The sequence below is a fragment of the Streptomyces sp. NPDC090119 genome, assembly GCF_044747085.1.
In the GTDB taxonomy this organism is placed as follows: Bacteria; Actinomycetota; Actinomycetes; order Streptomycetales; family Streptomycetaceae; genus Streptomyces.
Genome location: NZ_JBIVDK010000002.1, coordinates 838719 through 895546, shown reverse-complemented (window position 1 = coordinate 895546; position 56828 = coordinate 838719). Strand labels below are relative to the sequence as shown.

Genomic DNA, 56828 nt, shown 5'->3' with positions numbered 1-56828 from the left:
AGCTGGTGGTGCTGGTGGGTTCGCGCAAGGCCATCGGGCAGGCCGTACGCACGGTATCGGCCGGTCGGCGGTGCACGGCGCTCGACTTCAGGCTCGCCGGTTCCGGACGCCTCGGCGAAAATGATCGATCAAACGAGTCGTGAAGGTCACAGAGCACTTCCGGATGCCCCGGCCAGGGGGCAGGATGAGCAGGTTGACGGCACTGAGTGCCGCCAGTGGGCCAAGTGGCGACCCCGAGTGCACTCTCCTGAGCCAAATGGGGGATGGTAGAGACAGTCAGGGCACCTCGAAGATGAGGCACTAAGTCGGTGAGGGAAGACGTGAGCGAGCACACCAAGAACGACGCTGTAGTACTGAGGGTCGGCGACGGCGAGTACACCTATCCGGTGGTCGACAGCACCGTCGGTGACAAGGGCTTCGACATCGGGAAGCTCCGCGCCCAGACCGGTCTGGTGACCCTGGACAGCGGCTACGGCAACACGGCCGCGTACAAATCCGCCGTCACCTACCTCGACGGCGAGGCGGGCATCCTCCGCTACCGCGGCTACCCGATCGAGCAGCTGGCCGAGAGCTCCAGCTTCCTCGAGGTGGCGTACCTCCTCATCAACGGTGAGCTGCCGACCGTCGACGAGCTGGCCAAGTTCCAGGGCGACATCACGCGGCACACCCTGCTGCACGAGGACGTCAAGAACTTCTACCGGGGCTTCCCGCGCGACGCCCACCCGATGGCCATGCTGTCCTCGGTGGTCTCGGCGCTGTCCACCTTCTACCAGGACAGCCACAACCCCTTCGACGAGCAGCAGCGCGACCTCTCCACGATCCGGCTGCTCGCCAAGCTCCCGACGATCGCGGCGTACGCGTACAAGAAGTCGATCGGCCACCCGTTCGTCTACCCGCGCAACGACCTCGGCTACGTCGAGAACTTCCTGCGCATGACGTTCTCGGTGCCCGCGCAGGAGTACGACCTCGACCCGGTCGTCGTCTCCGCGCTGGACAAGCTGCTGATCCTGCACGCGGACCACGAGCAGAACTGCTCGACCTCCACGGTCCGCCTGGTCGGCTCCTCGCAGGCCAACATGTTCGCCTCGATCTCCGCGGGCATCAACGCGCTGTGGGGCCCGCTGCACGGCGGCGCCAACCAGTCGGTGCTGGAGATGCTGGAGGGCATCAAGGCCAACGGCGGCGACGTCGACTCCTTCATCCGCAAGGTGAAGAACAAGGAGGACGGCGTCCGCCTGATGGGCTTCGGCCACCGGGTGTACAAGTCCTTCGACCCGCGCGCCAAGATCATCAAGGCTGCCGCGCACGACGTCCTCTCCGCGCTCGGCAAGTCCGACGAGCTGCTGGACATCGCGCTCAAGCTGGAGGAGCACGCGCTGTCCGACGACTACTTCGTCTCGCGCAACCTCTACCCCAACGTGGACTTCTACACCGGTCTGATCTACCGGGCCATGGGCTTCCCGACCGAGATGTTCACGGTCCTGTTCGCGCTGGGCCGCCTGCCGGGCTGGATCGCCCAGTGGACCGAGATGATCAAGGAGCCGGGTTCCCGCATCGGCCGCCCGCGCCAGATCTACACGGGCGTCGTCGAGCGCGACTTCGTGCCGGTCGAGCAGCGCTGAGCGACTGCCGAGCGACCGGCGAGTGAGCCGAAGGGGCGCGTCGGTGTCGAGAGGTCGAGTGCGCGGAGGCCCGAAGGGCTGAGCACGGTCGGGCTGTCGACACCGGCTTCAGCGCCCCGGAGGCGAACCGAGCCCTGAAAAAAGGTGTGAAAAGCGGAAGGCGCCCTGGCGTCGGTCCCCCCACGGGCCGACGTCCAGGGCGCCTTCCCATGCCCCGGTGCGGATTCCCCCCACGGGATCCGGGCCGGGCGCTCGGAGAGACAGCGCCTGAATTCGCTGTCCGAGCAGGACGGGCGGACCCGCCGTGCTCCAGTGATGTAAAACGCTTGCGGTCTGCCGGGACAGCGCACGCTGGGAGGGCCGCTCAAAGCTTCCCGGTGTACGTGCCCCGGCAACGCATCTCCGGAGAAGTCCCCCAAGACGACTCCAGATGCCAGCCGGCGCCCCCCAAGACGCTGGACTGACACCGCCAACTTAGACCGTCGAACCCCTTCGATGGTTACGTTCGCGTCACTGTGATCTGCGTCTCTTGCATACGTCCCATAGGTGCGCAAGAGCCCCGATACGGCGATCGGGGCCCAAGCGTAAGGAAGATGCGCGAGCCTTGTGAAGAGCTTATGTGAGGTGCGCGCCGGACTCTAGAGGGACTCTTACTTCTCCTGGGCCAGCTTTTCCCGGTGACTTCCTGGCCCGGCTCAGTGGAACCGGCGCAGCCGCAGGCTGTTGGTCACCACGAACACCGAGGAGAACGCCATCGCCGCGCCCGCGATCATCGGGTTCAGCAGACCCGCCGCGGCCAGCGGCAGCGCGGCGACGTTGTAGCCGAAGGCCCACACCAGGTTGCCCTTGATGGTGGCGAGGGTGCGCCGTGAGAGCCGGATGGCGTCGGCGGCCACCCGCAGATCGCCCCGGACCAGGGTGAGGTCCCCGGCCTCGATGGCCGCGTCGGTGCCGGTGCCCATGGCGAGGCCGAGGTCGGCGGTGGCGAGCGCGGCAGCGTCGTTCACCCCGTCCCCGACCATGGCGACGCTCCGGCCCTCGCGCTGCAGCTTCCGGACCACGTCCACCTTGTCCTCGGGCAGCACCTCGGCGATCACCTCGTCGATGCCGACCTCACGCGCGACCGCCTCGGCGACCGTGCGGTTGTCCCCGGTGAGCAGCACCGGCGTCAGACCGAGGGCGCGCAGTTCCCGTACCGCCTCGGCGCTGGTCTCCTTCACCGCGTCCGCGACGGCGAGCACCGCGCGGGGCTGGCCGTCCCAGCCCGCCACGACGGCCGTACGGCCCTCCTGTTCGGCCCTGGAGCGGGCGGCGGCCAGTTCCTGGGGCAGGTCGTCCCAGAGCCGTCCGGCGGCCACCTCGTGGCCGTCCACACGGCCGCGTACGCCGCGGCCGGGGACGTTCTCGAAGTGCTCGGCCGGGGGCAGCGTGCCGACCCGTTCTTCGGCGCCCTCCGCGACCGCGCGGGCCACGGGATGCTCGGAGGCGTGCTCCAGGGCGCCGACGAGCCGCAGCACCTGCTTCTCGTCCTCGCCGGGGGCGGTGTACACCTCCAGGAGCGTCATCCGCCCGGTGGTGACGGTGCCGGTCTTGTCGAGGACGACGGTGTCGACGCGGCGGGTGGACTCCAGCACCTCGGGGCCCTTGATGAGGATGCCGAGCTGCGCGCCGCGCCCGGTGCCGACCATCAGCGCGGTCGGGGTGGCGAGGCCCAGGGCGCAGGGGCAGGCGATGATCAGTACGGCGACGGCGGCGGTGAACGCGGCGACCGTGTCCCCGGTGACGCCCAGCCAGACGCCGAAGGTACCCAGCGCGATGAGGATGACGACGGGCACGAACACGGCGGAGATCCGGTCGGCCAGGCGCTGCACCTCGGCCTTGCCGTTCTGCGCGTCCTCCACCAGCCGGGCCATCCGGGCCAGCTGGGTGTCGCCGCCGACCCGGGTCGCCTCGACCAGCAGTCGCCCGCCCGCGTTGACGGTGGCGCCGGTGACCCGGTCGCCGGGGGCGACGTCGACGGGCACGGACTCGCCGGTCAGCATGGACGCGTCGACGGCGGAGGTGCCCTCCAGCACCGTGCCGTCGGTGGCGATCTTCTCGCCGGGCCGCACCACGAACCGGTCGCCCACGACGAGCGAGCCCACCGGCACCCGCGTCTCGCGCCCGTCCCGCAGTACGGTCACGTCCTTGGCGCCCAGCTCCATCAGCGCCCGCAGCGCGGCACCGGCCCGGCGCTTGGAGCGGGCCTCCAGGTAGCGGCCGAGCAGGATCAGCGCGACGACCCCGGCGGCGACCTCCAGGTAGATGACGGAGGTGCCCTCGGTGCGGGAGACGGTGAACGAGAAGGCGTGCCGCATGCCGGGCATGCCCGCGTGGCCGAAGAACAGGGCCCACAGCGACCAGCCGAACGCGGCCAGCGTGCCGACCGAGACCAGGGTGTCCATGGTGGCCGCGCCGTGCCGCAGGTTGGTCCAGGCGGCCCGGTGGAAGGGCAGCCCGCCCCAGACGACGACGGGCGCGGCGAGGGTCAGCGAGAGCCACTGCCAGTTGTCGAACTGGAGCGCCGGGACCATGGCCATCAGGATGACGGGCGCGGCGAGCAGGGCGGAGACGAGCAGCCGCTGCCGGAGCGCGGACAGCTCGGGGTCGCGCTCGCTCCGGTCGCCGGACTCGTCCGCGTCGGCGGCCGGTTCGGGCTCCGGGGGCGCGGGTTCCTCGGCGGTGTACCCGGTCTTCTCGACGACCGCGATCAGGTCCGCGACGCGGACGCCGTCGCCGAAGCTGACCTTCGCCTTCTCCGTCGCGTAGTTCACGGTGGCGCTCACGCCGTCCATGCGGTTGAGCTTCTTCTCCACCCGCGCGGCGCAGGACGCGCAGGTCATGCCGCCGATGAGCAGCTCGACCCGGCTTTCGTCCGCGGTGGGCGCCGTACGCCCCGTCTCTGCGGTGGTGCTGGTCATGCCCGGACTCCAGACATCGGACCGGACCTTACGGAATCCAGTATGAGCTGGTCGGTACGGCCCGGTCGGGGAAGGGTTGCGCGGTCCGCGCGCCTACCGCGCGGACCAGCGGAGGTGCTGCTCAGGCCCGGCCGGTCAGCTCGAAGCCCGCCTCGTCGACGGCGGCGCGCACGGCCTCCTCGTCGAGCGGGGCCGCCGAGACGACGGTGACCTCGCCGCTGGAGGCGACGGCCTTCACCGAGCTGACGCCGGGGATCTCGGAGATCTCGGCGGAGACGGAGCCCTCGCAGTGGCCGCAGCTCATGCCGCTCACCTGGTAGACGGCGGTGACGGAGCCGGGGGTGTCGGTCTGGGCGCTCATGTCGTTCTCCTCGTCGTGCGGGGGTCGTGCGGGGTCGCACCGGGGTGTCCTCGGGGGACCCTCACTGTTCGAACACTATACCCCTAGGGGGTATTCCCCAAGGGGGGTGCCGAACCGGGGTGGATTCACCGGCACCCTATGTATACGCCCGCTTTGTCGCAGTACGACGAACGCCCGCACACCGTCCCCGAGGGGAGGCGTACGGGCGTTCCGGGTCGGTCGGCGCGGGCATCAGCCGTCTCTGCGGCCCCGGTTGCCGGGCCGGGAGGCGACCCAGGCGCGCACGGTGTCGGCGTACCAGTAGGGCTTGCCGCCCTCCACGAGGTCGGGCGGTGGCAGCAGGCCGTGTTTCCGGTAGGACCGAACGGTGTCCGGCTGTACCCGGATGTGTGCCGCGATCTCCTTGTAGGACCAGAGCCTGCGGTCGGTCATGCGTCGCACCTCCTGCGCGCGCCGCGGCGGCGGCCGGGGAACGGCCGTCGGGGGAGCCGGGCGCTGTGCTGGTGATCACCAAGCCTGTGCCCGGTCAACGACGCAGAGTGACCACGAGCAAGCGGCTGTGGGCCGGGTGTGACGGAGAACCCGCGTACGCGCGACATATGTGACAGGAGGGGCGCGTTCGTGACACAACCACAGCAGAAGAAGCGGGCGTACGCCGGGCGTGGCGGGTTGACCCGTACGGGTCCGGCCGTCGTGCGCGCCCGCGCGCGGTGCGCTTATCGGCGCGGCGGTACGTTCATACGCCGCACGACTTCAGGAACGCGCGGGTGCGGCGGGCGATCGGCAGCGGGCGGTCCGGCTCGCAGGGGTACATGTCCTGCTCGACGATGGCGAAGAGGTCGGTGTCCAGCTTCGCCGCCGCCTCCAGGACCGGGCCCAGGGCGGGTACCCCGGCGGGCGGTTCGCACATCACGCCCCGCGCGACCGCCGGGCCGAACGGGGTGCCGTCCGCCCGTACCCGAGCCAGGATCTCCGGGTCGACCTGCTTCAGATGGAGGTAGCCGAGCCGCTCGCCGTAGGTCTCGATCAGCTCGACGCTGTCGCCGCCGCAGTAGGCGTAGTGCCCGGTGTCCAGACAGAGGGAGACCAGGTCGGGGTCGGTGGCGTCGAGGAAGCGGGTGACGTTCGCCTCGGTGTCGATGTGGGTGTCGGCGTGCGGGTGGACGACGATCGTCAGGCCGTACCGCTCGCGCACCTCGTGGCCCAGCCGTTCGGTCTGCGCGGTCAGGTCGCGCCACTGGGCCGGGGTCAGTTCGGCGGGCTCCAGCACCGCGCCCGTGCGGTCGTCCCGCCAGAAGGAGGGGATGACGACCAGATGCCGGGCGCCCGTCGCCCGCGTCAGCTCCGCGATGGCGGAGACGTGCTCCCAGGTCCTCTCCCACACCGCCGGGCCGTGGTGCAGCCCGGTGAAGACGGTCCCGGCCGACACCTTCAGGCCACGCCGGGCGGTCTCCTCGGCGAGCACCTCGGGGTCGGTGGGCAGATACCCGTAGGGGCCCAGCTCGATCCACTCGTAACCGGACTCGGCCACCTCGTCGAGGAAGCGCCGCCACGGGACCTGGGCGGGGTCGTCCGGGAACCAGACACCCCAGGAATCGGGCGCCGACCCGATACGGACGCGGGACAGCGGGGAGGACGGCATCGACGTCATGGCCGCCAGCGTGCGGGCCGCCCGGAAAGCGTGTCAATAGCTGGTCCGAATGTCTGGACAAAACGTTGACAGGGCTCACCGGACCGGACTAGAAAGCCGGGGGAGAGTCCCGCCGGGGGTAGTCCTGACGAACTGCTGAAGGGGAGTCGATGGCGTACGACCTGATCACCATGGGACGTATCGGGGTGGACCTCTACCCCCTCCAGACCGGTGTCCCGCTCGACCGGGTGTCGTCCTTCGGCAAGTTCCTCGGCGGCTCCGCCACCAATGTCGCCGTCGCCGCCGCCCGGCTCGGTCTCGGAACCGCCGTCATCACCCGTACCGGTGACGATCCGTTCGGTACGTACCTCCATGAGGCCCTGCGCGGCTTCGGCGTGGACGACCGCTGGGTCACCCCCGTCCCCGGACTGCCCACCCCGGTCACCTTCTGCGAGGTCTTCCCGCCGGACGACTTCCCGCTCTACTTCTACCGGCTGCCCAAGGCCCCCGACCTGGAGATCCACCCCGGCGAACTCGACCTCGAAGCGATCCGCGCGGCCCGCGTCTTCTGGGTCACCGGCACCGGCCTGAGCGAGGAGCCCAGCCGCACCGCCACCCTCGACGCCCTCACCCACCGCGCCCGGTCCGGCATCACCGTGTTCGACCTGGACTGGCGGCCCATGTTCTGGAGCGACCCGGACGCCGCCCGCCCCTTCTACGCCGAGGCCCTGCGGCACGCCACCGTCGCCGTCGGCAACGTGGACGAGGTGGAGATCGCCACCGGCACCCGCGACCCGCACGCCGCCGCCCGCGCGCTGCTGGCCGCCGGGGTGGAGCTGGCGGTGGTGAAGCAGGGCCCCAAGGGCGTCCTCGCCGTCCACCGCGAAGGCGAGAGCGCGGAGGTGCCCCCGCTGCCCGTCACCGTCCTCAACGGCCTCGGCGCGGGCGACGCGTTCGGCGGCTCGCTCTGCCACGGTCTGCTGGCCGGGTGGGACCTGGAGACGGTCATGCGGCACGCCAACGCGGCCGGGGCCATCGTGGCCTCCCGGCTGGAGTGCTCGTCGGCGATGCCGACCCCGGACGAGGTGTCGGCCGCGCTGGCCGCCGGAGCGGTGCGATGAGCCCCGGCCGGGCGGGGGCGACGACCGCGAGGGGAATTCCCGGCGGAGACGCTGCCGACGACGAGGCGAGGGCCGCCGCTGGAGCCGGTGCCGCCACTGGAGCCCGTGCCGCCGCCGGGGCCCGGGGCGCGTGCGGCCCCCACCCCGCCGATGCCACCGCTGGAGCCCCGCGATGAGTACCGCCCGGGTCGATGTCGCCGCCCTCGTCCACCTCCGCACCCGGCACCCCGAGGCGATCGCCGAGGCCGCCGCGCGCCGGGTGCGGCGCCCGCTGCTCGGGCCGAGCGAGCGGCTGCTGATCGTCGCCGCCGACCATCCGGCGCGCGGGGCGCTCGGCGCGGGCGGCCGCCCTCTCGCCATGGCCAACCGCGCCGACCTGCTGGACCGGCTGTGCCTGGCGCTGTCCCGGCCCGGCGTCGACGGGGTGCTGGCCACCGCCGACATCCTCGACGACCTGCTGCTGCTCGGCGCCCTGGACGGCAAGGTCGTCCTCGGCTCGATGAACCGGGGCGGCCTCCAGGGCGCCCGCTTCGAACTGGACGACCGCTTCACCGGACACCGCCCCGAGGACATCCAGCGCCGCCGCTTCGACGCGGGCAAGCTGCTGCTGCGCATCGACCACACCGACCCCGGCTCGCTGACCACGCTGGAGGCTGCCGCCCGCGCCGTCGACGCCATGGCGGAACGCCGACTCCCGGTGTTCGTCGAGCCGTTCCTCAGCCGACGCGGCCCGGACGGACGGCTGCGCAACGATCTGTCCGCCGAGGCCGTCACCACCTCCCTCGCCATCGCCTCCGGACTCGGCGGCACGTCCGCCTACACCTGGTTGAAGGTGCCCGTCACGGAGAACCCGGACGACATGGCCGACGTCATGGCGACCACCACGCTGCCCGCCGTGCTGCTCGGCGGCGAGGCGGGCGGCTCGCCCCAGGAGCAGACCGCCGCGTACGAGAAGTGGCGCGGCGCGCTGCGACTGCCCACCGTGCGCGGCCTGGTGGTCGGCCGCACACTGCTGTACCCGGCGGACGGCGACGTGGCCGCCGCCGTGGACACCGCCGCAGGACTGCTGGAAGGGCCCGCATGACCGGCACCCGACTCCACCTCCCGCACGGCGAGGCCGCGAGCGGCCCGTACGCGCTCGACATCGGGCCAGGTCAAGAGGGTTGGGCGCACACGCGTCTGCGCGTCGTGGCGTTGGAAGCGGGCGGCAGCCATACCTTCGACACCGGCGACGCCGAATGGATCGTGCTCCCCCTGCAAGGTGCATGTACCGTACAAATTGACGAGAACGAGTTTCAGATCCGGGGCCGGGAGAACGTGTTCGCGGCAGTCTCCGACTTCGCGTACGCCCCCCGCGACAGCCGGGTCCAGATCGCCTCCGGCGCGGGAGGCCGCTTCGCCCTGGCAGGAGCGAAGTGCGAGCGACGACTCCCCGCCCGCTACGGCCCCGCGCCGGAGGTCCCCGTCGAAGAACGCGGCAGCGGCACCTGCGCCCGCCAGGTGCGCAACTTCGCCGCCGCCGACACCTTCGACTGCGACCGGCTCATCGCCGTGGAGGTCATCACCCCCGGCGGCAACTGGTCGTCCTACCCGCCGCACAAGCACGACGAGCACCGGCCGGGGGAGGAGACGGAGCTGGAGGAGATCTACTACTTCGAGATCGAGGACGGCGGCCTCGGCTACCAGCGCGTCTTCCCCTCCCGCCCCGGCGGCGCCGACCTGCTCGCCGAGGTCCGCACGGGTGACGCGGTGCTGGTCCCCAACGGCTGGCACGGCCCGTCGATCGCCCAGCCCGGGCACGCCATGTACTACCTGAACGTGATGGCCGGACCCGGCGCCGACCGGGAATGGCGGATCAGCTTCCACCCCGACCACACAGGGGGTTACCGGTGACCATCCGGCTCACGGTCGCGCAGGCGCTCGTCCGCTTCCTCGCCGCCCAGCACACCGAACGCGACGGCGTACGGCAGCGGCTCATCGGCGCCACCTGGGGGATCTTCGGTCACGGCAACGTCGCCGGGATCGGCCAAGCACTGCTGGAACACCGGGACTCGATGCCCTACCACCAGGGCCGCAACGAGCAGGCGATGGTGCACGCGGCCGTCGGCTACGCCCGCCAGTCCAACCGCCTCTCCACCCACGCGGTGACCACCTCCATCGGCCCCGGCGCCACCAACCTCGTCACCGGCGCCGCCCTCGCCACCGTCAACCACCTCCCCGTCCTGCTGCTCCCCGGCGACGTCTTCGCCACCCGACCCGCCGACCCCGTCCTCCAGCAGCTCGAACTCCCCTACGCGGGCGACGTGTCGGTGAACGACACCCTGCGCCCGGTGTCCCGGTACTTCGACCGGATCACACGCCCCGAGGCCCTGATCCCGAGCGCGCTGGCGGCCATGCGGGTGCTCACCGACCCGGTGGACACCGGCGCCGTCACCCTCGCCCTCCCGCAGGACGTGCAGGCGGAGGCGTACGACTGGCCCGAGGAGTTCTTCACCGACCGGGTGTGGACCGTGCGCCGACCCGGCGCCGACCCGGCCGAACTCGCCGAAGCGGTACGGGAGATCAGGGCGGCCCGGCGTCCCCTCGTCGTCGCGGGCGGCGGGGTCCACCACAGCCGCGCCGAGGACGCGCTCGCGGAGTTCGCCGCCGCCACCGGCATCCCGGTCGCCGCCACCCAGGCGGGCAAGGGCTCGCTGCCGTACGACCATCCCCAGGACGTGGGCGGCATCGGCCACACCGGCACCGACACCGCCGACCAACTCGCCCGCACCGCCGACCTGGTGATCGGGATCGGCACCCGCTACACCGACTTCACCACCGCCTCCGGCACCCTCTTCGAAGGCCCCGGCGTCCGCTTCCTCAACCTCAACATCGCGCCCTTCGACGGCCACAAGATGGCCGGGCTGCCGCTGATCGCCGACGCCCGCAGCGGCCTCGGTGAGCTGACCGAGGCACTGGGGATGCACGAGCACCGGGTGCCGGAGGAGTACCTCGCCGCGTACACGCCGGCCAAGGCGGACTGGGAGCGCCGTGTGGACACCTGCTTCGCCGCCGACGACCCGGACGCGGTGCCGACCCAGGCCCAGGTGATCGGCGCGCTGGACGCCCTGGTGGACGAGCGCGACATCATCGTCAACGCCGCCGGGTCCCTCCCCGGCGACCTGCACAAACTCTGGCGGACCCGCGCCCGCGACCAGTACCACCTGGAGTACGGCTACTCCTGCATGGGCTACGAGATCCCCGCCGCCCTCGGCGTGAAGCTCGCCGCGCCCGAGCGGCACGTCTGGGCGCTGGTCGGCGACGGCACCTATCTGATGATGCCGACCGAGATCGTCACCGCCGTCCAGGAGGGCGTCGCGGTCAAGATGGTGCTCCTCCAGAACCACGGGTACGCGTCCATCGGCGGGCTGTCCGAGTCGGTCGGCGCCGAGCGCTTCGGCACCGCCTACCGGTACCCCGCCGAGGACGGCACCCTCACCGGGCCGCCGCTCCCGGTCGACCTCGCCGCCAACGCGGCCAGCCTCGGCATGCGGGTGCTGCGTGCCCGGACCGTCGCCGAGCTGCGGACCGCCCTCGCCGAGGCCCGCGCCGCCGACACTCCCACTTGTGTCTACGTGGAGACCGAAACGTCCGACAGTGTGTCGGGCGCGCCCCCGGCCGCGGCCTGGTGGGATGTTCCTGTGGCCGAGACCGCGACCCGACCGTCCGCGGTCAAGGCACGCGAGCTGTACGAACGGCACCTGCCGGCCCGCCGCCGCCATCTGTAGAAGGAGCCCGAGGACATGACGAAGATCGTCAACCACTGGATCGGCGGCAAGACCGCCGAGGGCGCGTCGGGCTCGTACGGCCCGGTCACCGACCCGGCGACCGGCGAGGTCACCACCAAGGTCGCCTTCGCCTCCGTCGAGGAGGTGGACGCGGCGGTCGCCGCCGCCAAGGACGCCTTCGCCACCTGGGGACAGTCGTCGCTGGCCCAGCGCACCACGGTCCTCTTCAAGTTCCGCGCCCTGCTGGACCAGCACCGCGACGACATCGCCGCGCTGATCACCGCCGAGCACGGCAAGGTGCACTCCGACGCCCTCGGCGAGGTCGCGCGCGGCCTGGAGATCGTGGACCTGGCCTGCGGGATCAGCGTCCAGCTCAAGGGCGAGCTGTCCACCCAGGTCGCCACCGGCGTCGACGTGGCCGCGCTCCGGCAGCCGCTCGGCGTGGTCGCGGGCATCACCCCGTTCAACTTCCCGGCGATGGTGCCGATGTGGATGTTCCCCCTCGCCATCGCGTGCGGCAACACCTTCGTGCTGAAGCCGTCGGAGAAGGACCCGTCGGCCGCTCTCAAGCTGGCGGAACTGCTGGCCGAGGCCGGGCTGCCGGACGGCGTCTTCAACGTCGTGCACGGCGACAAGGTGGCCGTCGACCGGCTGCTGGAGCACCCGGACGTGCAGGCGGTGTCCTTCGTCGGCTCCACCCCGATCGCCCGCTACATCCACACCACCGCCTCCGCCCACGGCAAGCGCGTCCAGGCCCTCGGCGGCGCCAAGAACCACATGCTGGTCCTCCCCGACGCCGACCTCGACGCGGCCGCCGACGCCGCCGTGTCCGCCGCCTACGGCTCGGCGGGCGAACGCTGCATGGCCATCTCGGCGGTCGTCGCGGTCGGCTCCATCGGCGACGAGCTGGTGCAGAAGATCCGCGAGCGCGCCGAGAAGATCAAGATCGGCCCCGGCACCGACCCCACCTCGGAGATGGGCCCGCTGATCACCAAGGTCCACCGGGACAAGGTGGCGTCCTACGTCTCCGGCGCCGCCGACGAGGGCGCCGAGGTGGTGCTCGACGGCACCGGCTACACCGTGGACGGCCACGAGAACGGCCACTGGATCGGCATCTCCCTGCTCGACAGGGTGCCGGTCAGCGCCAAGGCGTACCAGGACGAGATCTTCGGCCCGGTGCTGTCCGTGCTGCGCGTCGACACCTACGAGGACGGCGTCGCCCTCATCAACGCCTCCCCCTACGGCAACGGCACCGCGATCTTCACCCGCGACGGAGGCGCCGCCCGCCGCTTCCAGCTGGAGATCGAGGCAGGCATGGTCGGCGTCAACGTCCCCATCCCGGTCCCGGTCGGCTACCACTCCTTCGGCGGCTGGAAGGACTCCCTCTTCGGGGACCACCACATCTACGGCAACGACGGGACGCACTTCTACACCCGCGGCAAGGTCGTCACCACCCGCTGGCCCGACCCCTCCGACGCCCCCGCCGGAGTCGACCTGGGCTTCCCGCGCAACCACTGACCCGCGCGCGCATCCCGGCCCCGAGCCAGCACCCGCTGCCTCGGGGCCCGGTCTTTTTTCGGCCACCGCCTGCGGTTCCCGTACGGCCGACAAGGGCGCGGACGCCTGCGAGATGCTGCTGTTTCGGTCGCCAACGGGCCGTCAGGGATGCGGATTTCGTAGGTAGGCAGCCATTGACGTGGTGGTTTTCGTCGGTGTTCGATGCAGCGCCGGGAGCGAGACGTACGACACACAGCGAGCCGCCGGAGGCGATACCGCTCCCGCCCGAATCCTCACCACACGAGTCGATCGGACGCCGCATGACCGACACGCTCCGCCCCGCCGAGCCAGCCACCGCCGAAGAGACCGGCGACGGGAGGCACAAACTCAAGCGGTCCATCGGCGTCGTCGGCGGCACCCTGCTGACCCTCTCCTGCGTGACGCCCGCCTCCACCCTCTTCGTGGTCGTCCCCGACCTCTTCGGCACCCTCGGCACCGCGACCGCCCTCACCATCGCCATCGGCTCCCTGCTCTGTATCGCCGTGGCCTTCTGCTACGCCGAGCTGGGCACCCTCATCCCCAGCGCGGGCGGCGAGTACGCCATGGTCTCCACCCTCGCCGGACGGCTCACGGGCTGGCTGGTGTTCGTGCTGTCCCTGCTGGTCGTGATGATCGTGCCGCCCGTCATCGCCATGGGCACCGCCGACTACCTCGCCCCCCTCGTCCACCTGGACCCCGCGCTCACCGGCGCGGGCGTCATGCTGCTCGCCACCCTCGCCGGACTGCTCGACCTGCGCGCCAACGCCTGGATCACCGGCGTCTTCCTGGTCCTGGAGGTGATCGCGGCGGCCGTCGTCGCGGTGCTCGGCTTCTCCCACGCCCACCGGGGCGTCGGCAGCCTGGTCTCCATGGAGGTGGCGGGAGCCCACGGTGGCACCGACCCCGTGACCGCGCTGCTGGTCGTCTCCGGTCTCGCCATCGCCCTCTTCGTCACCCAGGGCTTCTCGACCGCCGTCTACCTCTCCGAGGAACTGGAGCACCCGCGCCGCGACGTGGCCCGTACCGTGCTCGCCACCCTTGCCATCTCCACCGTGATCATCCTGGTGCCGGTCGCCGCCATCACCATGGGCGCCACCGACCTGGGCGAACTGACCGGCGGCGACCTCAGCGCCATGGTGACGGCCTGGTCCAACACGGCCGTCGGTACGTTCGTCAGCCTCTGCGTCGCCCTCGCCATCGTCAACGCGGGCATCGTGATGGTCATCCAGAACTCCCGCGTCCTGTTCGCCTCCGCCCGCGACAAGGCATGGCCCACCCCGGTCAACACCCTGCTGTCCCGGCTCGGCCGCTTCGGCTCGCCCTGGGTCGCCACCCTCGCCGTCGGCGTCCCCGGCGCGCTGTTCTGCTTCGTCGACCTGGACACCCTCTACGGCGTCACCGGGGTCTCCGTCACCGGCATGTACCTGCTCGTCGCCATCGCCGCCCTGCGGGGCCGCCGCGACAGCCACCGGCACCTCCCCGCCTGGCGGATGCCGCTGTGGCCCGCCGTGCCCGTCCTGCTCATCGCCGTCCTCGGCTACGTCCTCGTCCAGCAGGACCCCGCTTACCTGCTGTGGACGGGCGGCATCACCGCCGTCGCCACCCTCTACTGGGCGCTGTACCTGCGCCCCCGCCGCGACACCCACTGGCTGGTCTCGCTCCCCGACGACACCGAAGCCTGACCGGAGCGGCCCCTACCGCGCCCGCAGTACACCCGGCCGGACCCGTACGCCCGAAGGAGGGGCGGGGGTTCAGCCCGGCGGCGCCGTCCGGCGGGCAAGGCGGCCCGTACCGTTGGGACATGGATCATCGAGTGTCCCGGCTGCTGAAGAGGCCCCGGCGGGCCGCCGCCGCGCTGGGGGCCGCCGTCCTGCTCGCCGCCACCGGCACCTGGACGGCGACCGCCTCCGACACGCCCCGCCCGCACCGCGCCGACCAGGTCCTCACCATGGCGGACGGCACCCGCGTGGACACCTCCTACTTCACCTCCGGAGGCGGCGGCCGCCGACCGGCCGTCCTCCTCGCCCACGGCTTCGGCGGCAGCAAGCAGGACCTGCGCGCCCAGGCCGAGGACCTCGCCGGACACGGGTACGCCGTACTCACCTGGTCCGCGCGCGGATTCGGCCACTCGACGGGCAAGATCGGGCTCAACGACCCGGCGCACGAGGTCACCGACGTCTCTCGCCTCATCGACTGGCTGGCCGAGCGGCCCGAGGTCCGCCTCGACAAGCCCGGCGACCCGCGCGTGGGCATGGCGGGCGGCTCCTACGGCGGCGCGATCTCCCTGCTGGCCGCCGGACACGACCCGCGCGTCGACGCCATCGCGCCCGCCGTGACCTACTGGGACCTCGCCGACGCCCTCTTCCCGAACGGCGTCTTCAAGAAGCTGTGGACCGGCGTCTTCTTCAACTCCGGCGGCGGCTGCGGTCAGTTCGAGCCCGCGCTGTGCCAGATGTACCAGCGCGTCGCCCAGTCCGGCATCCCCGACGCCGACGCCCGCGCCCTGCTCCGGCAACGCTCACCGTCCGCCGTCGCCGACCGGATCAAGGTCCCCACCCTGCTCTTCCAGGGCCAGACCGACTCCCTGTTCACCCTCGCCCAGTCCGATGCCGCCGAGCGCGCGATCAAGGCCAACGGCGCGCCCGTCAACGTCGACTGGATCGCGGGCGGCCACGACGGTGGAGACCTGGAGACCGACCGGGTCCAGGGGCGGATGCGGGACTGGTTCGACCACTACCTCAAGGGCGCCTCCGTCGGCACCGGCCCCGCCTTCCGGATCACCCGCACCGGAGGCGTCGACTCCACCGACGGCAGCACCCGCAGCCGGGGCGCCACCGCGAGCACGTACCCCGGCCTGCGCGGCGACCTCCGCACCATCGCCCTCACCGGCCGCGAGCAGCGCATCGCCAACCCGGCAGGCGCCAGCCCGCCCGCCGTCTCCGCCCTGCCCGGCCTCGGCGGCGGCGGCCTCGCCCAGCTCTCCGCCCTCGGCACCGGCGTCTCCCTCGACTTCCCCGGCCAGTACGCCAAGTTCGACGCGCGCCCCCAGCGCACCGCCCTCCGCGTCACCGGCACCCCGACCGCCCGCGTCCACATCACGTCCACCAGCGACGACGCCGTCCTCTTCGCCAAGCTCTACGACGTCGGCCCGAGCGGCGGCCAGGTGCTCCCCGGCCAGCTCGTCACCCCGCTCCGGATCACCGGCGCCAAGTCCGGCAAGGACGTCACCGTCACCCTGCCGCCCGTCGACCACGAGGTGCAGCAGGGCCACCGGCTCCGTCTGGTCCTCGCCTCCACCGACCTCGGCTACGCCTCCCCGAACGCCCCCGCGACCTACACGGTCTCCCTCAAGGGCCCGCTGAGCGTGCCCACGGCCCCCGCCGTCACCACCGCGGCCACCCCGCTGCCCTCCTGGGTCTGGTGGCTCCCCCTCGCGGGGGCGGTGGCCGCCCTCGCCCTCCTCCTCACCACCCGCCGCCGCACGAGCGCCCCCGCCCCCGACCCCGAGCTGGCCGAAGTCCCGCTGGTCATCAGCGACTTGAGCAAGCGCTACGCCCGCTCCGCCGACCGGTACGCCGTACGCGACCTCTCCTTCCGCGTCGAGAAGGGCCAGGTGCTCGGCCTGCTCGGACCCAACGGCGCGGGCAAGACCACCACCCTGCGCATGCTGATGGGCCTGATCCGGCCCGACGGCGGCGAGATCCGCGTCTTCGGCCACGCCATCCGCCCCGGCGCCCCCGTCCTCTCCCGCGTCGGCGCCTTCGTGGAGGGCGCCGGATTCCTGCCCCACCTCACCGGCCGGGAGAACCTCGAGCTGTACTGGCGGGCCACCGGCCGCCCGCCCGAGGACGCCCACCTGGACGAGGCCCTGGAGATCGCCGGACTCGGCGACGCCCTGGCCCGCGCGGTCCGCACCTACTCCCAGGGCATGCGCCAGCGCCTGGCCATCGCCCAGGCCATGCTGGGCCTGCCCGACCTGCTGATCCTGGACGAGCCCACCAACGGCCTGGACCCGCCGCAGATCCGCGAGATGCGCGAGGTGCTGATCCGCTACGCGGCCGCCGGACGCACCGTCATCGTCTCCAGCCACCTGCTCGCCGAGGTCGAGCAGTCCTGCACCCACCTGGTCGTCATGGACCGGGGACGGCTGGTCCAGGCGGGCGCGGTCCGGGAGATCGTCGGCTCCGGCGACACCCTGCTCGTCGGCACCGGCACCCCGGTCGCCGAGCCGGTCGTGGAGAAGGTGGCCGCGCTGCCCGGCGTCGCCTCCGCCGTCCGCGCCGAGGACGGGCTCCTGATCCGCCTCGAACCCGGCGGCACCGCGGGCGAACTCGTCGTGGACCTGGTCCGGCTGGAGGTGCCCGTGCTCTCCGTCGGCCCGCACCGGCGTCTGGAGGACGCCTTCCTCACCCTGATCGGAGGCTCCGCGTGAGCACGCTCACCGAGACCGCGGCGACGGCACCCGGCTACCGCGCCTCCCGCACCCTGCCCGTACGCGTGGAACTCGTCCGCCAGCTCGGGCGGCGCCGCACCCTCGTCATGGGCGCGATCCTGGCCGCGCTGCCGCTGATCCTGCTGGCCGCGTTCGCGATCGGCGGCGACCCGGCCGGACGGGGACGCCGGATCACCCTGATGGACACGGCCACCGCGTCCGGCGCCAACTTCGCCGCCGTCAGCCTCTTCGTCTCGGCGGGCTTCCTGCTGGTCATCCCGGTCGCCCTGTTCTGCGGGGACACCGTCGCCTCCGAGGCGGGCTGGTCCTCGCTGCGCTATCTGCTGGCGGCACCGGTGCCCAGGGCCCGGCTGCTCTGGTCCAAGCTGGTGGTGGGGCTGGGGATGAGCCTGGCCGCGATGATCCTGCTGCCCGTGGTGGCGCTGGCGGTGGGCACGGCCGCGTACGGCTGGGGTCCGCTGCTGGTGCCGACCGGCGGGGCGGTGGAGGCGGGGACGGCGGTCGGGCGGCTGGCCGTGGTCGTGCTGTACCTCTTCGTCTCACAACTGGTCACGGCCGGGCTCGCGTTCTGGCTCTCCACCCGGACGGACGCCCCGCTCGGCGCGGTGGGCGGCGCGGTCGGGCTGACCATCGTCGGCAACGTCCTGGACGCCGTGACGGCCCTCGGCGACTGGCGGGACTTCCTGCCCGCGCACTGGCAGTTCGCCTGGGCCGACATCCTCCAGCCGAACGCCGAGTGGGCGGGCATGGCCCAGGGCACCTCGGTCTCGGTCACCTACGCCCTGATCCTCTTCGCCCTGGCCTTCCGCGGCTTCGCCCGCAAGGACATCGTGTCCTGACAGCGCCCGGAAACACGGCGGCGGCCCACCGGTCGGAACCGGTGGGCCGCCGCTGCGAGGGCTCGATCAGCCGTTGCCGGCACCGTTGCCGGACAGCGCGGAGATGTCGTCCAGGATGTGCGACAGCGGCTCGTCGCCCTTGGCCTGGGTGGAGTTCTCGACGCACTGCTGGTTCTGCGGCGAGGACAGGACGGGGATGTCCTGGATGCCGACGTTGACCAGGGCCACCAGGGACTGGGCGTTGAGCTTCGCCGGCAGGCCGATGCAGGGCTTGTTCAGCGAACCCTGGACCAGAGCCAGCTGCGGGCTCATGTTGCCGTAGGTGGCCGAGTTGCCGAACGACTGCGAGGCGCCGTTGCCGCTGAACGACGTGGTGCCGTGGTCGTCACCGATGGCCAGGGCCTGCGGGGCGGCCGCGCCCGCGAGACCGGCGACGGAGGCGGCGACGGCCGCGGTTGCCCACAGCTTCTTCATGTTGGTTCCCTTCGAAAGGCGGACTCCGGGGAGGAGCTGCGTGATCGTCAACGGGTCGACGGCCGCCGGGGTTGCGGTCTTTGACCCTATCGGGGTAGCGCATTCCGATAAGTTCACAAACGCCCCCCTTGTCGCACCCGCCCCTGGAAACACCGACGGGCCGCCGGTCGTGTCGGCGGCCCGGAGGGCCGGGTCCCGCGCGGGACCCGAGAGCGTGCGGAGGCTCAGTTGTTGGCGGCGCCGTTGCCGGACAGCGCGGAGATGTCGTCCAGGATGTGGGAGAGCGGCTCGTCGCCCTTGGCCTGGGTGGAGTTCTCGACGCACTGCTGGTTCTGCGGCGAGGACAGGATCGGGATGTCCTGCACGCCGACGTTGAGCAGACCCACCAGGGACTGCGCGTTGACCTTCGCGGGCAGGCCGATGCAGGGCTTGTTCAGCGAACCCTGGATGAGCGCCATCTGCGGGCTCATGTTGCCGTACGTCGCGGAGTTGCCGAACGCCTGGGAGGCGCCGTTGCCGCTGAACGACGTCGTGCCGGTGTCGTTGCCGATGGCCAGGGCCGGCGACGCGGCGGCGGCGGAGACGCCGGCAACGGACGCGGCGACCGCGGCGACGGCCAGAACCTTCTTGATCACTTGCGATTCCCTTCTGGAGAAACCCCGTCCATCGGAGTGCCCGGCTCAACTGCCGGGCCGGGGGAGGGGTTGCTGCCGTTCACCCGGATGGCCGACGGGGCGCGCGGGAAATCGGCCGCGCGCCCTCAGGGGAATTCCGTCTCCTCCGTGCACCCGAAAAGATCCGATCGGGTGACTTACCGCAACCAATCGGCGCCCTCCCGGTTGATGTCTCCGCAGGAACGAACGTCTGGCGACCAGCCAGGAAAGCGTCTGGCGAACAGCCAGGAAAGGAAAGCGAAATGCTGAAGAAGGCAATGGCCGCGGCGGCGGTCGCCGCGTCCTTCGTGGGCGTGTCGGCGGCGGCGGCCCCTCAGGCGCTTGCCATCGGCAACGACACGGGCACCACGTCGTTCAGCGGCAACGGCGCCACGGAGGCGTTCGGCAACAACGTCACCAACGGCGACCTCAGCCCGCAGGCCACGCTCGTGCAGAGCTCCCTGAACAAGCTCTGCGTCGGCCTGCCGGTCAAGGCGAACGTCCAGTCGGTGCTGGCCCTGGTCAACGTCGGTGTCCAGGACATCCCCGTCCTGTCCTCGCCGCAGAACCAGCAGTGCGCCGAGAACTCCACCCAGGCGAAGAACGACGAGCCGCTGTCGCACCTCGTCGACGACGTCTCCGTCCTCGCGGGCAACGGCGTCGCCAACAACTGACGCACGCTCAAGCACCGGGAAACCGCCCGGCGGCACGGGAAGACCGTGCTGTCCGGGCGGTTTTCGTTGGCCTTTTCCGAGGCTCTCGCGTTGCTCCGACCTGTCAATTCCCTAGGGGCGTTCGAGTGAATTGACAGGCGACGCGCGTTCCATAGTTTCTTCCGCCGTCTATTCCTCGTTCTACAACCTGCCGGTCATGGTGCGAGCCGTTCAAGCTGTGCTCGCTCGGTTTCGGCCGTCACAGGGCATGACCGCAGAGAAGGGAAAGACCATGAAGAAGAGCGCTGCTGTCATCGCCGGCGCCATCCTGGCTCTGGGTGGGGCGGCTCCCGCCTTCGCCGACGCCGGTGCCGAGGGTGCCGCGGTCGGTTCGCCGGGTGTGCTGTCCGGCAACGTGATCCAGGTCCCGATCCACATCCCCGTCAACGTTTGCGGTAACTCCGTCAACGTGATCGCCCTGCTCAACCCGGCGTTCGGCAACGCCTGCGTCAACGACTGACGCGCATAACGCAACACACCAGCCCCAAGGCTGCGTTCAGGCCGGCCCCGGACCGTTGATCCACTTTGAATCTGCGTTCCGGGGCCGGCCTTCCCTTCTTCTACGAGCAGAAAGACCACGAGATTGCGACAGACCCTGAGCAAGGGCATCGTCGTGGCCGCCGCCGCGACAGGTGTGCTGTCCTTGTACGTCAGTCAGGCGCTCGCCGATTCGGGAGCGCACGGAGCCGCACAGGGCTCTCCCGGCGCGTTGTCCGGCAACACCCTCCGGGTGCCGGTCCACGTCCCGGTCAACATCTGCGGGCACTCCGTCGATGTGACGGCCGCGCTGAACCCGGCCGTCGGCAACGCCTGCGTCAAGGACGCCCTCCCCAAGGCGCCCCGCACCACCGCGCCGTCGTCCTACGGTGACGACGACGAGCCGAGCACCCCGGTCAAGACCCCGCCCGCGTACGGCGCCGAGCAGACCAAGCCGCCCGCCTCGTACGGCGACGACGACGAGACCACCCCGCCGCCGTCCTACGGCCACGACGAGCCGAGCGCCCCGACGACCACGGCGCCCGCCTCGTACGGCGACGACGACGAGACCACCCCGCCGCCGTCCTACGGCCACGACGAGCCGAGCGCCCCGACGACCACGGCGCCCGCCTCGTACGGCGACGACGAGGAGACGACCTCTCCGCCGTCGTACGGCGACGACGACGAGACGACACCGCCCCCGTCGTACGGCGACGACGACGAGACGACCCCGCCGCCGTCGTACGGCCACGACGAGGAGACCACCCGTCCGCCCTCGTACGGCGACGACGAGACGACGCCCCCGCCCTACGGCGGCGAGGAAACGACTCCGCCTCCCTATGGCGGTGCAGAAACGTCTCCTCCCCCCTACGGCGGCGAGGAGACCACCCCTCCGCCCTACGGGGGCAACGAGTCCACGCCGCCTCCGTACGGCGGTGAGGAGTCCACTCCGCCTCCTTACGGGGGCAACGAGTCCACGCCTCCTCCGTACGGCGGTGAGGAGAGCACGCCTCCTCCCGGTGGGCACACCACGCCCCCGCCCGGAGGCCACACGACACCGCCTCCCGGCGGGCACACCACGCCCCCTCCGGGCGGGCACACCACGCCTCCTCCGGGTGGGCACACCACTCCGCCCACCCTTCCGCACACCGGTAACAACGCGCCGATGCTGTGGGCGACTTCGGGCGCCGGTGCCGTGTTGATCGCGGCCGGTGTCCTGCTGTTCCGGCGCGGCCGCACCATGTCCCGGCACCGCTGACCACCGGGTGCCGGACCCGAGCGCCCGGCACCCAGAGGTGACGGCGCCGTACCGCCACGGCGCCGTACGCATCCTTTCCGGCCGTGTCCGGTCCGGTGGCTCGCCACGCCGACGGCTCGGGAGCGGCCAGCCGGGCGGCCCCGCACGGATAACTCCGGCGGGGCCTTCGCCGTTCACCCGGGCGGGGGCCGTGGCCACCCGTCGGCCGTAACCGCGCTGGCGAGCACCCCGTACGTGTGACTGGGTGTCAGTACAGGCGTCGCACAGGGCGCGAGGGCAGGGCCGGGCGGAGGGAGGGGGCCGAGATGGCTCCACAGTGGCGCAGGACCCGGCGAGGACGGCTGTCCCTCCTCGCCGCGGCGATCACCGTGTCGGTCGTCCTGGCCGGTCCGGGCGTCGCGGCCGGACCGCACCGGACGGCCCCGGAACCGACGCCCGCGCCGACCGCGACCCCGGCGCCCCCGCCCGTCAACCGGGGCCCCGACTTCGGGGCGTTCCTCGACTCCGGCCCGCTCGGGATCGCCCGGATTCCCGCCCTCGGCAGCTGGCTGGGCGGGGCTCAGCTGAAGGTCGGGCACACCTATCTGCCCGGCGGACAGTGGCGGGACATCGAGGGCTCACCCGGTTTCCTGGAACCGTGGGCGCACTGGCGGCGCGAGAAGGCCGACCGCACCCTCGTCCTCAACGTGCCGATGCAGGAGCGCAACGAGGAGCACCTCTCCGACGCCCAGGTACGGCTGCTGCTGAAGCAGGCCGCCGCCGGACAGTTCGACCAGCACTTCCGCACGCTCGCAGAGAAGCTGGTCGAGCTCGGGGTGCCGGACACGGTGCTCGTCCTCGGCTGGGAGATGAACGGCATCACCTACACCCACCGCTGCGGGCCCGACCCCGAGGCGTGGAAGGCGTACTGGAACCGGATCGTCGCCACCATGCGCGCGGTGCCGGGGCAGAGGTTCCGCTTCGACTTCACGCCGAGCAGGGGACGGGACGCCGTGCCGTGGACCGAGTGCTACCCCGGTGACGGCACCGTCGACATCATCGGCATGGACTCCTACGACCAGCCGACCGGGATGCCCTTCGACGAGCAGATCGCCGAGCCCTACGGCCTCCAGGCGCAGGTCGACTTCGCCAAGGCGCACGGCAAGCCGATCTCGTACCCGGAGTGGGGGCTGTTCCGCAACGGCGACAACCCCGAGTACATGCGGCGGATGCTCGCCTGGATGGACGAACACCGGCCGCTGTACAACACCCTCACCGACTACTGCCCGCACGGTGTGTGGCAGTGCCCGACGAACCCGAGGGCGGCGAAGGTGTACCGGACGACGCTGTACGGGCGCACGGGGCTGGCCACGCCGACGCCGACCCCCACGGTGACGCCGACGCCCACGCCGACCCCCGCGGCCCCGGTCACCCCGACCCCCACCCCCACCCCCACCCCCAGCCCGTCGTCCGGGGAGAAGACACCCGCCGACTGCTCGGACCTGGCGCTGGGGGACTGGGTGGAGTTCTGGGCCGGGGGCCGGGTCTGTCTCCGGTTCGACCGGCTGCCGGGTGTCCGCTAGCCGGGGCGCCGCTCGCCGAGGCGGGTCAGTGCCGCCTTGCCGTGCCGTCGGGCCGCCGCGTCGGACAGGGCCGCCGACAGCAGTGGCGCGGTACGGCGGCGGGCCAGCAGCAGGCGGTTGCTGGGGGCCGGGTCGGGGCGCCAGTGGTGCTTGTACGGTTCGTCGCCGCGCATCAGGCTGAGCGTGCCGTGGGCGCCCGCCGCGGTGTGGGCCGCGCAGGCGTCCAGCAGCATCACGGCCACGTCCGCCTTGCGTTCGCGCAGCGAGGGATGGGCGCCGTAGAGGTAGCCGCCCGCGAGGCTGGGGGAGAGCAGGGTCAGGTCGACGGCGACGACCTCCTCGCCGATGCGGAACTCGGTGACGACCGCGTCCCCGGCGCGCACCATCGGCTCCACCGCGCGCACCAGGTGCTCCTGGAAGCGGGGCCGCAGATGCTCGGGCGTCACCTTCCGCCCCTGCCACTGGAGCCGGTGCAGCTCCAGCAGCCGGGCCACCGCGGCCTCCGCCTCACCGGGACCGGCCGTGCGCCGGGCCACCCCGAGCGCGGTCAGCTTGCGCAGCTTGGCCCGCACCCGCTGGGCCTTGCCGGACGGCAGCCGGGTGAGCAGCTCGTCCATCGACACCGGGGGCAGCTCCAAGCACAGCGAGTCCGGCAGCCGTCGGCGCGGGCCGGGCCAGCGGTCGTATACGCGCTCCGCCGCGCCGCCGGGGCGTACCTCGCGCAGGTCGATCAGGGCGGTGCGGGCGGCCGTCCACAGGGCGTCGGTGAGGGCGGTGAGGGCGCGGCCGTCGTCGGCGTCGTCGAGCAGGACGTCGCCGTAGTCGGAGACCGTGCCGCCCAGCGGGACCAGGGCGGGCAGCGGGTGCCGGGTGAGGGTCAGGGGGGCGGCGGCGAGCAGGTCGCGGCCCGAGCGGACCAGCAGCACGCGGAGCTTGCCGGGCCTGCCGTACGACTGCCACCAGGAGTGCAGCCAGGCGTGGCTCTGGAACGGCGTGGCCGTGGCGCACCGCCGGTGCAGGCGGCCCCAGGCCGGGGCGAGTGCGGCGAACGCCATCTCGTCGGTGAGGAGTTGGGTGATGAGCGCGGGACGCGCGAAGGAGGCGGGGCGCGCCGCGTACGTCGCCGTCACAGCCGGCTGTGGACGTCGGCGGCGAAGGCCGGGCCGGGCAGCGGGGCCGGGAGCGCGGTCCCGGGTTCCTCCCTGCGCCCCGGCCGGACCAGCAGCGCGAGCCCGCCGAGCAGTCCGCCCGCGCCCGCGCCGACCAGCGTGGTCACCCCGGCGGACGCGGAGGACGGTTCGACGGGCCGGACCGCGCGGGAGAACTGCAGCAGCTCGACGTGGGTGGCCTTCTTGCTCGCGTCGGCCTGCCGGGTGAGCGCGGCGGCGACCGCGTTGGCCATGGCGGCTGCCCGCGCGGGCTCGGCGGAGGTCGCGGAGACGGCGACCATCGGGGCGTCCGGCGAGGTGGCCGTGCGCACGCTCTTCGCCAGGGTGCCCACCGGCACCCCGGCCCGCTCCTGCGCCTCGGCGAGCACCACGGGCTGGGTGGCGACCCGGCCGTACGCCTGGGCGAAGCCGAGCGCGGTGGAGGTGTCGGAGCGTTCGGCGGGTACGGCGATGACATAGCTGGTCGCGGTGTACGCGGGGGCCTTGAGCAGGCCGTAGCCGCCGCCGATCAGCCCGCCCGCGACGACCCCGGCGGCCACCAGCGACCAGGGCGGCAGGGAACGGGCGCCCGGCAGACGGCCGGTGCGGCGGCGCCGGGTGGGATTCTCGGTCATGAGGGGCTGCCTCCGTGAGGGTGTCGGGGCGAGGGGACCGTACGGGTGAGGGCCGCCGCGTAGACGTCCATCAGCCGGGCGGCGCTGCGGGTGATGCAGTAGTGGCGGGCCGCCTCCGGGACGGTGCGCGGGCCGGGTCCGGCGGCGCGGACCTCCGCGAGCGCGGCGGCGTACGCGTCGGCGCCCCCGCTCACCCGCACGGCGTGGGGGGCGGCTTCGGGCGGCAGGTCCGCCACGGCCGGGCAGGAGGCGTAACGCACCGGGAGCCCGGCCGCGAGCGCCTCGACGACGGCCAGCCCGAACGCTTCCTCCGGGGAGGGGGCGGCGAGCACGTCCATCGCGGAGGTCAGCGCGGGCAGGTCGGGGCCCAGCGAGCCGTCGGGGAGGCCGGGGACCTCGCCGGTGAACACCACCCGGTCGGAGAGCCCGGCGGCGGCGCGGCGCAGCGCACCCTCTTCGGGGCCACCTCCTACCAGCAACAGACGGCAATCGGCCGGTAGTTGAGTGAGGGCCTGGATCAAGACGTCGAAGCGCTTGCCGGGGGTGAGCCGTCCGATGCCGCCGATCACGAACGCGTCGTCCGGGATGCCGAGTTGGGCGCGGACGCGCATCCGTCGCTCCGAGGCGAAGCGGAAGGGTTCCAGGTCGATGCCGTTGGGGACGACAGTGATGCGCGGCTCCGGTACGCCCCAGCGGGTCAGGCGGGCGGCGACCGTGGGGGAGACGGCGACGGTCGAGCGGCCCAGGCGTTCCCCGGCCAGATACAGCGCGCGTACACCGGAGTTGAGCGGACGGCCCTCCATCTGGGAGTCGCCCAGCGAGTGTTCGGTGGCGACGACCGCGCGTACTCCGGCGAGCCTGGCCGCCAACCGGCCGTACAGACAGGCCCGGTAGAGATGCGTGTGGACCAGGTCGTAGCGGCCGCGCCGGATCAGCCGGGCCAGCCGGGGCAGTGCGGCCAGGTCCCGGTTGCCGCCCATGGCGAGGTCGGCCACCCGCACCCCGTCGGCCCGCAGCCCGGCGGCCACCGGGCCGGGGTTGGTCAGCGTGACCACGTCGCACTCGACGGGCAGATGCCGCAGCAGAAGCCGGAGTTGCTGCTCGGCGCCGCCGACCCCGAGGCCGGTGATGATGTGCAGCGCCCGCATCACAGCCCCGCCACGGGACGGCGGCGCAGCCGGTGCAGCCGGTACTTCAGGAACAACCGCAGGGCGTTGTCGTTCTGCCCGACATGGACGCGGGGCAGCGCGTGCGGGCCGCTCAGCTCGCCGGGGTCGATGGCGCAGGCGTAGCCGTACCCGGCGTCCCGTACCGCGTCGACGACGCGCCGGTCGACCGTGCCGTACGGATAGCAGAAGCCCTCGACCGGGGCGCCGGTCAGCTCGGTCAGCCGGGCGCGGCTGTCGGTGATCTCGGCGCGCAGGGTGGAGTCGTCGGCGTGGGTGAGGTCGACGTGGGTCAGGCCGTGGGAGCCGATCTCCATCCCGGCCCGGTGGGCCTCGCGGACGGCGTCGGCGGTCAGCAGGGGTTTGCGCGGGCCGAGCGGGTCCCAGGTGTTCTCCCCGCCGAGTCTGCCGGGCAGCGCGAACAGGGTGGCCGTGCACTCCCAGCGGGCCAGCAGCGCGAGGGCGTCGGTGACGAAGTCGGCGTACCCGTCGTCGAAGGTGAGGCCGACCAGACCGCGCCCGGCGCCCCGCGCGCGGGCGGCCAGCAACTCGCCGACCGACACCCCCCGCAGCCCCCGCCCGCGCAGCCAGCGCAGCTGGCGCTCCAGCCGGGCCGGGGTGATCGTGACGCGGTAGGGGTCGTCGGAGCAGTCGCCGACCGAGTGGTACATGGCGATCCACGGGACGGGGCCTCCTCCGCCCGGCCGGGGGGAGCCGGTGCTGAGGACGGGCGCGGACTCAACGGAAGACGGCATGGGCGAGCCTTCGGGTGTGGGTGCGTACGGAACGGAGGGCGGGTGCGAAGCCCTGGGCGCCCAGGGCCCAGCCGAGCAGGACGAAGACGGTGACGACGGTCAGGCCACCGGCGGCGAGCCCCGCGAGCGGCCCCGCGGGCAGGCTCGCCGCCCACGCCCCGGCCAGGGCGGCCCCGAGCGCGGCACCGGCCGGGCGGCTCAGCTCGCGCAGCACGTGCCGGGTGCGGATCGGCACCCCGCGTCGCCTGCCGTGCCGGGGGCCGCGCATCCCGGAGAGCAGCAGGGCGGCGGTGAGGGTGATGCCGGTGGCGTTGGCGGCGGCGATCCCGGTCACGCCCCAGGTGCCGACGGTGGCCGTGCCGATGGCGCAGGTGGCGAGCACGCCGGTGGTCATGGCACCGAGCGGGTACCAGGTGGGGCGGCCCGCCGAGAAGTACGAGCGGACCAGGACACCGGTGAGTGTCTGGCCGAGCAGGCCGACGGCGTACACGCGCATCACGCTCGCCGTCGCCGCCGTGTCCTGAGCGGTGAACGCGCCGCGCTGGAAGAGGAGTTGCACGATCTGCGGGGCGCAGGCCACGACCGTCGCGGTGCCCAGCAGCACCAGGCCGGAGGCGACCGCGAGGTCCCGCTCCACCCGGACCCGGGCCCGCTCGGTGTCGCCCTCGGCGAGCGCCCGCGCGACCACCGGGAAGGTGATCGTGCACAGCATCATCGACATCGTCATGGGGATCTGCGCGATCTTCTGGGCGTAGTTCAGGTGCGAGATGGACCCGGACGGCAGACTGGAGGCGAGGAACCGCTCGATCAGCACCTGCGACTGTCGGCACAGCGCGAACAGCAGCACGGTCGCCATCAGCGGCAGGTCCACCGAGTGCGGCTTGGCGGAGGGGAGTTCCGGTGTCGGCTCCGCGCCCTGACGGCTTCGTAACCGGCCCACCAGGAAGGGCAGTTGGGTGAGGACCATCAGCACCCCGCCCGCCGCGACCCCGAACGCCGCCGACCGCACCCCCCAGACCCCGCCGAGCGCGAACATCGCCGCGACGATGCCCGTGTTGTACGCGACGTAGATCGCGGCCGGTGCCAGGAAGCGCCGGTGCGCGCGCAGGGCCGCGCTGAAGTACCCGGCGAGCCCGAAGGTGAGCACACAGGTCGCGGTGAGCCGGGTGCAGTCCACCGCCAGGGACGGGTCGGGCAGCCCGGGCGCGAGGACCTGCACGAGCTGGGGCGCCCCGAGCGCGAGCACCGCGCCCACCACGGTGAAGGCCAGCGTCAGCCGGGGCAGCGTCCCCTTGACCAGGGCCCGTACCGGATCACCCGGAGCGCCCTGGGCGCGGCGGGCCAGCGCCATGCTGAACGCCGGGATCAGCGCGAAGGCGAGCCCGTCCTCGATCAGCAGGGTGGCCGCGAACTCGGGCACCGTCCAGGCCACCAGGAACGCGTCCGTGTCCCGCCCGGCCCCGAACAGCGTGGCCAGCGACTGGTCCCGGACCAGCCCCAGCAGGGCACCCGCGGCGGACAGGGAGGCGGTGAGCAGGGCGGCGCGGGCGAGGAACCGCCGTGTCACCGGGGCGTGTTCGGGCTCGGGCGGCGGAGGCTGCCGGGTCGTCGTCCCCGGCTCCGGTACGGGCGTCAGCGTCATCGCGCGCCCTCCAAGTCCGCGCCGACCAGCGCCCACCACGCCACCAGGCCCAGGCACACCGCCGTCAGCACGGTGGAGGGGCCGCCGATGTCGGCGTACACGAAGTCGACGAGCTGCCACAGCAGCAGGCCGCAGCCGATCAGCGCGCAGTCCAGGCCCCGGCCCGTACGGTGGGCGGTCCGCAGGCCGCGCAGCCCGAGCACCAGCATCGCCAGCCACCCGCCCGCCAGGCACAGCAGCCCGATCAGGCCCTGCTCGGCGAGGACCAGCAGGTACATGTTGTGCGGGGAGAGCAGCGGCTGCCGACGGAAGCCGACGCCCGCGCCCTCGGTGTCGCTGCCCGAGGACAGCGCGAGCGAGGCGTGGCCGTCCCGGTACTCCGGGAAACCCTTCAACCCGACGCCGGTCAGCGGGTGTTCGCGCCACATGCCGGTGGCCGCCGCCCACATGGTGTACCGGTCGGTGACCGACTGGTCGGGGGCGTCGGCGACCTTGGTGATGCTGTCGATCCGCTCCTGGAGCATCGCCGTGCCCACCCCGAGACCGCCCACCAGCACCACCCCGGCCGCGACCACCACCGCGCCCACCTTCAGCGCCCGGCGGACCCCGGCCAGCAGCAGTTGCGCGGTGAGGGTGACGGCGGTGGCGATCCACGCGCCCCGGCTGAAGGAGAGCGCCAGCGGCACCAGCAGCGCCAGCGCGCACCCGGCCGCCACCGCCCGCTCGTGCGCCGAGGCCCGGCCCAGCGCCAGCCCCACCGCGCAGAGCAGCCCGAACGCCACCACGGTGGCCATGCCCATCACGTCGTACGGCCCGAAGGTGCCGACCGCGCGGATCATCCTGCCCTGGTACGAGGCACCGGTCCCGGTGACGTACTGCTCGACGCCGACCGCGCCCTGCCAGAGCGCGAGGCCCACCAGCGCCCAGGCCAGCAGCCGGAAGTCGCGGCGGTCGCGGACCAGGAGGAGCACGGCGGCCGGGACCAGGACGAAGACCTGGAGGTAGCGGCCGAGTCCGGCCAGCCCGGCGCCCGGTGAGGCGGCGCCCATCGCGGCGAGCGCCGCCCCGGCCACCGGCAGCCCCAGCACCAGCGCGGACCTGGCGGACAGCGGGCGGGCCCGCTCCCGCAGCAGCCGCACCAGGCAGACGCCGACGACCAGCGCGGACGCCGCGTCGGCCGGGCCCGCGCCGCCCCCCTCACTGGAGGAGAGGGGCAGTGCGAGCAGGACGAGCACGGCGAGCACCGGCAGCACCGGGGACCAGTGCCGGGGGCGGCCGAGCGGCAGCGCGAGGCTCATCCGTCAGCTCCCGGTGGACCGGACGACGGCGGCCGCGGTGCGCAGCAGGATGCAGATGTCCTGCCACAGCGACCAGTTGTCGATGTAGGCGTTGTCGTAGCGCGCCCGGTCCTCGATCGAGGTGTCCCCGCGCAACCCGCTGACCTGCGCCAGACCGGTGATGCCGGTACGCATCCGGTGCCGGGCCGCGTAGCCGGGGTAGCACTGACTGAACTGCGTGACGAAGTAAGGGCGTTCGGGGCGTGGGCCGACCAGGCTCATGTCGCCCCGGAAGACGTTCCAGAGCTGGAGCAGCTCGTCCATCGAGGTCCGGCGCATGAAACGGCAGAACGGGTTCATCCGCCGCTCGTCCGCCACGCTCCACCGGGTCGCCGACTCCCGCTCGTCCGCCGGGCGGTAGGTGCGGAACTTCAGCAGGGTGAAGGGGCGCCCGCCCTGGCCGATGCGCTCCTGCCGGAACACCACGCCCGGACCCTGGCTGAGCCGCAGCACCAGCGCGCAGGCCAGCAGCAGCGGCGCGGCCAGCACCAGCAGGGCGCCCGACACCCCGAGGTCCAGCAGCCGCTTGCCGACGCTGCCGCGCCGCCGGGCGCCGAGGTCGAGCCGCCGTACGGAGAACCCGGCGAGCTGCTCCCGCATCTCGTACGCCGGGCAGTCCGCGTCCACCTCCCACACCGCGCAGCCCGACTCGGCGAGCGCCCGCAGCAGCGGGCCCTTCTCGGTGCGCACGGCGGGGTCGACGGTGAGGACGGTGCCGACGCCGTTCTGGATGAGCGCCCGCTCCACCTGCTCGCCGCAGGTCAGCACGGGGAGCCCGGTGCTTCCGTCCGGGTGGTCGGTGACCACGCCGACGGGGCGTACCCCGCAGTCCGGCTGCCGCAGCAGCGCGGCGGCGACCCGCTGGGCGGTCGCGGCGGGGCCGATCACCAGCGCGGTACTCGGCTGCCGCAGCCGGACCACCCGCCGCCGCCGGTGCACGATCGTCCGGCCCACGCAGGCCACCGCCGCGTGCGCGGACCAGCCGGCCAGCAGCGCGGGCAGCGACAGGGCGTGGCCGGGTTCCACGGCTGCGGCCAGCGCGCCGAGCGCCAGCCAGGCCACCGCGATCCGGCCGCAGACGGAGGGGAGTTCGTCGAGCACGCCGGTCACCGCACGCGTCGGGCGCGGCCGCAGCAGCAGGGCGGTGGCGACGAGCGCGGCCAAGACGAGCGGCCCGCGCACGGCCGAGTCCAGCACGACCGCGCCCGCCACGGCGGCGGCGAGATCGGCGGTGAGCAGGGGCAGGGCCGGGAGGGTCGGGGAGTGCGGGCGCCGGACCGGGAACCGGAAGCCCCGCGCGGGCCGTACGGCGTATCCGGAGTCCATGCCGGAGGCGCTGGGCGAGGGGACGATGCTTTCCGCGGTCACGGGTGGGTCGACTCCCTGCGCTCGATGGACACGGACGGCAGGGTGCCGAGGAGGTCGCGGTAGAGGTCCGCGATCCGCTCTGCGGTCAGCCGTACGTCGTGCGTGGTCAGGACGTGCCCGCGGCCCTGGGCGCCGAGCTCCGCGCGCAGCGGCGCGTCGGACAGCAGCCCGGTCACGGCGGCGGCCAGCGCGTCGGGGTCCTCCGGCGGTACCAGGCAGCGTCCGGCGAGCGCGGAAGGGAGGCTCTCGCGGGCCCCGTCGACATCGCTGAGCACCACGGGCCGGGCGCAGGCCAGCGCCTCCAGCGGGGCCAGGGCCATGCCCTCCCAGCGCGAGGGCTGCACCACCAGGTCGGCGGCCCGGTACCAGGGCAGGACATCGGCGACGTCACCCGCGAACAGCACGCGAGGGCCCGCCAGTCGGACGAGCGTCTCCCGGTCGGGTCCGTCGCCGACCAGCACGAGCCGCGCCTCCGGCACCGCGCGCAGCACCCGCTCCCACGCGGCCAGCAGCACGTCCTGGCCCTTCTGCGGGCACAGCCGTCCGACGCACACCACCAGCGGCCCGGCCCCGAGCCCGTCCAGCAGCCCGGCGCGGGCCGCCGCCGAGGGCGCAGGAGAGAAACGCTCGGGGTCGATGCCGTTGGGCACCACGGCGTACGAGGCGCGCACCCCGGCGCGCACGCCGGTCATGCGCTCCGCTTCGCTCACGCACACCACCCGCTCGGCCCAGCGCGCGCCGAACCGCTCCCAGCGCAGGGCGAGCGCGGCGGTGGGTCCGCCGACGGCCTCGAAGGACCAGGCGTGCGGCTGGAAGACGGTGGGGACCCGGCCGCGCAGGGCGAGCCGGGCGGCAAGACCGGCCTTGGCGCTGTGCGCGTGCACCAGTGCGGGCCGTACCTCCCCGGCGAGGCGGGCGAGCCGCCGTACCTCGCCGGGCAGCGCGGGCCCCGGTGACCGGGTGGCCCGCCAGAGCCGCACCTCGGCGCCTATCTCCTGTGCCTCCGTGGCCAGTCGGCCGCCCGGGCAGGCGATCACGACCCGCACGCCCGCCGCGAGCTGGGCCCGCGCCAGGTCGAGCACGACCCGCGCGACACCGCCGTCGACGGGCTGCGCGACATGCAGGACCCGTTCTCGGGCGTCGGAAACTGGCTGGTGCATGGGCGGGGTACCTCGCTCACAGGGGGCGCTCTGGTCTGGTCGGGACCGCGCCTCGCTGCCGGGCGTCCTCCGCGGTGCAGAGCACACCGGCCCTCGCCGCGTCCCGGTGAGGAACGAGCAGGTGGCCCGGCGGGTCACCGCCGCGGACGCGTGGCGCGGCCGAGATCGGCCACCCTCGAGTGCGCGGCCGGACGCGATGACGTAGCCACCGTGGCGCCAGACCCGTACGCGCTCCGCCGCGCCGGTCGTGCGCTCCGGTACGTCGTCCGGCGGACCCTCGCCCGGCCACTTCCGTGCGCCCGGCGTACGACGGCGCGGCACGGTGCCTCCCGGAAGCGTGAGCCGGTGCCCGCCCCGCGCGGCGTCCGGACCTGGTACGGAGGAGAGGGCCGCGACTCTAGTGAGCGCGGGCGCCGGGGTGCCGCAACGACGCGAACGCGCGGCGCGGGACACCGCGGTTCTCGCGGAGATCACCCCTTTGGCGGCACAACCCCTCGGCCCGGCACGCGTTGACACAGCGTCGGGCAGCTCGCCCGGACGTTCGTCTCGATTTTCAAGGAGCACCTCTCCATGTCGCGTATCGCGAAGGGTCTGGTCCTGACCTCCGCCGCCGTGGCGGCCGTCGCCGGCGGTGCCGGTATCGCCTCCGCCGACTCCGGCGCGCAGGCCGTCGCCGCGAACTCGCCGGGCGTCCTCTCGGGCAACGTCGTCCAGATCCCGGTGCACGTGCCGGTCAACATCTGCGGCAACACCATTGACGTCATCGGCCTGCTGAACCCGGCCTTCGGCAACACCTGCGTCAACGACTGAGGTCGCACGCAGCTCTCGGCCCGGCCGTCCGCACACGCACACCGCGTGAGCGGACGGCCGGGCCGCTGGCGTATATGACCACCCCCCACACCAGGGGAATCTCATATGTCTTGTGTGCACACGGTTTCCGGCCCGGCCGCGACTCGTTAGGCACGGCGTCGGAGATCCCTGGGGCGACGCGAGTTGCCGAGGAGAGGAACATGATGAAGTCCCTGAAGGCCGCCGCCGTCCTGGCCGGTTCCGTCGCCCTCACCGGCGTGGCCGCGCCCGCGTTCGCCTACTCCGGCGACCTGACGCCGAGCAGCCTGAACGGCGCCGTCGACCAGGTCGCCAAGGGCGGCCTGACGGTGCGTGACGTGATGCCGCTCCAGCACCAGTCGGACGCGCTGAACACCGAGAACAAGGACTCCGTCCTCAGCACCGTCAAGGGCGCGACCACCGCCCTGAACACGCACAACCCGCTGCTCGGCGGCCTGCCGCTGCAGAGCTGAGTCACCGGGGAGGAGGGCCGGCCCGCGACCGCGCGGACCGGCCCTCCCTTGCGTGCCGAGGCCGCGCCCCCCTTGCGTAGCGAGGCCGTGTCCCCTTCGTGTCGCGGCCGCGTGCCCGTCCTGTCGCGGCCGCTTCCCCCCTTCGTGTTCGAGGCCGCGTCCGCCGGTTTCGAGGCCGCTTCCCCCGATCGTGTGGAGCACCTCCCGGCAGTCCCCCGGACGAGTGAGCGGCCCCCCGGTCGGGCCCCGGCCCGTGGATAGGGTCGCGCGGTGACCTCAACCACAAGCGAAGCCTTCCGCGCCGCAGACCTCGGCACCCTCGTCGTCCTGGCCTGGAGCGGCGAGGCCCCCGACGGCATGGACATGCCCTACCTGCTGGCGTACTCCCTCGGGGACGCCGAAGGCGGACCGCGCGCCACCTCGGCCGCCGTCACCCAGCTGCTGGAGATGAACGGCCTGACCATCGGCACCGTCATCGACGGCGCCACCCGGCCCAGCCTGCCCGTCTCGCTGCTCGTCGAGGCCGGCCAGGCCGTCGTCCGGCTGCCCCAGCTCGTCGCCCAGGCCGACGCCCCGCCGGAGTGGCTGGACGCCGTCGCCCGGCGCGGCCACGCCTACCTCGTCTTCACCACCCGCGCCTGGCCCGAGGGCCGCCCCGGCGTGTACGTCGACCCGGCCGCGCTGGCCGCCTTCGCCGGTGCCGACGAGACCCTGATGACCGCCGCCCACGTCATGCTGCCCGCGCGCAGCCTGCGCTGACTTCCTGCCCCCCGGATGGCCGCTGTGCGGTGACCCCGGGCGCCCTCGCGCGGTTACCGCTGTGGACAAGCCCAACCGCGGAAGAGGGAGTGAGCGATGGTCGTCGGTGCCGGTGGTGTGGCCGTGGGGACGGAACGGCAGGTCAGAGAGGGTACGGGCGCACGTTCACGGCGGGAGGTGACCCGCGGCCTGCTGGCCTCGGTGGCCGCGCTTGCGCTGGCCCCGGTGGTCGCCGCCTCCCGCCCTCTTCCCCCGGCCGGGGAGCGGGACCGTAACTCCTTCGACGAGACCTACCGCGGCCACCGCATCCAGGGCTTCCTGGTCCCGGCCGTCGCGCGCGGGGCGGGCGACGGCGACTGGCAGATCACCGTCGACGGACGCCCGCTGCACCTGATGCGCCGCGCCGACGGCACCTGGATGAGCATGGTCGACCACTACACCTCGTACGCCACCCCGCTGGAGGCGGCCCGTGCCGCCGTGGACGAGATCGGTCCCGGCCAGCGGCTGCGCGAGATGGCCCCCGGTCCGGTCGGCGGCGAGCACGCGGGACACGGGATGGGGGGCATGCATGGCGTACGTGCGTAAGAACGCCGCCGCCCTCACCGCGAGCGAGAGGCGGCGCTTCGTCGACGCCCTGCTGGAGGTGAAACGGCGCGGCGAGTACGACGAACTCGTCCGCCTGCACATCGACTACTACACGGCGGACGGCGAGAAGGGCCTGCGCGCCGCCCACATGGCCCCCTCCTTCCTGCCCTGGCACCGGCGCTTCCTGCTGGAACTGGAGCGGGCGCTGCGCCGGGTGGACACCTCGGTGACCGTGCCGTACTGGGACTGGACCCGCGACCGCGCCACGACGTCCGTGCCCTGGACGAAGGACCTCCTCGGCGGCAACGGCCGCAAGAGCGACCGGCAGGTGACCACCGGGCCGTTCGCCTACGCGGCCGGGCACTGGACCATCAAGGAGGGCATCACCGACGGCAAGTACCTCACCCGCGACCTCGGCCGCGCCGCCTCCCCGCTCCAGCTCCCCACCAGGAGCGAGCTGCAGTGGGCGCTGGACGACACGGCGTACGACGTCTCCCCGTGGGACTCGACCGTCACGCGCGGCTTCCGCAACAAGCTGGAGGGGTGGGGGACCGGCGGCGGCAGCGCCTCCTGGCACAACCACAACCGGGTGCACCGCTGGGTCGGCGGCGCGATGCTCGGCGGCGCCTCCGTCAACGACCCGGTGTTCTGGCTGCACCACGCCTTTCTCGACTACCAGTGGTACCGCTGGCAGCGGGCGCACAAGAGCCACCGCTACCTGCCCGCCACCCAGCCCGGCCCCGGTGACAAGCAGCGCGGCCGGGTCGTCGCCCGGCACGAGAAGATGCCGCCGTGGAACGTCACGCCGGACTCGCTGGAGGATGTGAGCGGGATCTACAGGTATGCGTGAGGGCATGTCTTGAGGGGACATGTCCTCCGGGTACATGTGGAGGCATGTCCTTCGGGTTCTTGCGGGGACATGTCCTCCGGGCATGCGAAGAGCCCCGGCGCTCAGGGTGCCGGGGCTCTTCGCGGAGGGGGCGGGGCTCAGTTGCCGTAGCCGTAGCCCTCGGGGGCTTCCTGCACGGGCGCCGGGGTGCTGACGTTGGCGCAGGTGTTGCCGAAGGCCGGGTTCAGCAGGCCGACCACGTTGACGGTGTTGCCGCAGAGGTTGACCGGGATGTGGACCGGAACCTGGACCACGTTGCCGGAGGCCACGCCGGGCGAGCCGACGGCCGCGCCCCCGGCGGTCGCGTCGGCCAGCGCCAGACCGGCGCCACCGACCATCACGGCACCGGTGCCGAGGGCCACGACGGCTGCCTTCGCAATGCGAGACATGACGTTCTCCTTATGTCGCTTGTGTCGCTCGGGGGAGTGGAGCGGCCGAATTCGCCGCCGCACTTCCCGTACAACGGCGCGCGGGGGAGGGGGTCACGGGGGAAAGGTGGGGGATCACCCTTTTACGGGGGGTGAATCTTGAGGCGGGCGATTCGCGATGATATGTCCTGTACGTATCTACCTGGACGTATCTAGGGGAGTCGCCGTAGGGGTGCGCCCTCGAGGTACGCCTCGATGTTCTCCACCGCCTGGCCGAAGTAGGTCCGGTAGTTGGCCCGCGAGACATAGCCGAGGTGGGGCGTGGCGAGCAGGTTCGGGGCGGTGCGCAGCGGGTGCCCGGCGGGGAGGGGCTCGGTGTCGTACACGTCGACGGCCGCGCCCGCGATGCGGCCCGTACGGAGGGCGTCCAGCAGGGCGTCCTGGTCGACGATCGCGGCGCGGGAGGTGTTGACGAGGTACGCGGTCGGTTTCATCAGGGCGAGTTCAGGGGCGCCCAGGAGTTTGCGGGAACGGTCGCCCAGAGCGAGGTGGACGGAGACGAAGTCGCTGTCGGCGAGCAGTGCCTCCTTGCTCGCGGCGAGTTCCACCCCCACTTCCTCGGCGCGCTCGCCGGTGAGATGAGGACTCCAGGCACTCACCCGCATCCCGAAGGCGAGCCCCACGGCCGCGACCCGGCTCCCGATCTTCCCGAGCCCGAGCAGCCCGAGCCGCCGCCCGTGCAGATCGGCGCCCAGGGTGCTCTGCCAGGGCCCACCGGACCGCAGCGCGCCACTCTCCTCGACGATCCCCCGCGCAAGCCCGAGCAGCAGCGCCCAGGTCAGCTCGACGGGAGGCGTCGACGAACTCGCCGTACCGCACACGGTGACGCCGTGCGCCTGGGCAGCCGCGTAGTCGATGACGCTGTTGCGCATCCCGGAGGCGATGAGCAGCTTCAGCCGGGGGAGGCGGGATATCAGGGTGCCGGGGAAGGGGACGCGCTCGCGCAGGGTGACGACGATGTCGAAGTCGGCGAGCGCGGCGGCGAGGGCGTCCTCGCCACCGAGATGCTCCCGGAAGGTGACGACGTCCACGCGCCCGTCGAGCGGGGACCAGTCAGCCACCTCGGTGGCCACTCCCTGGTAGTCGTCGAGCACGGCACAGCGAAGCCGCATGTCACTCCTTCTTGTGTGTCATCGCGCGGGCAGCGGTTTCCTGGGCGGGCGTTGGCGGTCCGCGGGAGAGCGCTTGGGCCTTGGGCAGGATGAACTGCCGTACGGTCTCCGCGCTGCCGCGGAACGTGCCCAGGGGGGCGAGGCGGGAGTGTCCGTCGATGTCGAGGTCACCGGCCTGCGGCATACACCCGCTGACGACCGCCTGCACCCCAATTCCCGCTGTCCTCTGCTCCCTTGAGGAGGGTGTTCCCTCGGAGGATTGTCGCAGGCAGCGCAGGCAGCGCAGGCAGCGCAGGCAGCGCAGGCAGCGCAGGCAGCAGGCGTTCAGCCGGTGAACGCTTCCGGGCCGAACCGTCCCCAGGCGATGAAGGCGGCGAGCGCGAGGTAGGCCAGGTTCAGCACGACGAACTTGAACTCGCGCCGTCGGCCGTGGGTGAGCATCGCCCCGATCATCAACAGCACCCAGCAGGCGGCGGTCACGGGGACCATGACCGGCACGCGGTGAAGGAGTGCGGGGAGTACGAGCCCGACGGCGGCGAGCAGTTCGAGCACGCCGAGCGCCTTGACGCTCCGGGCGCCGACCCCCTCGGTCCACCCTCCCCCATGCACCGCGGCCAGCTTCTCCTTCGGCACGAAGGTCTTGCTGACACCCCCGACAAGAGCCACGACGGCCAGCACCCAGGCGCTGCCCCACAGAGCGAGGTCCATGTGTCCCACTTCCCTACCCGGTCAAGATTCCTTCCGGGAGGGAGACGGGGCGGGGGCTGCGATGTGTGACATGCCCTTGGCTCAGCGGAACTCGTGCACGACCTTGATCTCGCCGACGATGTGCGCGTTGGACTCGTCTAAATCCTCTTCTGGCAGCCAGAGTTTGAGATTCGCCCGTCCACCGGCCCTCTGGGCAGCTCTTTCGGGGCCGGTGAGGCGCCAGAGGGTGGTGGTCGTTGGCGTGGGCGCACTCTCTGGGGCGGTTCGGGACAGGACGGTACCGGCGTTTCCACTGTGCGCGTGAAGGACGGGCCGGGGTGCGGTCAGCGGCACAGCCCCCGGTACGTGACAGACCTTCGGCCGAGATCAAGCCTGGGAGGATGGTCCGGGAACGATCAATTGCTCGGACGTTCTCTGCTTCGGCATCTCCTTCGGTTGCTTCTCCTCGCTGGGCGTATCCCTACCGCAGAGAGCACGGTGATAGCGGAGGTGTGCCTCTTCGATCGGATGCCCCGGGATGCGGCGCAGCTCGCCGATCGGGCCGTCGTCGGCGGTATACCTCACGACGTCGGCAGCGTCGACGTAGATTGCCAAGGCGTCGAACTGGACGTGGTGGTTCGGACAGAGCACCAGCAGGTTGGCCAGTTCGTCGGGCCCATCGTGAGGGCGGCCCAGGCCACGAATGTGGGCACCCTCGCTGTAGGTACCGAAGCGCGTCGCCAGTTGGATACCGCACACCTGACAGTGGTCGGCGTGCATCTTCTTGGCCCTCCGCACCATCGGTGTGTCCCGAACGATCTTGGAGACGGTGGTGTCACGGCGCTCTGCCGGAGCGCGTGAGATCAAGTCGGCAATGGATGCCTCGACGCCACTCGCGGTGTCGTAGCCGGGCAGGCCGAGTCGCTGCATCAGAGCATGCTGGTCGACGTCGGCGAGGTATGTCTCCTTTATGACTGCTATTGCCTGTGACCTCAGGAAGGGGTCCTCCAGCAGTTGCGCTGCATCCGAGCTCAGTCCTGCGGTGGGGTTCGTCTTGTCCAAGGTCGAAGAACCGACACTGCCGCTGTTGCCCAAGGGGCCGCCATGCAGCTCCCACAGCCCGCTTGTGCGCAGATGCCAGAAGGGGTACTCCGGGGTCCTCGAGGAATGCAGCGAACCGAACTCACCGAGCAGTTCCCCGACATCTTCCCGGAACGTCCGCCAAGGCGAGAGTCGCGGCTTCCCGTGGACCACCTGGGCGATGCTCCATAGCAAGGCCAACGGCTTGTGCCTGCTCTTGACGCCGTCCTGTTGATGGACCCGGAGAGTCTTCAGCTTCCTGAGGAGCATCCGGGGGGTGAGTTCACCCTGCTTCCGCTCGTCGGTCGGACCGTCTTCGGACGGACTCCCCGCGGGCGCACTCCGCAGCACGTCCGGCAGGACCGCGTTGCCGTGCTCCACCCACTGACGCCACGAGAGGGGCGCACCTGCGAGGGCCTGACTTGCTGAGAGGTCGCGGTCTCCCCGCGCTTCGATCCAGGCCCAGTCGAGACGGTCCCCCTCGTTGCTCAGGTCGAGCACAGCCAGGTCGTACCGGTAATTCGGATACGGCCGGCCGTCCTGCTCCTGTTCGATCTGCTCGATCCGCTCGATGACGGCCAGGCCGCAGAACTCCACGTATCCCTTGCGCGCGTTGTTCCTGGGCACTGTCCTGAACAGCAACAGGGGTGGAGCTGAGCACCGCTCCTGCTCGGTCATCGCCCGATGGCAGGCCCACGTCTCCAAGAGCGCAGCGTTTCCCGGGGTGGTGCCCACCGGGACGGTGTGCTCGACGCGATGGTCTCCGAAGTAACGCACGTGCCCGTTCTCCAGGTCGAACACGTCATGCCAAGGTGTCTCTGCGCTGCCGGCCTTGAGCGGGCTCGAGCGAATGAGGAGCGCCGGGCGGCGTGGGCCGCCGACCGCCCTGACTTTTGCGATCGGATTGATGCCCTTGCTCAGTTGGATCTGCGGCAGTACGCCGGACGCGGTGGCGTGATGGATGTTCGGATACCCGTCGATATGCGTGACAGACGGATCCGTGATGCGCGACGATCGGAACACCTCATCCAGCCGTAGCTGCCCCATCGGCCCCCCTTGTATTGCTCAGCCCGAACGAGCTGATCTTGCCAAATCTCGCTGACGATGTCGCCGGGGGGGGGAGAGAGACGGACGTCCTAGTCGGCTCCTCGGAGCGCCACGAGGCGGCTGCCCTCGCGCACCACCTCTGGGGCTGCCTCCGGGCGCCAACAGGTGCTGGCCATCCGCGCCCGGTACGTCGACTCAATCGGAATGCGGACCCCCTTGGAGGCGCGCTGCGCGGCTTCGGCGGGGGAGCATGCTGCTTTCCTCAGATGTCAGTGCCATCAGGGCGCGGGAAACGGTGCTGTCGTGGATCGCTGTGCGCGTACCGTCGGTCTGGACCGTGGGGGTGGCAGCCTGTGTTGTATGCACACGAGGTGATTCTGAACGAACTCGCACAGGGGCTCAGACCCATGGGCGACGGCCGCGAATGGTTCAAGGGCCTCTCGGAGAGTGACCAACGCAAAGTCCTGCACGCACTGGTGCTTTTCTGCGGGCAGGCCCGCGCCCGCGAAGAGGACGTGCCGGAGAGCATCGCGCGTTCCGGCATCCGCCCTACCCACACGTCGGCGGTGATGCTCACGAAGTGGCGCTTCGGAATGGAAGCGCTGCCGGCCTACGAACTGGCCAAGTCCTTCAGCCTGCTCGTCGCCCTCTTCAGCATTGCCGACACCCGCAGGCGGACGCTGCACTGTGCTGGCGGATGTGGTCACCCGTGGCACAACCTGCCGGATCCGCCACAAGACGCAAGCTGAGATCTCTCCGACCCGCGCGCCCGTGCTTCTGGCCGCCTACGCCCGGTGCGTCGAGGGACAGCTTCCTGATCTCAAACGGCGGCTGGAGGCTGCGGGAGAGGCCGGGACCTAGTCACACTCACCGAAACCACCCCTGACCAGCAAAAAGCCCTCCCCGCAGGGCGGGCCAGAAGACGCGCCCCCGGCAGGACTCGAACCTGCGGCCAAGCGCTTAGAAGGCGCCTGCTCTATCCACTGAGCTACGGGGGCCTGGTGCGGGTCAAGGATAAAGCTCCCCGTTCCTTGACCCCGTCGCCGCGCCTCCGTGGCTCGATGTGGAGGTTCGGTGAAGCGGTCAAGATAATCGCAGGCGGGTACGAATCATGCATCGCTTTTGCGCCCTGACGCGCCGGGTGTTGTGCACTCGTTATGCCCGGAGGGGGCCCGCGTCCCAGTCATCCCTTCCGTCCGGTCTGTCCCTTCGGCGCGCAGGCATGTCCATATGCTTCAGAATTCCCCTAAAATTGGGCATTCTTCGCATGTGGTGACCTTGGACGTACGCCCTCAGCTGCTCGACGCACTCGCTGCTCTGCGCGACCGTGTCGCCGCCGCACGCTACCCGCTCCCCCTGGCGGGAGCCCCGCGTGTGCGCGCCAACCGGGACGAGCTGCTCGCCCAACTGGACGACTATCTCGTACCCCGGCTGCGCTCGCCCGAGGCGCCCCTGCTGGCCGTCGTCGGCGGATCGACCGGGACCGGGAAGTCGACCTTGGTGAATTCCCTGGTCGGGCGGCGGGTCACGGAGGCGGGCGTGCTCCGGCCGACCACCCGTACCCCCGTGCTCGTCTGCCATCCGGAGGACCAGCACTGGTTCAGCGGCATGCGCGTCCTGCCCGACCTCACCCGGCGCTGGGTGCCGCACCAGGAGAAGCCCGCCAAGGACGGCGACATCCCCGTCGACGAGCACGCGCGCGTGCTCCGCGTCGAGACCGCCGAAACCCTCCCGCGCGGGCTCGCCCTGCTCGACGCGCCGGACGTCGACTCGCTGATCGCCGACAACCGCGTACTCGCCGCCCAGCTGATCTGCGCCGCCGACATCTGGATCATGGTCACGACGGCCGCCCGGTACGCCGACGCCGTCCCCTGGCACCTGCTGCGCACCGCCAAGGAGTACCGCGCCACCCTGATCACCGTCCTGGACCGCGTCCCGCACCAGGTCGTCGCCGAGGTGTCCCGCCAGTACGGCGCCCTGCTCACCAAGGCCGGGCTCGGCGAGGTGCCCCGGTTCACCGTGCCCGAGCTGCCCGAGTCGGCCTGGGGCGGCGGACTGCTGCCCGCCTCCGCCGTCGCCTCGCTGCGCACCTGGCTGCACCACCACACCCAGGACCCCGGCGCCCGCCGCAGCGCCCTCACCCGTACGGCGTACGGCCTCCTCGACTCGCTGGCCGTCCGCATGCCGGAGCTGGCGAGCGCCGCCGCCGCCCAGTACGCGGCCGCCCTCCGCCTCACCTCCGCCGTGGACGGCGCCTACGACAGCGAGCACGCGCGCGTGCGCGGCAGGCTCCAGTCCGGCACCGTCCTCGCCGGGGACGCCCTCAAGCGCTGGCGCGCCTACCCGCTGGACTGCACCGCCGCCGAACTCCTAGACGCCCTCACGGAGAGCCTCGGCGCGCTGCTGCTGTGCGCCGTCACCGCCGCCGACGAGCGCGTGGACGAGGCGTGGCGCCGCGAACCCGCCGCGGCCGCCCCGGAACTCGCCGACCGCGACCTCTCCCCGGAGAGCGCCGAGCACCGCATCGGGCTCGCCGTACGGCGCTGGCGGCGCGAGCTGGAGGAGTACGCCGAGGACGAGGTGCGCGAGCTTGAACGCGGCAACGCCCCCGACGCCGAGACGGTCGCCGCGCTCGCCGCGGCCGTCGTCCTGGGCGGACGCCGGGCGCGTACGGCGGGCGAGGGGCTGGCCGAGCGGATCGGGGCGCACGGCGCGCTGCGGCTGCGCGACCGCGCCGGACGCCTGCTCACCGAGCACGTCGACCGGGTCCTGCACGGCGAACGCGAGCGCCGTCTCGCCCCGATCGACGCCCTGGACGTCCACGCCGAGTCGCAGGCCGAGTTGATCGCCGCGCTGTCCGTACTGCAGAAGGAGAGGTGACCGGTGACCGCCGCCGCCCAGAAGGACCAGATGGATCACGTCGACGACACGGCCCCCACCGCCGAGGAGCCGCACGCGCGCGTGGAGGGCGATCAGCGTCCCGATGACGAGGTCCCCGCCGACGGCGGCGCCTGGGACGACGGCCTCATCGCCCGCCGCGCCACCGAGGACGGCGCACCCCAGGAGCCCCCCGCGCGCGGGGCGACGAGCGGCCCCCCGGCGCCGCTGGCCTACGACGGCCCCCTCCGCTCCCGCCTCGACGCGCTGCGTGAACTCGTCGGGCTGTCCCGCGCCCGCCTCGACAACCAGACCCTCGCCGAGGCCGCCCGCGTCCTGGACGAGGCCACCGCGCGGCGCAAGCTGTCCGGGCAGCACACCGTCGTCGCCATCGCGGGCGCGACCGGCAGCGGCAAGTCCCAGCTGTTCAACACGCTCGCCGGGGTGCCCATCTCCGAGACCGGGGTGCGCCGTCCGACGACCGCCGCGCCCATCGCGTGCAGCTGGAGCGACGGCGCCGCCACCCTCATCGACCGCCTCGGCATCCCCGGCCGACTGCGCCGCCGCCCCCTGCAGAGCGCCGAGGCCGAGGCGCAGCTGCGCGGGCTGGTCCTGATCGACCTGCCCGACCACGACTCCGCCGCCGTGCAGCACCGCGAGCACGTCGACCGGGTCCTCAAGCTGGTCGACGCGGTCATCTGGGTGGTCGACCCGGAGAAGTACGCCGACGCCGCGCTGCACGAGCGCTATCTGCGGCCGATGGCGGGCCACGCCGAGGTGATGTTCGTCGTCCTCAACCAGACCGACCGGCTGCCCGCCGAGGCCACCGACCAGATCCTCGACGACCTGCGCCGCCTGCTGGACGAGGACGGCATCGCGCTCGGCGAGTACGACGAACCCGGCGCCACCGTGCTCGCCCTGTCCGCCCTCACCGGCGACGGCGTCGGCGACCTGCGCGAGGCGCTCGGCACGTTCGTCGCCGAGCGGGGCGCGGCCGCCCGCCGTGTCTCGGCCGACGTGGACGCGGCCGCCGCCGACCTGCGCCCGGTGTACGCCGCCGGGCAGGGCGTCGGGCTCAGCGAGGAGGCGCGCGAGGCGTTCTCCGGGCGGCTCGCGGACGCGGTCGGTGCCACCGCCGCCGGGGAGGCCGCCGAACGCGCCTGGCTGCGCAGCGCCAACCGCGCGTGCGGGACGCCCTGGCTGCGGCTGTGGCGCTGGTACCAGGACCGCGGCGGCCCGCAGACCGGGAGCCTGCCGGTGCGCAGGCAGAACGACGCCGAGGCGACCGCGCGCCAACGGGTGGAGCAGGCGGTCCGTACGGTCTCCGACCAGGCCGCCGCCGAGCTGCCCACCCCCTGGGCGCAGGCGGTGCGCGAGGCGGCCGTACGGGGGTCGCAGGGGCTGTCGGAGTCGCTGGACGAGCTGGCGGGCCAGGCCGGGCTGCCGCCGGGACGCCCGCCCCGGCCGGGCTGGTGGCCGGTGGCGGTGCTGGTGCAGGCCGCGATGACGCTGCTGCAGATCGTGGGCGGGGTGTGGCTGGTCGGGCAGATCGCGGGGGTGCTCGCGCCGAATCTGGGCGTGCCGGTGCTGCTGATGCTGTGCGGGATCGTCGGCGGGCCGCTGGTGGAGTGGGGCTGTCGGATGGCGGCACGGGGGCCCGCGCGGCGGTACGGGCAGGAGGCGGAGCGTCGGCTGCGGGAGGCGGCGGCGAGCTGTGGACGGGCTCGGGTGCTGGACCCGGTGGCGGCGGAGCTGCTGCGGTACCGGGAGGTGCGGGAGCAGTACGGGCGGATCGCAGGGGTGGGGGCCGGGCGGTAGAGGTGGGCCGGGGTGGGCCGAGGCGGCCTGTGGAGAGTGCGCCCACCTGATCGGGTGGCGGAGTTGTCCACAAGCGGGGGGCTGTCCACAGCGCTGGGCGCGATGGGGGCGGGTGGGCGCAGTCTGGTGCCACGGCGATCGCACCGCCTGCCCGGCACATCAGGTGGGGACGGGCGGGCTTCGCGGTCGGCGGTCGTGCGGCGCGCCACGAGTGAGACCGGTGCGCGCCGCACGGCATCAGGAAGCCGTGCGGGACAGGCCCGTCGCGGCACCGGCTGTCCGGCGGTGAGCGCCGGGCGAGGGAGGGGATCACGATGAACGAGACCGTGGTGTGCGTGGTGGGCAATGTGGCGACGCGGCCGGTGTACCGGGAGCTGCCGAACGGCCCGTCGGCCCGGTTCCGGCTCGCGGTGACCGCGCGGTACTGGGACCGGGAGAAGAACGTCTGGACCGACGGGCACACCAACTTCTTCACGGTGTGGGCCAACCGGCAGCTCGCGGTCAACGTGGCCGCCTCCGTGGAGGTCGGGCAGCCGCTCGTGGTGCAGGGGCGGCTCAAGGTGCGCACGGAGGTGCGCGAAGGACAGCAGCAGGCGTGGGCGTCGGCCGACATCGACGCGGTGACGATCGGCCACGATCTGACACGGGGGACGGCCGCGTTCCGGCGCTCGGCGAAACCGGAGACACCAGCGCGGGCGGAGACGCGTCCGGAGCCGCAGTGGGAGACACCGCCGCCTTCGGAACCGGAGAGTCAACAGAGCACGGAAGAAGTCTTGGTGACATGACGTCACCCGTCACCTGACCGAGACGCGGCTTATCGGCGAATGCGCCGCGAACGCCCCATCCAAAGCGGTGGATTTGTCGATAAGCCCAGCTCGTGACGCGCCTTCGCGATAACGATTACAGCTCGGATCAGTCGTACGACCATCCGACCGCCGGGTACGGGCTTCGTTGATCCATAGGATGCCCAGGCGAACACCCCCTAGGGGTTGGTGATTTCTGCTGGTGGGACCGCCCCCCAAGTCCAACGGGTCCTGCTCGAAGGGGAATTCTGTGCTTTCTGCGTTCTCTGGGTTGACCCGGTTCACCGTGCCCGTGAAGGCCGGTGCACTGACCCTGGCCTGCGGGCTGGCGGCGGCGGGTGTGCTGTCCGGTGCCGGTACGGCCCTGGCCGACGACAGACCGCAGACGCAGAACGGTGCGACGGCCACGATCAACGGCCTCAAGACGTACGGCGAGGCCGTGATCCACGAGGACGGCGGCACCGATCTGCGGGTACCGGCCGGGCTGTTCGACATGTCCGTGGACGGCGGCGGCACCCTCCAGACGTACTGCGTCGACCTGCACAACGCCACCCAGCGCGACGCCAAGTACCAGGAGACCCCCTGGATCGGCACCTCGCTGGGCACCAATCAGAACGCCGGGCGCGTCCGCTGGATACTCCAGCACTCCTACCCGCAGGTGAACGACCTCGCCGCACTCGCCCGCAAGGCCGGTGCGACTGGGCTCACCGAGCAGGACGCGGCGGCCGGGACCCAGGTGGCCATCTGGCGCTACTCGGACGCGGCCAAGGTCGACGCGGCCGACCCGCAGGCCGAGAAGCTCGCCGACTACCTGGAGAAGAGCGCCCGCCCCGCCGCCGAGCCCCGCGCCTCGCTCACCCTGGACCCGCCCGCGGTCTCCGGCCGCCCCGGTGACCTGCTGGGCCCGGTGACCGTGCACACCGACGCCGCGGGCGTGATCGTCTCGCCCCCGGCGGACGCGGCGGCCCAGGGCGTACGGATCATCGACCGCACCGGCAAGGTGATCACCTCGGCGCAGGACGGCACCCAGCTGTACTTCGACATACCCGAGGGCGCGCCGGACGCCGCGGTGCAGGTCGCCGTACAGGCGTCGACCACGGTGCCGGTGGGCCGTGCCTTCGCCTCCGAGTCGCGCAGCCAGACGCAGATCCTGGCCGGGTCCAGCGAGTCCACGGTCTCCGCGACCGTCGACGCGTCCTGGGCCGCCGAGGGTGCCGTACCGGCGGTGTCGGCCCGCAAGAACTGCGCCAAGGGCGGCGTGGACGTCACGGTCGCCGACAAGGGCGACGCGCCGTTCACCTTCGACCTCATGGGCACCTCCCACACGGTCGCCCCCGGCAAGGCCGACACGATCACGGTCCCCTTGAAGGAGGACCAGTCCTACGACTTCACCGTCACCGGCCCGAACGGCTTCACCCAGCGCTTCACCGGCGTCCTCGACTGCGCCACCCAGGGCCCGGCCACGGCCGCCTCCGCCCAGACCCTGAGCGAGCCCACCCCCATCACCCTCCCGGGCGACGCCCCCACGGGCACCGACCTGGCGGCGACGGGCGGCTCCGCCCTGACCCCGGTCATCACGGGCGCGGCCATCGGGCTGGTCGTCATCGGCGGGGCTGCGCTGGTGATCCTCCGGGGGCGGGAGAACCGGGCGGGGGAGTAGGGGTTACTCCCGCCTCCTGCTGCTCGCCCAGCTCGGTCCAGGCACCGCTGACGACGAAGGAGACGACCGTCCCGCCGAAGTAACTCGGCCCTGCGTGCCATGAGTCGGCGATGGAATCGACCAACAGCAGCCCGCGCCCGTGGGCGTCACTGGCGTCGGGCTGCCGCAGATGGACGTTGGCCGGGAAGCCGGGATTGTGGACCTCGACCCGTAGCGACGTCCCCTCGCGGTACCACTCGACGCGGACGGTCCACGGGTCCTCCGAACGCCCGTACAGAATGGCGTTGGTGACCAGCTCGGAGATCATCAGCACGCAGTCGTCGATGGAGCAGGCCGGGGCGTACGGGGTGATGAACCTCCGGAACCAGCGCCGGGCGCGGGCCACCGACTCGGGGACCGGCTCTAAGGTCATCGCCCCCATGCGGGGCGACTCCGGGCATGGATCGCGGTCGAGTACGTAAGCCATGCATGCACTCCTTGCGGGTGTAGTCACCGTGGCAATGGACGCCAAGTGGCCTTAGCCACTTACTGGATAGTGGCATTGGCCACTTCTGGCGTGCAAGCGGTTCGGCGCAACCCGAGGGGTGGTCAGATGAGCGGATAGCCCTGTTCGAACGCCCAGCGATGGGGCGGATAGGTCGCCTCGGCGAACTCCAGCGGGCGATCCTGGAGGTCGAAGACGACGTGGTGAACGACGAGTACGGCTGATCCCTGCTCCAGCCGCAGGTCGGCCGCTTCCTCCTCCGTGGCGGAGCGCGCACACATCCGGTCCTCGGCGTAGCTGCCCTGCCTACCGGTCATCTTCTCGATGTACAGAAGCGTGCCCTGCTGAATCCGCTCGGGGTCCGTGAGCTTCGGCGCCTTGTGGCCGACCTCCGGTGTGAACCACGACGTGGACAGAGTGATGGGAACGTCCTGATCGTTGGTGACACGGCGCCGGTGCACGACTTGCCGGTCCTTGCCCAGGCCGAGCGCCTCCACGACATGCCCGGGTGCCTCGCTCCAGCCGGCCGACGTGATGACCGCGTACTCGCCGGGGCTGTAGATCTTCCCGGTCTGCCGAGCCCGCCCGTACAACTCGCGTGCTCGCCGGTTGACTTCGAGACTCCGGACGTACGTTCCCGACCCCTGCCGCTTCTCGACAAGACCCTGGTGGCTGAGCGCCTCCAGCGAGCGTGCCGCGGTCGGCCGGGACACCTTCCAGTCGGCAGCGAGCTGCCGCTCCGAGGGCACCTCGTCTCCGGGTCGCAGGTCACCCCGGAGAATCTGGTCGCGGATGAAGTGCGCGATCTGGAGATACTTCGGCTGAGCCTCCTCGATCTGAGGCATGCTCCCCTCCCTCATCGTCCAAGTGGCTATGGCCTTTAGCCACTATAGGGTGACCGATCAACGCCCAAACTCGTACGCTGGTTTGCATGACGAGACTGATCGTCGCAGCGGGCGGAGGAGGCGACGCGATCGCCGCCGCGATGCTGAGCAGTGCTCTGTACGGTGACGAGGATCCGGCGGTGATCTTCACCTACGCATGGGACCGCCTGCTGATCGACCCACTCCCAGGCCCGCGCGGCGCCGGCGACTTCACGGGGCTGGCCCGCCTGACCCCGTCGGTCTGGGCGGTGACGCCCGAGACGAAGCCGATCCCCCCAGCAGGCTCCACGCTCCCGCGCCTGGCCGTAGAACTCCCGCACACCTTCGCCCTGCTGGACCCGTACGAGGGCGCGGTGGGTATCACCCGCCAACTCCAAGAGCTGATCGACCACCTGAACCCTGAATCGGTCGATCTCCTGGATGTAGGCGGCGACATCCTGGCGCGAGGCGACGAACCGACCTTACGGAGCCCACTCGCCGACGCGTTGGCGCTGGCCGCTGCGTCTCAAGTGAGCGCACCGGTCCGACTTTTAGTGGCAGGACCGGGTCTGGACGGCGAACTATCTGCTGACGAACTCCGTCCGATGCTGGGCCCCGTCGTCCACACCTTAACGGCGAGCGATACGGAACCAATCAGCGCTATTCTCGAATGGCACCCGTCAGAAGCCACCGCGATCCTCGTTGCAACAGCCCGAGGGATCCGAGGGATCTGCAAGATCAGGGATGCTGGCCTACCTGTGCCCCTCACAGATGCGGGCCCGAGGGTTCACGAGGTCGATGTCGACGACGCGATGAATCGCAATACTTTGGCCTGTGCTCTCACTAGAACGGCAACGCTCCATGCGGCCGGTGCACACAGCCGACGAGTGTGCGGCTCCTCAGAAATCGACTATGAGCGATCCAAGGCGGCGCGCCTGAAAAATGGAGCACCGTGGGCGCAAGTCAGCGAAACGGTATTGTCCCATTTGGACGAGTTCGAAGCGGAAACCCGCGAGGGTGGTGTCACTCATGCAACGTTTCGCTACATCGCCGAGGCTCTGAATTTCAACGGCAAGCAGTTCGGTGCATTGCGTAGACTACTCCTCGCGTACCGCCCAGAACAGCATGCAGCTCCTCTGTGGAGTATGGAGAGAGGGCTAATGTAGCAGCTCTGGCATCCATGGCCTGGTGTCTTACAGCTCAGCGCTGAACCGATGTTGGTTAGCCGGTCGACAGAAATAAGTAGCTTGCACTATTTCTCCTGCTGCTGCTTCCGCAAAATATTGAGTGAGTACCGGATTGTGTCCGCAGGCAGCGGTTCCCGAGCGAGGTGGGATGGTAGTTCCCTAACTCTAGACAGTGACTTCGGAGGAGTCTCGAAGATTATGGCCCCAAGGTCTTGCTGTGTCGGGCGCAGGCTGGCCGCATGCGGAAGGAAAGGGGCCCGTGATCATTCATGCCGAATCGGCTTCTGGCCAGAGTCCCTATGGCGACGTTCCATTCAGTGTTCGTTTTTGGGTGCGCTTTGGCGCACATCTTTAGTCAGGCAAGTCGATTCGCCGTACCCTATCCGTAATAATTTTGATTCTTTCGATTGCTTCAGCCAGATACGCAGGAGGAGGTACTTCTCTTCCGTGTACTACGTTGTTGCGCACCCGCCGCAGCAGGTCGATTTCATGCCGAGTCTCCGTGTCGAGGACATACAGGCTGTTGAGTAGGCGGGCTGTGGGCATCGAAGCTCGTTCGCCGTTTATATCTGAGGCAAGCCGTCTCAGCAGCTCTTCTAGCGAGACCCAGCTGGTCATAAATCGCCCAATTTGCTGATGCATTGCCGCGCTTTCGGAGCCTGGGTTGTCCGAAGAATCTAGAGAGTCAACGTATAGTGAGTTGAACTTCTCGTATAGCGAAGGGTCTTCTGCCAGAAGGGTATCAATTACTTGTTCTGCAAGGGGGCGCATTTCAACGTTATCGTGCAAGGAAGCCAAATATGGGGCCAGATCGGATGGTGTCTCCTTCTTCAAGTGTGTCAGGAAATCGAACAAGAGGTCCACCTGACCTAGCCCAGAGTCGCCTACTGGCTCGCCAAATATATGGCCCGCCTGGCTGAGTAGATGAGCTGCCAATTCGTAGTGATTGAGAAACCTGCCGTTGCTAGCGACTCTGTCCTTTCCCGCTCCCTGAAGCATTCTAAGTGACAGCTCGCCCGCGATGACCAGCCCGTTGAGTTGGTCCAAGATCCCCAGTTCCGCATCAGATAGGTCTCCTGCCAGGGGTTTGTAGATGAGGTCGTGTTCAACCTCCGACCAGGCGTGCATTAGTACCGAGGCTACCTGAATTTCAACGCGGGCCTTAGCGTATCGCCTATCTAGATCACTTAGGGTGTGCTCTTTGAGTCGAGCGCGGTAGTGATGCGCCGAATATCCGGAGAACTTTTTTGCAGGGTTCTGCTTTTTTTCCGGGTCGGGGAACGATCGCTTTCTGTGCACTTCGAATAGGCGATATATGGCCTTTTCTGCCTGATCCTGCTCGCCTGGGAAGTAGAGTGCGACGCGGACGCCGGCGAGATCGACAATGTCTTCGTATATCTCTTCTATCGTTTCATATTTCTCCTTTAGTGCGCGTTGGCGACATTTTTCTTCTAGGCGTGTGATGTCTTTCGCGCGATGAGTAACTATGCAGCGAATGCCTGACCTTCTCAGATCCCTTTCTAGGGTTTGAGCGGTTAGGCGCGCGGCCTGGCTATAAAAGTCGTACTCTCTCGAATAGCGGGCGATGAAGTCATTGATCAGTTTCATAGTCCCCCCCGATGTTGGTCTGGCTGTAAGTGTATGGTGCCGCAAGAATGGGTGGTTGGGGTAGGAAACGATCCCCTCCGTGCCATTCGTGCGGTGGGCCGGAGCACCCCCTGATGTCCGTAGCCGGTTGGGGTCAGGGTGGCGACTGTCGGCCCAGCCGTAGGCGTACCGCCCGGGATGGCACCAGCAACGACTGTGTGAAGGGGGGGGCACTCCCTTGAGTGATCACATGTGCCTTGAGTGATCACGTGTGTGCCGCCCATAGGGCGCGCGAGGACGGGACAGCGCTGACTGACGGCGGCGAACGAGCCGTAGCTGTCCACGATGAACCCCCAGCTCACAGCCCTCCGCCGGAACGGGTTACCACCTACCCCTGGCCGTACGGCAAGATGGGGTGTATCTGCCCACTGCCAGATTTCAAGCTGCCGGACGGTTTCTCTTGGCTGAGTTCATTTACACCATGCGCAAGGCGCGCAAAGCGCACGGCGACAAGGTGATCCTCGACGACGTCACCCTGAACTTCCTGCCGGGGGCGAAGATCGGCGTCGTCGGTCCGAACGGTGCCGGTAAGTCGACCGTGCTGCAGATCATGGCGGGGCTGCAGCAGCCCTCCAACGGTGACGCCTACATCTCCCCGGGCTACAGCGTCGGCATCCTGCTCCAGGAGCCCCCGCTCAACGACGAGAAGACGGTCCTGGAGAACGTCCAGGAGGGCGTCGCCGAGATCAAGGGCAAGCTCGACCGGTTCAACGAGATCGCCGAGCTGATGGCGACCGACTACTCCGACGCGCTGCTCGACGAGATGGGCAAGCTCCAGGAGGAGCTGGACCACGCCAACGCCTGGGACCTCGACGCCCAGCTGGAGCAGGCCATGGACGCCCTGGGCTGCCCGCCCGGCGACTGGCCCGTCACCACCCTCTCCGGTGGCGAGAAGCGCCGCGTCGCGCTCTGCAAGCTGCTCCTGGAGCAGCCCGACCTGCTGCTCCTCGACGAGCCCACCAATCACCTCGACGCCGAGTCGGTGAACTGGCTGGAGCAGCACCTCGCCAAGTACCCGGGCACCGTCGTGGCCATCACCCACGACCGGTACTTCCTGGACAACGTCGCCGAGTGGATCCTCGAGCTCGACCGCGGCCGCGCCTACCCCTACGAGGGCAACTACTCCACCTACCTGGAGACCAAGCAGACCCGTCTCAAGGTCGAGGGCCAGAAGGACGCCAAGCGCGCCAAGCGGCTCAAGGAAGAGCTGGAGTGGGTGCGGTCCAACGCCAAGGGGCGTCAGGCCAAGTCCAAGGCCCGCCTCGCGCGTTACGAGGAGATGGCGGCCGAGGCCGACAAGATGCGGAAGCTGGACTTCGAGGAGATCCAGATCCCGCCGGGCCCGCGTCTGGGCAGCATCGTCGTCGAGGTCAACGACCTCAACAAGGCGTTCGGCGAGAAGATCCTCGTCGACGACCTCAGCTTCACGCTGCCGCGCAACGGCATCGTCGGCATCATCGGCCCGAACGGCGCGGGCAAGACCACGCTGTTCAAGATGATCCAGGGTCTGGAGACCCCGGACTCCGGCGGCATCAAGGTCGGCGACACGGTCAAGATCTCCTACGTCGACCAGACCCGCGCCAACCTCGACCCCAAGAAGACGCTGTGGGAGGTCGTGTCCGACGGGCTCGACTACATCAACGTCGGCCAGGTCGAGATGCCGTCCCGCGCCTACGTGTCCGCGTTCGGCTTCAAGGGCCCGGACCAGCAGAAGCCGACCGGCGTCCTCTCCGGCGGTGAGCGCAACCGCCTCAACCTGGCGCTCACCCTCAAGCAGGGCGGCAACCTGCTGCTCCTCGACGAGCCCACCAACGACCTCGACGTCGAGACGCTGTCCTCGCTGGAGAACGCGCTGCTGGAGTTCCCCGGCTGCGCCGTGGTCGTCTCCCACGACCGCTGGTTCCTGGACCGGGTCGCCACGCACATCCTCGCCTACGAGGGTGAGTCGAAGTGGTTCTGGTTCGAGGGCAACTTCGAGTCGTACGAGAAGAACAAGATCGAGCGGCTCGGCGCCGACGCCGCGCGTCCGCACCGCGCCACCTACAAGAAGCTGACTCGGGGCTGATCGCACCTTGCGCCACATCTACCGCTGCCCCCTGCGCTGGGCGGACATGGACGCGTACGGCCACGTCAACAACGTGGTGTTCCTCCGCTATCTGGAGGAAGCCCGTATCGACTTCCTGTTCCGCCCGGACAAGGACTTCCAGCAGGGGTCGGTCGTGGCGCGCCACGAGATCGACTACAAGCGGCAGCTCGTCCACCGGCACCACCCGGTGGACGTCGAGCTGTGGATCACCGAGATCCGGGCCGCGTCCTTCACCATCACCTACGAGGTGAAGGACGCGGACACCGTGTACGTACGGGCCTCCACGGTCGTCGTGCCCTTCGACTTCGAGGCCCAGCGGCCGCGCCGGATCACCGCGGAGGAGCGGGAGTTCCTCCGGGAGTACCGGGACGAGGCCGCCGAGGAGGAGGCCGTCGCCGCATGACGGTGCTCCATCTCGCCGACGAGACGGAGGCGGCCGACCTCGCCGCCTTCCTCACCCGGCTGCTCCGCTACGACCGCGCGGCCGCGGTACGCCTCCAGGCGGCCGGGACCGCGCTCGCCGTGTTCGGGCGGCCGCCCTCCTTCGAGGTGCTCGCCGTCCGCGCGGTGCGCCTCGCCAAGCCGTACGAGGACGGCCTCGACGCCATCCTCGACGTGACCGTCTCCGCCGGTGAACTGCTGGAGTCGGTGGACGAGCGGGCGGCCACCGCCGCCGTCCCCGCCGCCGTCACCGGGCCCCCGTGGGCCGGGGTGCTGCCGCCGCGCGGCGGCTGGCGGCCCGAGCCGGGGCTGCCCGGTCCGGCCGTACTGCATCGGACCGTTGCCCAGTCGGTCGCCGAATTCCGGTCCCGTACCGAGGAGTTGGCGCCCGAGCTGCGCACCCGGGCCGAGCTGGACCGGATCGGGCGGGAGATCTGGTCCCGCGAGGTCGGCCCGACCCGGCTCCCGGTGCGAGCCGTGCACGCGGCGCACTCGCTGGGCTTCCTTCGGCCCCCCGACCCCGACAGCGCCGAGGAGACCGGCCTGTTCGCCTCCGGGGCGTGGCTCCGGCTGCGCACCCCCTACGGGTCGATCGCCGTACGCCGCGCCGGACTTGGTGCGCTCGGCGTCACGGTGCGCTGAACCCGCCCCCCAAATCCCCGCCTACTCCGCCGTGTTGACCATCGAGGCGGCCGCGTACGTCAGGTAGTTCCACAGCGTGCGCTCGTGCTCCTCGGACAGCTCCAGCTCGTCCACCGCGTCCCGCATGTGCTTGAGCCAGGCGTCGTGCGCGGCCCGGTCCACGGCGAACGGGGCGTGCCGCATCCGCAGCCGGGGGTGGCCGCGCTCCTGGCTGTAGGTGGTGGGGCCGCCCCAGTACTGGATCAGGAACAGGGTGAGCCGCTCCTCGGCCGGGCCCAGGTCCTCCTCCGGGTACATGGGCTTCAGCAGGGGGTCCTCGGCGACGCCCTCGTAGAAACGGCGGACGAGCCGGCGGAAGGTCTCCTCCCCGCCGACCTGCTCGTAGAAGGTCTGCTCCTGAAGCGTGCCACGTCGGATCTCGTTCACCCGTCCATGGTCTCAGACCACAGGGCCCAGGACTCAAGGCGTAGGACCGGCCGACACCCGCCCGCGGATCGTGCCTACTGTGGACATATGGGCGCCTACGACTCCGAGCTGACCGCCGTGGCCGCCGAGGCGCGGGCCGCGCTGATCCGGCTGATCGACCACGACGGTGCCTGGCGGACGGACCCCGTGTGGCGGGAGGCGTTCGCCGAGGTGCCCCGGCATCTGTTCGTGCCGTACTACTACGTCGGCGTCCTCGGCGGCTACGAGCGGCACGCGGCCGACGACCCCGATCCGGCCGGGCGGGAGCGCTGGGCGCGCGGCGCCTACGCGGACGCCCCGCTGGCCACCCGGCTGCACGACGGCGAGCTGGTCTCCTCCAGCAGCCAGCCCTCGCTGATGGCGCGGATGCTGGTCGCGCTGGGGGTCCGGGACGGCGACCGGGTGCTGGAGGTCGGCACCGGCACCGGCTACAACGCGGCCCTGATCGCCCACCGCCTCGGCGACGACTCCCTGGTCACCACGGTCGACATGGAGGAGGAGATCACCGGGCCCGCCGCGCGCAACCTCGCCAGGGCCGGGTACGACCCGGTGGTGGTCACCGGCGACGGGGCGCACGGGGTGCCCGCGCACGCGCCCTACGACCGGATCATGGCCACCTGCATGCTGCCCACGGTGCCGCGCCCCTGGATCGCCCAGTGCGCGCCCGGCGCCCGGATCATCGCCCCGCTGAACAACGGGCTGCTCGACCTCACCGTCGACGACTCCGGCCGCGCCGAGGGCCGCTTCCTGCGCACCGGCGCCTACTTCGTGCCGCTGCGCGGGGAGAGCCGCGCGCCCGCCGAGCCGGTGTCCACGCGGGGACTGCCGGGGCGGGCGCGGGACCAGGAGTCGTTCCGCTTCCTGCTGGGGCTCGTCCGGGGCGCGCTGGAGCCCTCGGCGGCGTACGCGCTGTGGGAGGGCGCGGGCATGCCGGGCCGCGAACGGTACGGCGTCACGGTCAGCGGCCCCCGCGCCTGGGCCTGGCTGGACGACCCGGAGGGCCGCCACGCCTGGCCGCTGCCGTGACTGCCTCGGGGCTCAGCCCCGGCGGACGGTGATCGTCGTCCAGGCGCCCACGTGCACCCGGTCGCCGTCCTGGAGCGGTACCGGCACGAACGGCTGGATCGGCTCGTCGGAGCCGTTGACGGTGGTGCCGTTCGTCGAGTTCTGGTCGACGACCGCCCAGCCGCCGTCCGGCTGCTGCACCAGCACCGCGTGCTGGTGGGAGACACCGGGGTCCTCCGGCGGCACCGACAGGTCGACGTCGGGGGTGTCGCCGGTGGAGTGCCTGCGGCGGCCGATGGTGACCTGGTTGCCGGTGAGCGTGCGC

The 56828-nt window shown here is 71.4% G+C and carries 51 protein-coding genes, 1 tRNA gene and 1 pseudogene (2 of these 53 cut by a window edge); 29 read left to right on the top strand and 24 right to left on the bottom strand.

Annotated features, from left to right (window positions below; genetic code table 11):
* Both ACIPPM_RS11450 and ACIPPM_RS11445 read left to right on the top strand, forming a co-directional pair.
* Positions 1–143: the 3' end of an ATP-dependent RecD-like DNA helicase gene (locus ACIPPM_RS11450; protein WP_401445856.1), read on the top strand. 2146 nt of this gene lie to the left of the window's left edge; the window shows 143 of its 2289 coding nt (coding positions 2147–2289); its start codon lies off the left edge, out of view; the stop codon is at positions 141–143.
* 177 nt (positions 144–320) lie between these two features.
* Complete coding sequence (locus ACIPPM_RS11445) at positions 321–1622, top strand: citrate synthase (protein WP_393596841.1); 1302 nt, start codon at positions 321–323, stop codon at positions 1620–1622.
* A 695-nt stretch (positions 1623–2317) separates the two neighbouring features.
* Here ACIPPM_RS11445 and ACIPPM_RS11440 read toward each other — a convergent pair.
* The 4 genes from ACIPPM_RS11440 to ACIPPM_RS11425 all read right to left on the bottom strand — a co-directional run bounded on the left by ACIPPM_RS11440 (position 2318) and on the right by ACIPPM_RS11425 (position 6594).
* Positions 2318–4582, bottom strand: a complete 2265-nt coding sequence (locus ACIPPM_RS11440) for a heavy metal translocating P-type ATPase (RefSeq protein WP_401445853.1) — start codon at positions 4580–4582, stop codon at positions 2318–2320.
* Between the two features lie 121 nt (positions 4583–4703).
* Positions 4704–4943, bottom strand: a complete 240-nt coding sequence (locus ACIPPM_RS11435; protein WP_031182388.1) for a heavy-metal-associated domain-containing protein — start codon at positions 4941–4943, stop codon at positions 4704–4706.
* A gap of 231 nt (positions 4944–5174) precedes the next feature.
* On the bottom strand, positions 5175–5375 hold the full coding sequence (locus ACIPPM_RS11430; protein ID WP_350754265.1) for a MerR family transcriptional regulator: 201 nt from the start codon (positions 5373–5375) through the stop codon (positions 5175–5177).
* 304 nt (positions 5376–5679) lie between these two features.
* Positions 5680–6594 carry a sugar phosphate isomerase/epimerase family protein gene (locus ACIPPM_RS11425; protein WP_401445851.1) on the bottom strand — a complete coding sequence of 305 codons (915 nt, stop codon included), beginning with the start codon at positions 6592–6594 and terminating at the stop codon, positions 5680–5682.
* Between the two features lie 149 nt (positions 6595–6743).
* Between ACIPPM_RS11425 and iolC the strand changes: the two genes are divergently transcribed.
* The 8 genes from iolC to ACIPPM_RS11385 all read left to right on the top strand — a co-directional run bounded on the left by iolC (position 6744) and on the right by ACIPPM_RS11385 (position 18289).
* On the top strand, positions 6744–7694 hold the full coding sequence (gene iolC, locus ACIPPM_RS11420; protein WP_401445849.1) for a 5-dehydro-2-deoxygluconokinase: 951 nt from the start codon (positions 6744–6746) through the stop codon (positions 7692–7694).
* Between the two features lie 172 nt (positions 7695–7866).
* Entirely contained in the window at positions 7867–8778 is a 912-nt protein-coding gene (locus ACIPPM_RS11415) for a deoxyribose-phosphate aldolase (protein WP_401445848.1), read from the top strand.
* Entirely contained in the window at positions 8775–9587 is an 813-nt protein-coding gene (gene iolB, locus ACIPPM_RS11410) for a 5-deoxy-glucuronate isomerase (protein ID WP_401445845.1), read from the top strand. Before ACIPPM_RS11415 ends, iolB begins: the two co-directional genes overlap by 4 nt.
* The gene (iolD, locus tag ACIPPM_RS11405; protein ID WP_401445843.1) at positions 9584–11461 is read left to right on the top strand and encodes a 3D-(3,5/4)-trihydroxycyclohexane-1,2-dione acylhydrolase (decyclizing); all 1878 of its coding nucleotides are present in this window, start codon (positions 9584–9586) and stop codon (positions 11459–11461) included. Before iolB ends, iolD begins: the two co-directional genes overlap by 4 nt.
* A 15-nt stretch (positions 11462–11476) precedes the next feature.
* Positions 11477–12979 (top strand): CoA-acylating methylmalonate-semialdehyde dehydrogenase, encoded by a 1503-nt coding sequence (mmsA, locus tag ACIPPM_RS11400; protein WP_401445841.1) that lies wholly within the window; start codon positions 11477–11479, stop codon positions 12977–12979.
* A 299-nt stretch (positions 12980–13278) separates the two neighbouring features.
* On the top strand, positions 13279–14679 hold the full coding sequence (locus ACIPPM_RS11395; RefSeq protein ID WP_401445839.1) for an APC family permease: 1401 nt from the start codon (positions 13279–13281) through the stop codon (positions 14677–14679).
* A gap of 119 nt (positions 14680–14798) precedes the next feature.
* On the top strand, positions 14799–17429 hold the full coding sequence (locus ACIPPM_RS11390) for a CocE/NonD family hydrolase (RefSeq protein WP_401445837.1): 2631 nt from the start codon (positions 14799–14801) through the stop codon (positions 17427–17429).
* Positions 17426–18289, top strand: coding sequence for an ABC transporter permease (locus ACIPPM_RS11385; protein WP_401445835.1), 864 nt, complete (start codon positions 17426–17428; stop codon positions 18287–18289). The genes ACIPPM_RS11390 and ACIPPM_RS11385 overlap by 4 nt, the downstream gene beginning before the upstream one ends.
* 66 nt (positions 18290–18355) lie before the next feature.
* On the opposite strand, the gene ACIPPM_RS11380 is transcribed toward ACIPPM_RS11385, so the two are convergent.
* Complete coding sequence (locus tag ACIPPM_RS11380) at positions 18356–18763, bottom strand: rodlin (RefSeq protein WP_131589631.1); 408 nt, start codon at positions 18761–18763, stop codon at positions 18356–18358.
* A gap of 224 nt (positions 18764–18987) precedes the next feature.
* On the bottom strand, positions 18988–19398 hold the full coding sequence (locus ACIPPM_RS11375) for a rodlin (RefSeq protein WP_388993839.1): 411 nt from the start codon (positions 19396–19398) through the stop codon (positions 18988–18990).
* Between the two features lie 281 nt (positions 19399–19679).
* On the opposite strand from ACIPPM_RS11375, the gene ACIPPM_RS11370 reads away from it, so the two are divergent.
* The 4 genes from ACIPPM_RS11370 to ACIPPM_RS11355 all read left to right on the top strand — a co-directional run bounded on the left by ACIPPM_RS11370 (position 19680) and on the right by ACIPPM_RS11355 (position 23426).
* Positions 19680–20090 carry a rodlin gene (locus ACIPPM_RS11370; protein WP_350900293.1) on the top strand — a complete coding sequence of 137 codons (411 nt, stop codon included), beginning with the start codon at positions 19680–19682 and terminating at the stop codon, positions 20088–20090.
* Between the two features lie 271 nt (positions 20091–20361).
* Entirely contained in the window at positions 20362–20589 is a 228-nt protein-coding gene (gene chpD, locus ACIPPM_RS11365) for a chaplin ChpD (protein WP_393596957.1), read from the top strand.
* Between the two features lie 123 nt (positions 20590–20712).
* The gene (locus ACIPPM_RS11360; RefSeq protein ID WP_401445830.1) at positions 20713–21864 is read left to right on the top strand and encodes a chaplin family protein; all 1152 of its coding nucleotides are present in this window, start codon (positions 20713–20715) and stop codon (positions 21862–21864) included.
* A 305-nt stretch (positions 21865–22169) separates the two neighbouring features.
* Entirely contained in the window at positions 22170–23426 is a 1257-nt protein-coding gene (locus tag ACIPPM_RS11355; RefSeq protein WP_401445828.1) for a glycoside hydrolase family 26 protein, read from the top strand.
* On the opposite strand, the gene ACIPPM_RS11350 is transcribed toward ACIPPM_RS11355, so the two are convergent.
* From ACIPPM_RS11350 to ACIPPM_RS11315, 8 genes are read right to left on the bottom strand one after another with little or no spacing between them, the layout of a single operon-like run.
* On the bottom strand, positions 23423–24556 hold the full coding sequence (locus ACIPPM_RS11350; protein WP_401445826.1) for a GNAT family N-acetyltransferase: 1134 nt from the start codon (positions 24554–24556) through the stop codon (positions 23423–23425). The genes ACIPPM_RS11355 and ACIPPM_RS11350 overlap by 4 nt on opposite strands.
* Positions 24553–25209 carry a lipopolysaccharide biosynthesis protein gene (locus ACIPPM_RS11345; protein WP_401445824.1) on the bottom strand — a complete coding sequence of 219 codons (657 nt, stop codon included), beginning with the start codon at positions 25207–25209 and terminating at the stop codon, positions 24553–24555. Before ACIPPM_RS11345 ends, ACIPPM_RS11350 begins: the two co-directional genes overlap by 4 nt.
* A complete protein-coding gene (locus tag ACIPPM_RS11340; protein WP_401445822.1) occupies positions 25206–26357 on the bottom strand; it encodes a glycosyltransferase in 1152 nt (383 codons plus the stop codon). Before ACIPPM_RS11340 ends, ACIPPM_RS11345 begins: the two co-directional genes overlap by 4 nt.
* Positions 26357–27130: a polysaccharide deacetylase family protein gene (locus ACIPPM_RS11335; protein ID WP_401445820.1), complete on the bottom strand. Its 774-nt coding sequence runs from the start codon at positions 27128–27130 to the stop codon at positions 26357–26359. Before ACIPPM_RS11335 ends, ACIPPM_RS11340 begins: the two co-directional genes overlap by 1 nt.
* Positions 27114–28772, bottom strand: coding sequence for a lipid II flippase MurJ (locus ACIPPM_RS11330; protein ID WP_401445818.1), 1659 nt, complete (start codon positions 28770–28772; stop codon positions 27114–27116). Before ACIPPM_RS11330 ends, ACIPPM_RS11335 begins: the two co-directional genes overlap by 17 nt.
* Positions 28769–30070: an O-antigen ligase family protein gene (locus tag ACIPPM_RS11325; RefSeq protein WP_401445815.1), complete on the bottom strand. Its 1302-nt coding sequence runs from the start codon at positions 30068–30070 to the stop codon at positions 28769–28771. Before ACIPPM_RS11325 ends, ACIPPM_RS11330 begins: the two co-directional genes overlap by 4 nt.
* A 3-nt stretch (positions 30071–30073) precedes the next feature.
* A complete protein-coding gene (locus tag ACIPPM_RS11320) occupies positions 30074–31477 on the bottom strand; it encodes an exopolysaccharide biosynthesis polyprenyl glycosylphosphotransferase (RefSeq protein WP_401445813.1) in 1404 nt (467 codons plus the stop codon).
* The gene (locus ACIPPM_RS11315) at positions 31474–32637 is read right to left on the bottom strand and encodes a glycosyltransferase family 4 protein (protein ID WP_401445810.1); all 1164 of its coding nucleotides are present in this window, start codon (positions 32635–32637) and stop codon (positions 31474–31476) included. Before ACIPPM_RS11315 ends, ACIPPM_RS11320 begins: the two co-directional genes overlap by 4 nt.
* A gap of 570 nt (positions 32638–33207) precedes the next feature.
* Between ACIPPM_RS11315 and ACIPPM_RS11310 the strand changes: the two genes are divergently transcribed.
* The 5 genes from ACIPPM_RS11310 to ACIPPM_RS11290 all read left to right on the top strand — a co-directional run bounded on the left by ACIPPM_RS11310 (position 33208) and on the right by ACIPPM_RS11290 (position 36132).
* A complete protein-coding gene (locus ACIPPM_RS11310) occupies positions 33208–33447 on the top strand; it encodes a chaplin (protein ID WP_384367249.1) in 240 nt (79 codons plus the stop codon).
* A 203-nt stretch (positions 33448–33650) separates the two neighbouring features.
* The gene (locus tag ACIPPM_RS11305; RefSeq protein WP_388994491.1) at positions 33651–33938 is read left to right on the top strand and encodes a hypothetical protein; all 288 of its coding nucleotides are present in this window, start codon (positions 33651–33653) and stop codon (positions 33936–33938) included.
* Positions 33939–34208: 270 nt separating this feature from the next.
* The gene (locus tag ACIPPM_RS11300) at positions 34209–34697 is read left to right on the top strand and encodes a DUF5949 family protein (RefSeq protein ID WP_388993802.1); all 489 of its coding nucleotides are present in this window, start codon (positions 34209–34211) and stop codon (positions 34695–34697) included.
* Positions 34698–34793: 96 nt separating this feature from the next.
* Positions 34794–35282 carry a tyrosinase family oxidase copper chaperone gene (locus tag ACIPPM_RS11295; protein ID WP_401445805.1) on the top strand — a complete coding sequence of 163 codons (489 nt, stop codon included), beginning with the start codon at positions 34794–34796 and terminating at the stop codon, positions 35280–35282.
* Positions 35266–36132, top strand: a complete 867-nt coding sequence (locus ACIPPM_RS11290; protein WP_401445803.1) for a tyrosinase family protein — start codon at positions 35266–35268, stop codon at positions 36130–36132. Before ACIPPM_RS11295 ends, ACIPPM_RS11290 begins: the two co-directional genes overlap by 17 nt.
* Positions 36133–36269: 137 nt before the next feature.
* Here the strand turns inward: ACIPPM_RS11290 and ACIPPM_RS11285 are convergent, their stop codons facing one another.
* From ACIPPM_RS11285 to ACIPPM_RS11270, 4 genes are all read right to left on the bottom strand, one after another.
* Positions 36270–36560 (bottom strand): chaplin, encoded by a 291-nt coding sequence (locus ACIPPM_RS11285; protein ID WP_401445800.1) that lies wholly within the window; start codon positions 36558–36560, stop codon positions 36270–36272.
* A gap of 191 nt (positions 36561–36751) precedes the next feature.
* Positions 36752–37711: a D-2-hydroxyacid dehydrogenase family protein gene (locus ACIPPM_RS11280; RefSeq protein ID WP_401445797.1), complete on the bottom strand. Its 960-nt coding sequence runs from the start codon at positions 37709–37711 to the stop codon at positions 36752–36754.
* Between the two features lie 324 nt (positions 37712–38035).
* Positions 38036–38419 carry a DoxX family protein gene (locus ACIPPM_RS11275; RefSeq protein WP_401445794.1) on the bottom strand — a complete coding sequence of 128 codons (384 nt, stop codon included), beginning with the start codon at positions 38417–38419 and terminating at the stop codon, positions 38036–38038.
* Positions 38420–38785: 366 nt separating this feature from the next.
* Entirely contained in the window at positions 38786–40525 is a 1740-nt protein-coding gene (locus ACIPPM_RS11270) for an HNH endonuclease (RefSeq protein WP_401445792.1), read from the bottom strand.
* Positions 40526–40896: 371 nt separating this feature from the next.
* Here ACIPPM_RS11270 and ACIPPM_RS11265 point away from each other — a divergent pair, with 371 nt between their 5' ends.
* The gene (locus ACIPPM_RS11265; RefSeq protein WP_401445790.1) at positions 40897–41274 is read left to right on the top strand and encodes a DUF5958 family protein; all 378 of its coding nucleotides are present in this window, start codon (positions 40897–40899) and stop codon (positions 41272–41274) included.
* A 176-nt stretch (positions 41275–41450) separates the two neighbouring features.
* Here ACIPPM_RS11265 and ACIPPM_RS11260 read toward each other — a convergent pair.
* A tRNA-Arg gene (locus ACIPPM_RS11260) sits at positions 41451–41523 on the bottom strand.
* A 271-nt stretch (positions 41524–41794) separates the two neighbouring features.
* On the opposite strand from ACIPPM_RS11260, the gene ACIPPM_RS11255 reads away from it, so the two are divergent.
* The 4 genes from ACIPPM_RS11255 to ACIPPM_RS11240 all read left to right on the top strand — a co-directional run bounded on the left by ACIPPM_RS11255 (position 41795) and on the right by ACIPPM_RS11240 (position 47683).
* Entirely contained in the window at positions 41795–43405 is a 1611-nt protein-coding gene (locus ACIPPM_RS11255; RefSeq protein WP_401445788.1) for a dynamin family protein, read from the top strand.
* Positions 43406–43435: 30 nt separating this feature from the next.
* Entirely contained in the window at positions 43436–45220 is a 1785-nt protein-coding gene (locus ACIPPM_RS11250; protein ID WP_401446443.1) for a GTPase, read from the top strand.
* Positions 45221–45534: 314 nt separating this feature from the next.
* Complete coding sequence (locus ACIPPM_RS11245) at positions 45535–46005, top strand: single-stranded DNA-binding protein (RefSeq protein ID WP_401445786.1); 471 nt, start codon at positions 45535–45537, stop codon at positions 46003–46005.
* Positions 46006–46315: 310 nt separating this feature from the next.
* A complete protein-coding gene (locus ACIPPM_RS11240) occupies positions 46316–47683 on the top strand; it encodes a Cys-Gln thioester bond-forming surface protein (protein WP_401445784.1) in 1368 nt (455 codons plus the stop codon).
* A gap of 37 nt (positions 47684–47720) precedes the next feature.
* Here the strand turns inward: ACIPPM_RS11240 and ACIPPM_RS11235 are convergent.
* Positions 47721–48149: pseudogene (locus ACIPPM_RS11235) on the bottom strand (ATP-binding protein); the annotation flags it as partial.
* A gap of 122 nt (positions 48150–48271) precedes the next feature.
* Positions 48272–49012: a GntR family transcriptional regulator gene (locus ACIPPM_RS11230; RefSeq protein WP_401445782.1), complete on the bottom strand. Its 741-nt coding sequence runs from the start codon at positions 49010–49012 to the stop codon at positions 48272–48274.
* 86 nt (positions 49013–49098) lie between these two features.
* Between ACIPPM_RS11230 and ACIPPM_RS11225 the strand changes: the two genes are divergently transcribed.
* Positions 49099–50196 carry a DUF1152 domain-containing protein gene (locus ACIPPM_RS11225; RefSeq protein WP_401445780.1) on the top strand — a complete coding sequence of 366 codons (1098 nt, stop codon included), beginning with the start codon at positions 49099–49101 and terminating at the stop codon, positions 50194–50196.
* Positions 50197–50568: 372 nt separating this feature from the next.
* Here ACIPPM_RS11225 and ACIPPM_RS11220 read toward each other — a convergent pair whose 3' ends face one another.
* Positions 50569–51825, bottom strand: coding sequence for a GTP pyrophosphokinase family protein (locus tag ACIPPM_RS11220; protein WP_401445777.1), 1257 nt, complete (start codon positions 51823–51825; stop codon positions 50569–50571).
* Positions 51826–52264: 439 nt separating this feature from the next.
* Here ACIPPM_RS11220 and ettA point away from each other — a divergent pair, with 439 nt between their 5' ends.
* The 3 genes from ettA to ACIPPM_RS11205 are packed head-to-tail and all read left to right on the top strand — an operon-like array spanning position 52265 to position 55033.
* Positions 52265–53929: an energy-dependent translational throttle protein EttA gene (gene ettA, locus ACIPPM_RS11215; RefSeq protein WP_401445774.1), complete on the top strand. Its 1665-nt coding sequence runs from the start codon at positions 52265–52267 to the stop codon at positions 53927–53929.
* A gap of 7 nt (positions 53930–53936) precedes the next feature.
* Positions 53937–54353, top strand: a complete 417-nt coding sequence (locus tag ACIPPM_RS11210) for an acyl-CoA thioesterase (protein ID WP_401445772.1) — start codon at positions 53937–53939, stop codon at positions 54351–54353.
* On the top strand, positions 54350–55033 hold the full coding sequence (locus ACIPPM_RS11205; RefSeq protein ID WP_401445770.1) for a hypothetical protein: 684 nt from the start codon (positions 54350–54352) through the stop codon (positions 55031–55033). Before ACIPPM_RS11210 ends, ACIPPM_RS11205 begins: the two co-directional genes overlap by 4 nt.
* 21 nt (positions 55034–55054) lie before the next feature.
* Here the strand turns inward: ACIPPM_RS11205 and ACIPPM_RS11200 are convergent, their stop codons facing one another.
* Positions 55055–55459 carry a globin gene (locus ACIPPM_RS11200; RefSeq protein WP_393606892.1) on the bottom strand — a complete coding sequence of 135 codons (405 nt, stop codon included), beginning with the start codon at positions 55457–55459 and terminating at the stop codon, positions 55055–55057.
* Between the two features lie 87 nt (positions 55460–55546).
* On the opposite strand from ACIPPM_RS11200, the gene ACIPPM_RS11195 reads away from it, so the two are divergent.
* Complete coding sequence (locus ACIPPM_RS11195) at positions 55547–56524, top strand: methyltransferase domain-containing protein (protein ID WP_401445768.1); 978 nt, start codon at positions 55547–55549, stop codon at positions 56522–56524.
* Positions 56525–56536: 12 nt separating this feature from the next.
* Here the strand turns inward: ACIPPM_RS11195 and ACIPPM_RS11190 are convergent, their stop codons facing one another.
* On the bottom strand, positions 56537–56828 hold the end of the coding sequence (locus tag ACIPPM_RS11190) for an FHA domain-containing protein (protein ID WP_401445765.1). 1502 nt of this gene lie beyond the right edge of the window; only the last 292 of its 1794 coding nucleotides appear in the window; the start codon falls outside the window, past its right edge — the gene reads right to left on this strand; its stop codon occupies positions 56537–56539.

Bases quoted from the DNA above. Each gene is read 5' to 3' on its own strand.
- ACIPPM_RS11205 (WP_401445770.1), top strand. From the start codon at position 54,350: ATGACGGTGCTCCATCTCGCCGACGAGACGGAGGCGGCCGACCTCGCC.
- ACIPPM_RS11380 (WP_131589631.1), bottom strand. From the start codon at position 18,763: ATGAAGAAGCTGTGGGCAACCGCGGCCGTCGCCGCCTCCGTCGCCGGT.
- ACIPPM_RS11315 (WP_401445810.1), bottom strand. From the start codon at position 32,637: ATGCACCAGCCAGTTTCCGACGCCCGAGAACGGGTCCTGCATGTCGCG.
- ACIPPM_RS11285 (WP_401445800.1), bottom strand. From the start codon at position 36,560: ATGTCTCGCATTGCGAAGGCAGCCGTCGTGGCCCTCGGCACCGGTGCC.
- iolC (WP_401445849.1), top strand. From the start codon at position 6,744: ATGGCGTACGACCTGATCACCATGGGACGTATCGGGGTGGACCTCTAC.
- ACIPPM_RS11305 (WP_388994491.1), top strand. From the start codon at position 33,651: ATGAAGTCCCTGAAGGCCGCCGCCGTCCTGGCCGGTTCCGTCGCCCTC.
- ACIPPM_RS11435 (WP_031182388.1), bottom strand. From the start codon at position 4,943: ATGAGCGCCCAGACCGACACCCCCGGCTCCGTCACCGCCGTCTACCAG.
- ACIPPM_RS11370 (WP_350900293.1), top strand. From the start codon at position 19,680: ATGCTGAAGAAGGCAATGGCCGCGGCGGCGGTCGCCGCGTCCTTCGTG.
- ACIPPM_RS11330 (WP_401445818.1), bottom strand. From the start codon at position 28,772: ATGACGCTGACGCCCGTACCGGAGCCGGGGACGACGACCCGGCAGCCT.
- ACIPPM_RS11290 (WP_401445803.1), top strand. From the start codon at position 35,266: ATGGCGTACGTGCGTAAGAACGCCGCCGCCCTCACCGCGAGCGAGAGG.
- ACIPPM_RS11195 (WP_401445768.1), top strand. From the start codon at position 55,547: ATGGGCGCCTACGACTCCGAGCTGACCGCCGTGGCCGCCGAGGCGCGG.
- ACIPPM_RS11390 (WP_401445837.1), top strand. From the start codon at position 14,799: ATGGATCATCGAGTGTCCCGGCTGCTGAAGAGGCCCCGGCGGGCCGCC.
- ACIPPM_RS11345 (WP_401445824.1), bottom strand. From the start codon at position 25,209: ATGACCGAGAATCCCACCCGGCGCCGCCGCACCGGCCGTCTGCCGGGC.
- ACIPPM_RS11325 (WP_401445815.1), bottom strand. From the start codon at position 30,070: ATGAGCCTCGCGCTGCCGCTCGGCCGCCCCCGGCACTGGTCCCCGGTG.
- ACIPPM_RS11355 (WP_401445828.1), top strand. From the start codon at position 22,170: ATGGCTCCACAGTGGCGCAGGACCCGGCGAGGACGGCTGTCCCTCCTC.
- ACIPPM_RS11335 (WP_401445820.1), bottom strand. From the start codon at position 27,130: ATGCCGTCTTCCGTTGAGTCCGCGCCCGTCCTCAGCACCGGCTCCCCC.
- ACIPPM_RS11340 (WP_401445822.1), bottom strand. From the start codon at position 26,357: ATGCGGGCGCTGCACATCATCACCGGCCTCGGGGTCGGCGGCGCCGAG.
- ACIPPM_RS11220 (WP_401445777.1), bottom strand. From the start codon at position 51,825: ATGAAACTGATCAATGACTTCATCGCCCGCTATTCGAGAGAGTACGAC.
- ACIPPM_RS11245 (WP_401445786.1), top strand. From the start codon at position 45,535: ATGAACGAGACCGTGGTGTGCGTGGTGGGCAATGTGGCGACGCGGCCG.
- ACIPPM_RS11440 (WP_401445853.1), bottom strand. From the start codon at position 4,582: ATGACCAGCACCACCGCAGAGACGGGGCGTACGGCGCCCACCGCGGAC.
- ACIPPM_RS11310 (WP_384367249.1), top strand. From the start codon at position 33,208: ATGTCGCGTATCGCGAAGGGTCTGGTCCTGACCTCCGCCGCCGTGGCG.
- ACIPPM_RS11295 (WP_401445805.1), top strand. From the start codon at position 34,794: ATGGTCGTCGGTGCCGGTGGTGTGGCCGTGGGGACGGAACGGCAGGTC.
- ACIPPM_RS11430 (WP_350754265.1), bottom strand. From the start codon at position 5,375: ATGACCGACCGCAGGCTCTGGTCCTACAAGGAGATCGCGGCACACATC.
- ACIPPM_RS11395 (WP_401445839.1), top strand. From the start codon at position 13,279: ATGACCGACACGCTCCGCCCCGCCGAGCCAGCCACCGCCGAAGAGACC.
- ACIPPM_RS11270 (WP_401445792.1), bottom strand. From the start codon at position 40,525: ATGGGGCAGCTACGGCTGGATGAGGTGTTCCGATCGTCGCGCATCACG.
- iolB (WP_401445845.1), top strand. From the start codon at position 8,775: ATGACCGGCACCCGACTCCACCTCCCGCACGGCGAGGCCGCGAGCGGC.
- ACIPPM_RS11275 (WP_401445794.1), bottom strand. From the start codon at position 38,419: ATGGACCTCGCTCTGTGGGGCAGCGCCTGGGTGCTGGCCGTCGTGGCT.
- ACIPPM_RS11230 (WP_401445782.1), bottom strand. From the start codon at position 49,012: ATGCCTCAGATCGAGGAGGCTCAGCCGAAGTATCTCCAGATCGCGCAC.
- chpD (WP_393596957.1), top strand. From the start codon at position 20,362: ATGAAGAAGAGCGCTGCTGTCATCGCCGGCGCCATCCTGGCTCTGGGT.
- ACIPPM_RS11225 (WP_401445780.1), top strand. From the start codon at position 49,099: ATGACGAGACTGATCGTCGCAGCGGGCGGAGGAGGCGACGCGATCGCC.
- ACIPPM_RS11415 (WP_401445848.1), top strand. From the start codon at position 7,867: ATGAGTACCGCCCGGGTCGATGTCGCCGCCCTCGTCCACCTCCGCACC.
- ACIPPM_RS11425 (WP_401445851.1), bottom strand. From the start codon at position 6,594: ATGACGTCGATGCCGTCCTCCCCGCTGTCCCGCGTCCGTATCGGGTCG.
- mmsA (WP_401445841.1), top strand. From the start codon at position 11,477: ATGACGAAGATCGTCAACCACTGGATCGGCGGCAAGACCGCCGAGGGC.
- ACIPPM_RS11280 (WP_401445797.1), bottom strand. From the start codon at position 37,711: ATGCGGCTTCGCTGTGCCGTGCTCGACGACTACCAGGGAGTGGCCACC.
- ACIPPM_RS11250 (WP_401446443.1), top strand. From the start codon at position 43,436: ATGGATCACGTCGACGACACGGCCCCCACCGCCGAGGAGCCGCACGCG.